This is a genomic window from Streptomyces sp. NPDC051987 (genome assembly GCF_040680735.1).
In the GTDB taxonomy this organism is placed as follows: Bacteria; Actinomycetota; Actinomycetes; order Streptomycetales; family Streptomycetaceae; genus Streptomyces.
The window spans coordinates 1-44,526 of record NZ_JBFAXI010000066.1; the positions used below are offsets into that span (position 1 = coordinate 1).

Genomic DNA, 44,526 nt, shown 5'->3' on the forward strand with positions numbered 1-44,526 from the left:
TGTGCCACCGGCCCCTTGGCCAGCTCACGCTCCAGCACGGTGAACAGTTCGTCGTTGAGCAGCGGCAGCGATGCCGGGCCCTTGGACGCCAGAGCCGCGGTCCCGTTCTGCAACCAGGCCCTGCGCCACCGCTGAACCGACCGGACACTGACCCGCAGGTCGTGAGCGATGACCAGGTTCTCGTCGCCCTGCCTGAACCGCTCGGCCGCCTCCAACCTCAACTGCTCGCGGAAGGCCCGCCGTTCGTCGGTCAGCCCGCCCCCTTGCGCATACCTCATGCGGTCGGCATACCGCAGGGATCATGAGACGTCAGCCCCTACGACACCACGCTTTGAAGGTCAGTAAGCAAGGCGACGTCTTCGACCAGGGCGATGTCGTCCTCGCCGACGCAGTGGCCGCTCACGCCGCGCTGTGCATCGACAACGCCCGCCGTTACACCCGCGAACACACCATCGCCCTGACGATCCAGCGCCATCTGCTGCTTCCCGAGGTCGCGACGCAGACGACCGTGGAAACCGCGCACATACTGGTGCCCTCTGAAACCGGCGGAGGCTGCGGGTTCGACACATTCGCCCTGTCCGGCGCCCGCACCGCACTGGTGGTCGGCCAAGTAGCCGGCCGAGGCATCCATGCGGCCACCACCATGGGACAGATAGGGACCGCCGTGCACTCTCTGGCCGCGCTCGGCCTGGAACCCGACGAGCTCCTCGCCCGCCTCAACGACACCGCCATCAGCCTCGCCCAGGAACGCGCCGCTCTGCCGCCCGGCGACCCCATGCCGCTCACGGGAAGCTGCGCGTACGCGGTCTACGACCCGCTCGCCGGGACCTGCACCATCGCCCTGGCCGGCCACCCCCCACCCGTCATCGCCCATCCCGACGGGAGCACCCAGATCCCTCACCTTCCGAGCGGAACTCCCCTGGGCAGGACCGAAGGGCCTCCCTTCGCTGCCACCACGGTCCCTCTCCCCGACGGCAGCGTCCTCGCCTTCTACACGCCGTCCCTCCTGCGCACCTCCCAGTTCCCGGAGATCCTCCAACGAGTGCTGGCCCACACTGACCGGCCACTGCAGGATCTGTGCGACGACGTGCTCTACCGGCTACGGAACGACACCCGCTACGGCGACGTCATCCTCCTCCTCGCCCGCACCCACACACTCCCGGCGGACCAGGTCGCCGCATGGCACCTCGACCCTCACCCCAAAGCCGTCGCCACGGCGCGCACCCACGCCCAACACCAACTCACCCATTGGGGAGTGGACGAGGAAACCGCCTACACCACCGAGACGATCGCCAGCGAACTGGTCACCAACGCCATCCGCTACGGCACACCGCCTGTGCAGTTGCGGCTCATCAAGGACCGCACGCTCACCTGCGAAGTCCACGACAGCAATGCCCTAGCGCCACGGCTGCGCCACGCGAAAACCATCGACGAAGGCGGGCGCGGCCTGTTCATCGTCGCCCAACTCGCGCAGAACTGGGGCGTCCGTTACTCCCTCGACGGCAAGATCGTCTGGGCCGAGCAGACTCTGCCGCCCGCAACCTCGCCCCATCGCCAACAGCGGTCATAGCGTTACCGAGCGCGCCCGGATCGTCCTCGCCGGCCGTACCGGCGAGAGCGCGGCGGTGCACCTGCAACTGCAGCTGCTCGGCCGGCGTTGGTCGTTCGGTGTCGCGAGTGCCCTCGATGCGAACGTGGGCGGGATGGTCATTGACATCAGGTGGGCTGGTCAACTGGTCGCCAGGGACCGTTGGCTGTCCGTGGCGGTCGTGGTGGTTGCTGTACTGGCCTACCGCATGTCGAAGGACATCGAGACGCCGCGCTCCTCACAGGTCGATCGGTCAGCCGATGGCGGTGTGCCGTCAGCGGGTTGACGTTTGATTGCGATCAAGGCGGCGTCGTCGTCGAGTCGGCCGCCGACGTGGTGGAGAAGGTCGCCGCGGAGGTGGTTGAGGAGTGCCGTGGGATGGCGGTGGTTCTGGTGGGTGAGTCGTTTGGCGAGCGGGTAGAACGCGCCGCCGGTATTGCGGGCTTCGATGGCACCATCGGTGTAGACGAGGAGGATGTCTTCGGCGCGTAGGGCGAAAGTGTCGAGGTGGTAGGTGGTGTGCGCCAATGCGCCCAGTCCCAGCGGGGGCGCGGGTTGGCCGGGTTCCAGGGGCACGACGTCGTGCGCTCGTAGGAGCAGCGGTGGGGGGTGTCCGCAGGTGACGCTCCGCACGAGGGGCTCGGCGTCGGGGATTTCGAGGAGAGTGGCGGTGACGAACGCCTCTTCGGTCTGTTCGGGGCACACCGCTTCGGATGCGTTGCTGCGGACACTTGAATCCAGGTAGGCGGCGAGTTCCGGCAGCGTCGTCAGCCGGCGGGCGGCGTCACGGAACGTGCTGATGGTGTGGGCAGCGATGCCGACCGCCGCCAGGCCCTTGCCTCGGACATCGCCGATGATCAACCGTGTCCCCGTGGGCGTGCGCACGGCGGCGTAGAGATCTCCGCCGATGCGTGCTTCATCCTCTGCCGCCAGGTACGTCGAGGCCAGGCGAAGGGGGCCGAGTCGGTGGGGGAGGGGAGGCAGTATGGCCCGTTGCGCAGCCTCGGCGACTGCGCGCAGCTGGACCAGCTTTCGCTGTCCGTGTTCCGTCAGGTACCGGGCGATCACGACGGCCACCGAGGTCGCAATGAGGGCAGCCGCCTGTGGCGGGTTCACCGATTGGCGGACCAGGAAGATGGCCATCAAAGCCGACACGGCCATGATGGCGACGAGTGAGGTCACCCGGGAGCTCGCGTACCAGGAAGTGAGTACAGGCACCGTGATCAGCAAGTCGCCGAGATGAACTGCGCCAGGCACCTGAAGATCGATGAGCGTGATCGCCGGGATGAACAGCAAGGCGACTGTCAGCACGGATCGTGGTTGCTGCAAGGTGCGCCAGTGAACGAGCGACGACCTCGCTCGGTGATGCATCGGGTGTGGCTCCTGCACGCAACCTGGAGCCGTACACGCAGGGTCGCGGAGTGTGAATGCCATGTGCTGCACCCTCTAGGATCATATCCCCGGTTCTGATGGTTCCATCAATTAAAACGGACATATGCCCGCATGTGGGGTTATGTGGGGCAGGTCACAGGCGTTGTGGATGCCGACCGGGCTTGATCAGGCGAGTCTCCGCCGCTGGGGTGCGGACTGACCCGCCGTCATGCGTCGCCGATCTTGCTCACTGTTGTCAGGTCCGGGGCAGCGACGGCAGGGGCCGAGTGGCGATCTCCTGTGCTTCGGCGCGCGTCATGCCGAACATGCGCAGCAGGCGGAAGGCCAGCTGGTCGGAAACCTGCGCTGCATCGAGGTCCGGCCGGGTCTCCAGGAGGTGGAGCACTCCGAGCAGGGCGCCGCCGACCATGGACACAGAAGTGCGCGGGTCGTCGATGTCCAGCCGTCCGGTGTCGGCGGCGGCCCGCAGATCCCGCATCGCCTGAGGAGCCAATCCGCTCTCGGACGTCAGATAGGGCATGCCCGTACGGACGAGGATCCTGGCCATCTGTGTGTGGGTGCGCTGCAGCCGACCGGTCAGGCGGACGCTGGCAGCGAAGATCTCCGCGGGGTCTTTCAGGTCTCCCACGACGGATTCCAGGAGTGCTCCGTGTTCCTCCAGGGTGCGGGCCACGGCCGCGTCGAACAGCTCGTCCTTGCTGGTGAAGTGGTTGTAGAAGGAGCCGAAGCCGACGTCCGCCGCCTCGGTGATCTCCTGGATGCTCACGTCGGTCCGCCCCTGATCGGCCAGGAACCGCTGCGCGGCGGCGATCAGTGCGGCACGGGTGCGCGCCTTGCGCCGGTCCACGCGGTTGGGCGTGCGGCTGGGTGTGTTGGCCCTGCCCTGTCGGTCGATACTCATCTCTCCACCATGATCAGGCACAGCTCTGATTTTTTCATCACGACTGACTGCCGTTGACGGGTTCGTCATCTGGACTGATTCTCTCATCACTGCTGACTGGAGCTGCTCGCGGGAGCGTTCCGGTCGGTGTCTGTCCAGGACTCAGGAGAGCCGATGAGTATCCAGGTCGTCCGCACCGCAGACGGCTGGTGGGTGGAGAGCGGCACAGGACGGCTGCACCGCGTCGACACCGACGCGGACACCACCGCCGGCCTGCTCGCCGACCGTTCCGCCGTGCAGCAGGCGGCTTCCCACGCCGCGGTTGACCCCGCCGCCGGGGTTTCGGTGGGAGAAACCGAGCTGCTGTCGCCTGTCACCACGCCCTGCCGGGTGGTGGCGCAGATGGTCAACTACCGTTCCCACGCGGTGGACTCCGGGTTCGACCCGGACACCGTTCCGCCCGCGTTCTTCCGCAAGGCGTCCGGGTCCGTCAGCGGGCCCTACCAGGGCATCGAACGTCCACAGCACGTGCGTTTCCTGGACTACGAGGTGGAGCTCGGGCTGGTGATGGGGGCCGACCTGCCGGTCGGTACCGAGGTCACCGACTCCACCCTGCCGGCGTTCGTCGCCGCGCTGGTGGTCGCCGACGACGTCAGCGCCCGCGATCTGCAACTGCCCAAGACGCAGTTCTACGAGTCCAAGTCGTACCCGACCTTCACACCGCTCGGGCCCCGGCTGCTCCTGGTCGACGCCGACGACCTGGCCCGCCTGCCGGACCTGCGGCTCACCCTCAAGGTCAACGGTGCCACCCGGCAGGACCGCACCACCACGGACATGATCGTCCGGCCCGCCCGCGCCCTCAGTCTGCTCGCCCGCTTCCAGCACCTGCAGCCCGGTGACGTCCTGCTCACCGGAACCCCCGGCGGCACCGCCCTGAAGTCGCCGGGCAGGCTCCTGACCACGCTTGCCGCCCTGCTGCCCCCGCACAAGCGCTGGCAGAAGTTCTTCGCCCGCCAGCAGGCGAACCCCGACTACCTCAAGGACGGCGACGTCGTCACGGCCCGCATCGCGACCGACGACGGCGTACTCGATCTCGGCGAGCAGCGCACGGTGGTGCGCGCCCGCTGACGACTCCCGGGACCCCCGCCCGGGACCGGCCGGCCCGGCGTCCCCGTACCGGGCCGGCCACCTGACCCCATCCCTCACCCTGCAAAGGCGCACCGGTGACACCCATACCCACCGACCTGCTGTGGCCCGCCCCCGACAGCAGCGCGGACCTGTCCGCGACCGAGGCCGTTCCGCTGCATGAGCGCGGCCTGCCCGCCACCACCTACGACACCCTGCTGCGCGCCGCCCGCCTGTGGCCCGACCGCCCGGCCCTGACGGTGCTACCCGATGCCGCCCGCTTCCTGCGCCCCGCCACAGCCACCTTTGCGCACCTGCGTGACCAGGTGCATCGCACCGCCAATCTGCTGGGCTCTCTCGGCGTCACCCGCCGGGCCGCCGTGGGCCTGCTCGCGCCGAACACCGCGGAGCTGCCCGGCGCCCTGCTGGCCGCGCAGGCAGCGGGCATCGCCGCCCCGGTCAACCCGAGCCTGGCGTCCGAGCACGTCGAGCAGCTGCTGCGGCGCAGCGGCGCGCGGGTGCTCATCGCCGCCGGTCCACAGCTGGATGCACAGGTGTGGGCCACGGCCCGGCAGGTCGCCGCGGCCCTGCGGCTGGACGCGCTGCTGGCACTGACCCCCACCCTGGCCGACGGCCCCGCCCCCGCTCTGGACCCCATCGAGGGCGTACGCGTCGGCTACCTCACGGAGCTTGCCGCGTCCCATCCCGCCGACCGGCTGGTGGCCGTCGAAGCCCCGGCCGCCGACGACCTGGCCGCCTACTTCCACACCGGCGGCACCACCGGCATCCCCAAGCTTGCCGCCCATACGCACGCCAACGAGGTCGTCGACGCCTGGATGGTGGCCGCGAGCACTCCTCTCGACGACGACTCGGTGATGTTCGCGGCGCTGCCGTTGTTCCACGTCAACGCCCTGATCGTCACCCTGCTCGGCCCGCTGCTGCGCGGCCGGGAAGTGGTGTGGGCCGGGCCGCTGGGCTACCGCGACCCCGAGCTGTATCCGGTGTTCTGGAAGCTGGTGGAGCACTACCGCGTCGCCGCCATGTCGGCGGTGCCCACCGTGTACTCCGTCCTCGCCCATGTCCCCGTCGACGCGGACATCTCCAGCATGCGGTTCGCCGCCGTCGGCGCCTCCCCGCTGCCGCCCGCCGTACGGGAGTCCTTCGAGAAGCACACCGGGATCCCGCTGTGCGAGGGCTACGGGCTGACCGAGGCGACCTGCGCCTCCGCCCTCGGCCTGCCCGGCCGCACTCGCCCCGGCAGTGTCGGCCGGCGCCTGCCCTACCAGCAGGTCAAGACGGTGCGGATCGACCCGGACACCGGTGAGTGGCACGACCTGCCGCCGGGCGCCACCGGGGTGCTCGCCGTCAGCGGCCCGGTCGTCTTCGCCGGGTACGTCGCCGAGCACACCGCCCACGGACCTCGCCTGGAGACCGCCGGGAAGATCCGCGACGGCTGGCTGGACACGGGCGACCTGGCCCGCATCGACGCCGACGGCTTCATCCATCTCGCCGGCCGAGCCAAGGACCTGATCATCCGCGGGGGCCACAACATCGACCCCGCCGCGATCGAGGACGTCCTCCTCACTCACCCCCAGGTCACCGCCGCCGCGGCGGTCGGCCGCCCCGACCCGCACGCCGGTGAGGTGCCCGTCGCCTACGTCACCCTCGCCCCCGGCGCCCGGACCGAGCCCGCCGAACTGCTCACCTGGGCCACCGAACGGGTCCCCGAACGCGCCGCCACCCCGCGCGAGGTGCTCGTGATCGACGCCATCCCGCTCACCGCCGTCGGCAAGCCCTACAAGCTCGGCCTCCGCCTGGACGCAACCCGCCGCGCGGTCCACGCCGAACTGGCCGCCCAGGGCGTGGACTGTGAGCCGGAACGCATCCTGTGCCGGCCGCACGACGGCGGTGTCCGCGTCACGGTGCCCGCCCCTGCCGACGAGGCGGTACAGCGCAGGGTCACCGCAGCCCTGGACCGGTACGTCCTGCACTGGCAGTACGCCCCCAGCAAGCCACTTGAGAGAGAAACCCCATGAGCACCACCGTCATCGTCCTCGCCGTCCTCCTCGCCGGGATCTTCCTCCTGCTCGGGTCGGCCAAGCTCGCGGCAGTACCCGCTATGCGCCAGGCCGCGGCCCACGTCGGCATGACCACCACCCACTACCGCCTGCTGGGTGCTCTGGAGGTGGCGGCAGCGGCCGGTCTGCTGCTCGGCCTGCGGATCACCGCGCTCGGCGCCGCCGCATCCATCGGCCTGATCCTGCTCATGGCCGGCGCCGTCGTCGTCCACCTGCGCAGCGGCGATCCGGCGGCCCGCTGCCTGCCGGCCGTCATCGCGGGTGCCTTGGCCGGAGCCCATCTCGTCGCGCTGGTCGGCGGCTAGCATCGCCGCCGCCTGGGCCCCGAGGAGCATCACGATGAGCCGCATCGACGTCCGCCAGCATCTGCCGCCCTGCGCCACCACCCGATGGCTGGCCTAGCACAGCGTTCCTACCCAGCCCGCCTCCGCAGGCCGCCTTTCGCACGGCTCTGACGTCACCCACCGCATGTCACCGCCTTGGCCGCCGAGGCCGGCGGCCTCTGCATCGACACCACTGTCTCCGGCGTCCCCGCCGTGCCGTCCGGGTTGCCGACGCCCGCCCGCAGCGAGCGGGCGCCTCTCGGAACGACCAGCCTTTCGCATCCCTGCGCCGCCGCCCGCTCAATCCGCGGACACCCGGCCTCGATCAATCGACCGGGGAAACGCCCTTGGCGCTCTTCCCCCGCCGCTCCTGAGCCGTCCCCACCCCATGGCCCCGAGCCGTGACACCCCATGGAGTACCCATGAACGACATCGACGTGCCCGTCCTCATCGTCGGCGGAGGCGGTGCGGGGCTCACCGCCTCCATGCTGCTCAGCCGCATGGGCATCGAGTCCCTGCTGGTCACCGCCTGGCCCAGCACCTCCGTCCTGCCCAAGGCCCACGTCCTCAACCAGCGCGCCATGGAGATCATGCGCGACGCCGGCGTGGCCGACACCATCTACGCCGCCTCCACCCCGGCCGAGCAGATGTCCCACACCGCCTGGTACGTCGGCCTGGCAGGCGACCACGAGGACCACGGCCGCAGGGTCGCCAGGATGGAGGCCTGGGGAGCCGGCGGGCACTCTCCGGAGTGGCTCGCGGCCAGCTCCGAGCGACAGGCCAACCTGCCCCAGATCCGACTGGAGCCGGTCCTGCGCACCCGCGTCGAGGAACTCGCCACGGGCCGGGTCCGCTTCCACCACGAGCTGACCGCACTCGCCCAGGACGACGAGGGCGTCACCGCCGCCGTCACCGACCGCGAGACCGGCGAGACCTACCGGGTGCGGGCCCGCTACCTGCTGGGCTGCGACGGCGGCCGCACCGTCGGCCCCGCCGTGGGCGTCGTCCAGGAGGGCGTGCGCGAGCTCGCCCGCGTGGTCTCCTTCCACATCTCCGCCGACCTGTCCCAGGTGGCGACCGACCCGGAGGTGCTGATCCGCTGGCTGTGGCTGCCCGACCTCGGCATCCCCGGTGTTCTCGTGCCCATGGGCCCCAAGCACTGGGGTCCCGAGTCCGAGGAGTGGGTCTTCCACCTCAACTACGGGCCCGATGACGGTCGCGCGCTGGACGACGAGTCGGTACTGGCCGACCTGCGCACGGGGCTGGGCCTGAGCGAGGAGGACGTGACGGTCCACATGATCTCCCGCTGGACCCTGGAGGGCGTGGTCGCCGACCGCTACCGCGCCGGCCGCGTCCTGATCGCCGGCGACGCCGCCCACCGGCATCCGCCCACCGGCGGCCTCGGCCTCACCTCCGCCATGCACGACGTCCAGAACCTCACCTGGAAGCTCGCCGCCGTGCTGAAGGGCCATGCCGGCGACGCCCTGCTGGACACCTACGAGGCCGAGCGGCGCCCCGTGGACGCCACCAACGTCCAGCGCTCGCTGGAGAACGCCATGAACCACATCGTCGTCAACGCCCTCTTCGGCGGCGGCCCCGAGGCCGCCGAGGAGGAGAACTGGCGGCAGGCCCGCCGCCTGTGGAGCGAGGACCCCGCCGACGCCGACTTCCGCCGCACGTTCCTGGCGGCCGTGGCCGCCCAGTCCATGGAGTTCAACGAACTGGGCGTCGAATTCGGCTACACCTACGACTCCGCCGCCGTGGTCCCCGACGGCACTCCCGCACCCGAGAACCCCGACCCCGTCCGCATCTACAGGCCCGCCGCCCGCCCCGGACACCCGCTGCCCCACGCCTGGCTTGAGGACCGGGACGGCCATCGCGTGGCCCTGGCCCGCCTGGTCCGCCCCGGCCGCTTCCTGCTGATCGCCGGGGAGGACGGCCAGGCCTGGTGCGAAGCCGCCGAGAAGATCGCCGCCACCAGCGGGCTGCCGCTCGACGCCATCCGTGTCGGCCACCTCGACGGCGACTACCGCGACCTGCGCTCCACCTGGACCGCCGCACGCGGGCACACCCCGCAAGGCGCCGTCCTGGTGCGCCCGGACCGCTTCGTCGGCTGGCGCACCCACGGTGCGGCCATCGACGCGGTCGCCGACCTGACCACCGCGCTGGACACCCTGCTGGCCCGGTAGGTGAATCCGCCACCACTGGTGCCACCGGCTCCGCCGACCAAGCTGACACGGTCGGCGGGGCCACCCCACCCCCCTTCCACCCCCCTTCCACCCCTTACTTGTGTCTCGCGACAGTGCCGCACACCGCCGTCGTGGGAGAGCCGCCCGAAGGGACCCGCCATGAACGACCCGACACCCACACCCGCCCCCACGGCCGACGCCCACCAGGGCCTGCACAGCGAACAGGGCGCCCTGCGCGGGGAGCACCCCGGTCGCGCGGCCCAGCCCGTCATCAAGGTGGTCGACCTGGCCTGGCTCGAGTTCACCAAGCCCGACCTGGACCGCGCCGAGACCTTCGCCCACGACTTTGGCCTGACCACCGCAGCCCGCACCGACGACGCCCTCTATCTCCGCGGCGCACTGGCCGGCACCCACAGCCTGATCATCCGCCGCGGCCCCTCCTCCCGGTTCGTCGGCCCCGCCTTCCAGGCCGCCGACGCCGCCGACCTCGACCGGCTGGCGAGCGCCACCGGCCACAAGGTCCGCCCCCTCACCGAGCACGGCGGTGGCAGCGCGGTCGACCTGCTCGATCCCTCTGGCATCCCGGTCCGCGTCGTCCACGGCGTCACCGAGCAGCCCGCACAGCCGCTGCAACAGCCCCTGGTCCTCAACACGGGCACCACCACCGCGGCCGGCCGCATCAACGCCACCCAGCGCCCGCCTCGCAAACCCTCCCAGGTGCAGCGCCTGGGCCACGTCGTCCTCTCCACCCGGGTTTTCCGGCGCGCCCTTGACTGGTACCTGCAGCACCTCGGCCTGATCGTCAGCGACTTCCTCTTCCTGGACGGGCAGCGCGACCGCGGCCCCACCATGGCCTTCATCCGCTGCGACCGCGGCAGCGAACCCGCCGACCACCACACCCTGGCCATGCACCTCGGCCCCGACACGGGCTACGTCCACTCCGCCTACCAGGTCGCCGACCTCGACACGCTGGCCGCCGGAGGCGAGTACCTGCGCGAACGCGGCTACCACCGCTCCTGGGGCATCGGCCGGCACATCCAGGGCAGCCAGATCTTCGACTACTGGCGAGACCCCGACCGCTTCATGCTGGAGCACTACGCTGACGGTGATGTCTTCGACAACACACTGGAACCCGGCTGGGCCGCCATGTCCGCTTCCGGCCTGGCCCAGTGGGGCCCGCCCGCCACCCGGGACTTCCTCGGCACCACCCCCTCGCCGGGGGCGTTCCTGCAGGCGATCTCCGCATTGCGCGAGGACAACGAGATCGACCGCGCCCGGCTGCTGGGCCTGATGAAAGCCCTGAGCAAGTGACCGCCACCCCTGAGATGTACCCGTCGTGTGCATCGGTGCCGCGCCCACCGGGTTGACCGCCGCGACCCTCCTCACCCGTGCCACCGCCGGCGAATGCTCTGCAACACCCAAAGCAGGGACGCTGCTCTGCGATGCCGGCCGTCAGGGCGATGCTGTCGTGACTTGCGTCGGGGTCGTCTTCTGGCTGCGGGAAAGCCGTGGGCGCCGGCGCTCCCTCAAGCGCCGGCGCCCGCTCACCCCTGCCCGGGGTGGCTTGTCGTCCTGCTGAGGGGGGTCAGGGGACGAGGATGAGGCGGATCGGGTCGCCGATCTTGTTCTCCAGGCGGTGGACGGCGTCGGCGGCGTCGATGAGCGGGATGTGGTCGGTGATGGAGGGGGCCAGGTCGAGGCGGCCGGCCGCGGTGAGCTGGACCAGTTCGGAGACGGACTCGGGGGTGCCGCCGTAGTGGCCGCGGACCTGCTTCTGCAGGTAGTTGAAGGTCAGGCCTTCGGTGATGGTGAGGGGCCGGGGGGTGATGCCGACCAGGATGAGGGTGCCGCCGAGGCCGAGGACGGAGGCGGCCTGGTCGCGGACGGCGGGGACGCCGGCGCAGTCGAAGGCGTAGTCGAGGCCGTGTCCGCCGGTGGCTGCGCGGACCTGGTCGGCGAAGTCGGGGGCTGCCGGGTCGAGCGCGAAGTCCGCGCCGAAGGCGAGGGCGCGTTCGCGGGCGCTGGGCAGTGGGTCGATGGCGATGATGGGGGCGGCGCCGACGAGGCGGGCGAGGCGTACGTTGTGGGCGCCGACTCCGCCGACTCCCCAGACGCCGACGGACTGGGCGGGGCGGACGCCGGCGGTGGTGACGACGGCGGCGTAGGGGGTGGAGACGGCGTCGGGGATGATGGCGGCCTGGTCGAAGGGGAGGGTGTCGGGGATGGGGATGAGGGTGTCCTCGCGGGCGATGACGTATTCGGCCCAGCCGCCGTCGTAGTCGATGCCGGCGGTGAGCATCTGGGTGCAGGGGCGGTGGCGGACGCATCCGGCGCATGTGCCGCAGGTCTTGCCGGCTTCCAGGGTGACGCGGGTGCCGGTGGGCAGGCCGCGCTTGAGGTCGGGGCCGAGGGTGTGGATGACGCCGGAGATTTCGTGGCCGACGGTGATGGTGTCGGAGGTGGCGAAGAGGGGGACGAGGGAGCCGTCGAGGAGGTGGACGTCGGAGAGGCAGACGCCGGCGGCCTTGACCTCGATGAGGACCTCGCCCGGGCCGGGGACGGGGATGGGGACCTCTTCCACGGCGAACTTCTTGCTGTCGAGGTGGAAGCGTCCGGCGAGCATGGTGTCCATGAGGATCTGCTTTCGGTGAGCGGCACCGCCCGGTGGTCCGGGGTGCCATGGGGTGTCTGAATGGCTGGTGGTGGCCGGGAGGCGTACGGCCGGCAGCGGATGTGCCGCACGCCTCCCGGCGGCTGAGGGGCGCACGCCGTGGCGGCGTGCGGCGGTCAGGCGAAGACGTCCTGCTGGTAGCGCTCGTCCGCCTCCAGCTGGGTGAGCCACTGCTGGGCGGTCTCGTCGTCGCTGCCGGTCTTCTGGCGGTGGATGGCGGCGAGGGCTTCGCGGACGGCGGGGGCCATGCGGCGGCCGTCACCGCAGACGTAGATGGAGGCGCCGTCCTGGACGGCCTGCCAGACGGTGTCGGCGGCGTTGGCGATGGCGTTCTGCACGAACCGGGCCGGGTGGCCGGTCACCGCCGAGTAGGCGGTGTGCACCTGTGCGATCCCGGCCTGTTCCCAGTCCTGCATCTCCTGGCGGTAGAAGTAGTCGTGCTCGGGGTGGCGGCAGCCGACGAACACCTGGGACAGGCCCACCTGGACGCCGCTGGCGTGCTGTGTCGCCCGTTCCTCCAGGAAGCCGCGCAGTGGTGCGATGCCGGTGCCGGGGCCGATGAGGATCAGCGGGGTGGCGGGGTCGGCGGGCGGGGCGAAGGTGGGGGAGGGCACGCGGACGTAGCCGTAGACGACGTCCCCGGGTTCCAGGGCCGCGATGTAGGAGGAGCAGGTGCCGCGGTAGTGGCCGTCGCCGGACAGGGCCGGTCCTTCGAGCAGGCCGACGGTCAGCCGCACATGGCGCGGGTCGGCCGACGGGGCGGAGGAGATGGAGTAGAAGCGGGGCCGGATCGGGCCCGTCATCTCCAGGAAGGCGGCGAGCGGGAGTTCGATGGCGGGGAAGCGTTCCAGCAGGTTCAGTACCGAGATGCGCTTGCCGAGGATCTCCGTCTGGTAGCGCTCCTCGGCCTCCTCGGTGTCGGCGGTGTAGGCCTGGAGCTGGGGCCGGGTCCACGGGCAGTCGGTGTGCTCGGCCAGGGTGTGGATCTGGGAGCGGGTGGCCACGTCCTGCAGTTCCAGGAACTCGGTGAGCAGGATGCCGGCGGTGACGGGGGTGCCGACCGGCAGGTGGGTGCGGCCGCCGTCCGGCATGTCGAGGCGGAGGACCTGGTCGTAGTCGACGCCGAGCCTCCGCAGTGCGCGCTGGACCAGGGCGGGTTCGTTCTTGGCGAAGACGGCCAGGTGGTTGCCGGTGTCGTAGGTGACACCCTCGGGCAGCTGGAAGGTGATGGACTTCGCCGACGGGCGCGGCGGCTCGATGGCGAAGTCCCACAGGCCGGTGGCGTCCGCCACGAGTTCCTCGTTGGCGACCACGGTGAGGGGGTAGGCCTGCTCGGAGACGATGGCGGGGCGCACGTCGGACTCGCCGAGCAGCTGGATCTGGTAGCGGGGGCCGGTGGCCTGGGAGGTGTCGGCGGCGTACTCCTCGGCCAGGGTGGTCCACAGGGTGTCCATCCAGCGGGTGGCCATGCCGTCGAAGTCACCGGCGGCGTCCGCGATGCCGCGCTCGACGACGGGGGTGGCGCCGGCGGCCAGCAGGCCTTCCTCGATGCGCTTGGGGAATGCCTGGTAGGTGGCCACCCACTGGGTGTTGCCGGCGCCCAGCAGCGCGTAGTGGACGTTCGCCAGGGAGCCCGCGGGCAGCCCGGCGGCGAGGAGGTCGTCGAAGCGCTGGGCGTTGTCGGGGGCCTTGCCGTTGTAGCTGGCGGCGACGACGGCGAGCAGGCCCTCGGTGGGCAGGTTCTCGCCCAGCTCGTCCAGGCTGACCAGGGTGGTGCCGAACCCGGCGCGCTCGCCGCGGTCGGCGATGGTGCGGGCGAGGTCCTCGCAGGAGCCGAGGCTGGAGCCGTAGGCGACGGTCAGGTTCACCCCGACACCGCTGACCGCGGCCTGCGCCTGCGTGTCCCCCGTCTGCACCTCCGCGACGCCGAACACGGCCCGCTCGTGCTCCTGGCGGCGGCGGACGATCAGTTCGAAGTTGCCGGGCTTGCGGGTCAGCGCCTCCCGGGGGTCCATCTGGTAGTCGGTGGTGTCGGAGAACTTGAACTTCTGCAGCACCAGCGCGAGGGCCAGGCGGGCCTCGGTGAGCGCGAACTGCCGGCCGATGCAGGCACGGATGCCGTTGCCGAACGGCTTGTAGGCGTGCGGGTGCTGCGCCGCGCGGTTCTCGGGCAGCCAGCGGTCGATGTCGAACTCACCGGGACGCTCCCACGCCTTGGGGTGGGTGTGCAGGGGGCCTTCCAGGATGAGGACCTTCGCGCCCTTCTTCAGCTCGTAGTGGCCGCCGATGACGGTGTCCTCCCGCGCCGTCTTGCCGAACGAGGGGATGGGAGCCCACAGGCGCAGGGTCTCGTCCAGGATCCGCGGGATGACGTCCAGCTGCATGATCGTGTCGTAGTCCGGGACGGTGTCGCCGGGCAGCAGCCGGTCCACCTCCGCATACGCCTGGGCCAGCACGTGGGGGTTGCGCATCAGCGAGTAGGTGGCGAAGGACAGCAGGCCGCTGGTGGTCTCGTGCCCGGCGATGAGGAACGTCAGCACCTGGTCGCGGACGTTGTCGTCGTACAGCTTCTTGCCGGTCTCGGGGTCGGTGGCCTGAAGCATCAGGCCCAGCAGGTCCTCCTCACCACCGCCCTTCCCCTCCCGCCGCTCCTTGATCACGCTCTCGACCAGCTCCTGCATCAGCTGGACGTTCTCGCGGTACTTCCTGGCATCGGCCTTGCGCATCCTGGTCATCACCGGCAGCTCCTGCGAGCGCCGCAGCGACTCCACCAGCGCACCCAGCAGCGCGTTCAGGAACGGGTGCAGCTCCTCCTTGCCGAAGGAGTCGAACCGGTAGCCGAACCCCGACAGGGCGATCGTGTCCAGTGTCAGCCGGGTGTAGTCGTCGGTGATGTTGACCGGCTGCCCCTCCTTGCGCTCCCACTTGCCCGCCAGGTTCTGGGCGATCTCCAGCATCTGCCCGAAATAGGCCCTCATGGCCCGCTGGCTGAACGCCGGCAGGAGGATCCGGTGCGCCATGCCCCATTCCTCCTCGTGCTGGTGGGCGGTGAACAGGCCCGCCCCCGCGAAGTCCCGGACGTGCTGCAGCGGCGTCTTCTCGATCTGCTTGAAGAACCGCGTCTCGTCGGAGACCTCGGCCACCAGGTCCGGGTCGTAGACGAAGACCTGCTCGACACCGGCGATGTCCAGGCCGTAGATGCCCTCGGGGAACTGCTTGGACAACTCGGCGAAGTACTCCACCGGGTTGGTGTCGGGGATCTGCGGCGTGTTGCCGAGCAGCGGGATCCCACGCGGGGACCGGATGGGACGAAGGTCGTTCACGGGGTGCGTGGTCATGGATTGCTCCTCTGCGGAGGGGTGGGCAAGGGCGCGCTGCGCAGCTCGACGCCGTGGCGTCATACGGAAACATACGCCGTACGGAATTGGAACCATACGCGGTATGAAAAGTGAGGCGCAACCCCAGGAGTCCAGATCGGGCTGTGGTGAAGCTCATTTCCATACCGTGTATGGAACTGATATCGTACGAGGTATGGAAAAGAAGGTGAGACGCCCCCCTCGGGGAACGAGGAAGAGAGACGTGCCTCTGACCGAGGCCGGGATCTACGCCGCCGCCCTGCGGTTGATCGACGCGGACGGGGTCGAGGCGCTCACCATGCGCAAACTCGCCGCCGAGCTGGACGCGAATCCGATGTCGCTGTACCACCACGTGCCGAACAGGGAAGCGGTGCTGCGTGGCGTGACGAGAATGGTCGGAGCGCAGTTCCGCACCGTGACGCTGGAGAACGCTCCCTGGCAGGAACGGATCCGGCTGCTCGCGATGGACTTCCGGGCGCTGGCGCACCGTCACCCCAAGCTGATGGTCCACTCGTTCAGCCACCAGCCGGACTTCATCCAGCCCGACGACCCGTTCTGGACCGCCCTCACCGCCATCGTGGCCGCTGCCGGGGTACCGCGGTCAGGGGTCGCGAAGATCGCCGCACTCATGATCGCCGTCGTCATCGGTGTCCTCACCGCTGACGTCAACGGCGCACTCCACCAGTGGTCGACCGTCACGCCCCACGGCCCCGAAGCCGACGGAAACCGGGCCGCGGACGCAGGTCCCGGCTCTCCGGTGGCGGCCCCTGAAGGCCCTGACGAGGACCACATGTTCCGCCTTGTGATGGACACGCTGATCACGGGCCTGGAAAGCCGCCTCGCTGCCGGTCCTGACGGCCGGCACCGCCGGCCGTCGAGCCAGTCAGCCTGAGACGCCGCACCCCAGGCGCTGACGCCTGAGGCGTGCCCGCAGCCGCGCGATCCCGGGCCGTGACACAAGGGAGCCGTCCCATCACATCGGGTGAGATCCGCCCGGCGGGGAGATTCCATCCAGCATCTGCACGGCGGCCGTATGCCCACGCGGAACCGTGAAATGACCATGGTCGTGGGCTTGTTCCTGGTTTCCCTCCGGAAGGGGGGAGACCGTCGGCCTTATCGAGCTGGACCACCCGCGTTCACCGAGGCGGCTACGCCGCCGCCCCATCCCCCCATCCCCCGTCCGCTGTCCGGAGGGCTGCCCCCATGTCCCAGAACGCCACCGCCGCCGCTCGCGGCGCCGAGACCACACCTGAGAAGGTGCCCGACCTGTCGCACCGGCGTCGCTGGTGGATCCTGCTGGTCGTCTCCCTGTCGATGCTGATGGGTGTTCTCGACGGCACCATCGTGAACATCGCCCTGCCGTCCGCCCAGCACGACCTGGGCTTTTCGGACGCCGACAGGCAGTGGGTGGTCACCGCCTATGCGCTGGCCTTCGGCAGTCTGCTGCTGCTCGGTGGCCGAGTCGCGGACCTGGTCGGGCAGAAGGTGACGTTCCTGGTGGGCCTGGCCGGCTTCGCGACCGCTTCCATGGTGGGAGGTGCGGCGAACGGTTTCGCCATGCTCGTCATCGCGCGCGCGGTCCAGGGCCTGTTCGCCGCCCTGCTGGCCCCGTCGGCCCTGTCGGTCCTGATGACCACCTTCACCGAGCCGAGTGAGCGGGCGAAGGCGTTCACCGTCGCGGGATCGGTCGCCGGTGCCGGCGGAGCCATCGGCCTGATCCTCGGCGGGGTGCTCACCCAGTACCTGGACTGGCGCTGGACGATGTACGTCAACGTGGTCTTCGCGGGGGTGGCGTTCGTCGGTGGTGCCGCGCTGCTGCACCGCACGCCGCGCGACACGTCCTCCAAGCTCGATGTCCTCGGCACCGTACTGGTCTCCATCGGCCTGTTCTGCCTGGTCTACGGGTTCTCGAACGCCGAGACGCACGGCTGGGGTTCCCCGGCGACCTGGGGCATGCTGGCAGCCGGTGCCGTACTGGTTTCCGTCTTTGTGTGGTGGCAGACCAGGGCGGTGTACCCGCTGCTGCCCTTGCGGGTCCTGCTGGACCGTAACCGCGGTGCTTCCTTCGCCGCCCTTTTCGTCACTGGCGCCGGCATGTTCGGCGTGTTCCTGTTCCTGACCTACTACCTCCAGCAGAGCCTCGGCTACAGCACCCTGAAGACGGGCTTCGCCTTCCTGCCCATGATCGTGGCGTCCTCTGCCGCCTCCGCGGTGGCCAACAACGTCCTGGTGCGGCGCATAGGTCCCAAGCCGGTGGTTCCGCTGGGGATGGCCATCGCGGCCGCCGGCCTGGTGTGGATGACCACGCTGGACCTGGGCAGCGGATACATGACGCAGGTGCTGCCCCAGCTGGTACTCGTCGGCATCGGGGTGGGCACGGTGATCGCGCCCGCGATGAGCCTGGCCACCTCCGGTATGGCCGCGGCCGATGCCGGAGTCGCGTCCGCCGCCGTCAACACCGTCCAGCAGGTCGGCGGGTCCATCGGCGTCGCCCTGCTCAGCACGATGGCCTCCGACGCAGCCACGAACTACCTCTCCGGCCGCGATCCCAGGGACCCCGGCGTCCTGGCGCAGGCCGGGCTCGAGGGCTACTCCACGGCCTACTGGTGGTCGGCAGCCGTCTTCGTGCTGGGTCTGGTGGTGACCGTGCTGCTGTACCGCCGTGGCGTGCCGCAGCACGACGAGAGCGCCGCACACGCCGTTCATATGTAGCGGGACAAGTGTCTTTGCGGCTCCCCTCCCTTGCTCGATGGATGCCCCACAGGGGCAGCGACTCGGGCTCTGTCAGCGGAAGGGGTACCAGGTGGGAGATCGAACAGATCCGCGTCTGCTGTGCAGTCGTGAGGCCATGGTCGCGGCGGCCACCGCGTTGCTCACCCGGATCCGCTGGGTCCTGACACACGGCGGAGGTGTGCTGCCGCTGCTCGCCGACCGGAGGGAACCCTTCCGTACCCGCGTCGTCGGCGGCGGCGTCGACGCGCCGAGCGCCGTCGAACAGCTCGGCCGACTCTGGTACGACCTGGCCGGCACGCCGTTCCCGCTCCGTGTGCCTGCCTCAGGTCGCACCATGCCAGGACTCACCCCTCGGAGAGGAGGTGGGCCAGCAAGCGGTCGAAGTCGCTGTGGTCGAGCTCGGCCCCCCGGGGCACCACTGCCTCCGTTTCCTGCAGGAACGCCTTGACTTCCTGCGCTGGGGCCTTGATCAGGGCCGTACCGGACGGCGGGTTGAGAAGGATGTACAAGTCGCGGCAGCCCTCATCGCCGGTGGGCCATATGCGAACGTCTCCCTCTCCGGCGGGGCCCTCCAGGCCGCCGATCAGCAAGTCGCGCCCGATGATCCATTCCACCGACTTGTCGCTGTCGACATCGGTGGTGAATGCGGCATGGACCACATAGGGATCACTCGGCGCGTACCGCAGATTCATGATCACGGGCAGGGACGTCGCATGCACGCCGACAAGCTTCACAGGCAGTCCCTGGATCACAGTTCTCAATGCTTTCATCGGGTCTTGCTCCTGGTGCTTCGAGTCGTCTGGGGAGGGCCATCGGAAGGGCTGTCGTCGGATTCAAAGGGGCTGCACAGAGACGCGGTCACAGCGAGGACCGGTGGCGGTCGGCACGAGGACAGTCGTCCCACACGAAGCTGACGCGTCGCAGGCCGACCGTCAGCGCAAGGGTGAGTCCAGGGTGGGCGTCAGGAGGGTCTCGTCGAGGCCGACGATCTGGTTGATGTCGAAGCCCTCCATGTCAGCGCGGAATTCAGGACTCGACAGGTATGCCTCCAGCCGCTCCTGCACGTCGTCGGCGTCCTGGTAGGAAACGAGGGCATACAGCCGGGGAGTGTCGCTTCCGGGCGCCGCGGGCACCGTCCAGACGCCGTGGGTGGTGATCCGGTGCTTGGCCATACCGGGAATGTGCTGGGCCCAGATCTTCTCGTAGGCGGAGAGGGCGTCGGGGCTGCGCAGGGTGTAGACGCGAAGCTGGTACTGCGACATGAGACTGGTTCCTTTACTTCTGAGCATGGATGGTCGGCGGTCAGCCTTGGGGGAGGAGGTGTGCCAGTTCGGCATCCCAGTCGATGAGTCCGGACTCGGTACCCCGTGGCACGAGAGCCTGGGTGTCCTGAAGGAAGGACGAGATGTCCCGCACGGGGACCTCCAGCAGGGCGGTGCCCGCGGAAGACCCGAGGGCGATGTAGATCGACTCGTCACCCCGCCCTGCGGCCGACCAGATCCGGACCTCCCCATGACCTGCGCAACCGTTCAGGCCGTCGGCCAGAAGGTCACGCCCCAGGACCCATTCGACCGGCTCGTCGCTGTGGACGAAAAAGGCGGCACGGACGACGTAGGGATCAGCAGGCTCGTACCGCAGCCGCATGCACAAGGGCTCTGAGCAGGTGCGCGAGACGACGAGCTGCGCGGTCACCGCCCGAACCACGGTCCTCGAAGACTCCATGGGCATTCACTCCAAGGCACCCCCTCGCCTCGGCTGCGTCCCGGCGCTCGTGGCGACAAGCACGCATCGAATCAGGAGGTGTTCAGCAGGGCCCGGGTGCCGGACAGCATCGGCGGACCGTGCGGGTCGTGGCGTCGCGGCAGTTGAAGCGACGCGCGCCTGTGGCACGTGGTGGTGCCGCAGGCAGGTTCAGAGGGGGAGCAGGATGCAGGCCCTCGCTCGATCGCTCGCCCGGGCGGCGGTCAGGGGACCGCTGATCCGTGACCAGAGGTCGCATCCCCGCGCCGACAGGCATCGAGGTGAGAGGTACAGCCCCCGCTCAGGGGCACAGGCGGGACCCGTCCTACCGGTCACCGTGGTTGCGGCCGTAGAGCTCCCATCCGTAGGAGTCCCGGCCCCGGCCGTCGCTCTCGTAGCGGTTCCAGTCGTGCCGGTAGGAGCTGTCGGACTTCCACCCGCGCCCCTCATCGTCCCAGCGGTAGCAGCGGCCGTCGCGGCTGTGCCAGAGGGAGCCGGCGACATGGTCGTCGTGGTGCCAGCCACGCTTTGAGTCCCAGCAGTAGCCCTGCTCGATCAGGTAGCCGACGCCGTGGTCCCAGCGGTAGTCGGCGGGGTTGACCTCGACCGACCGCTGGACGTGTTCGGAGGCGGGAGTCGCGGCCGAAGCCGTGCCCCCGGCACCGATGAGGGCGACACCCGCGACCGTCACGGAGGAAACGGCGACAGCAATCCGCTTCGTGAGCTTCTTCATGATCTTTCCTTCCGGTTGGTGCGGTCTGCACCAACGGCTGCTTCTGCAGGCGATGTGAGGCGCCTGGCGTTGTGCGGCGTTGTCCGTCAGGCAGTTCCATACGTCGTATGGAAGCATGCTGCCAGGATAACCATACGACGTATGGAAATAGGTGGACAGTGACAGTGACTCGGGTCACCCGGACCACCAGGCACGGACCTCATCGCCGGACATGAGACCAGGCGGCAGGCCGCGAGGTGTCTGCGGAGCGGCGTCGCGACAGCGAGTGCGATGTCCTGGGGGGAGTCTGCGCGCGAAGAAGGAGTACAAAGAACGTATGCGTCTGCGGGGTGTCTGGCGGGACCGGCTCCCGGAACAGCGCCGCGGTCTGTTGGTGACGGCGCTGGCGCTGATCGTGGCCATCGCCGCGGTGGACATCGGTATCGGGACCAGTGTTCATCTGGGCCCGCTGCTGGTCATCGCACCGACGTTGACCGCCGCCTTCGCCGGTCCGCGGCTTACCGCTCTGGTCGGGGTTCTGGCGGAGATCGCCTTGGTGATCATCGCGATTTTCCACGGCGGGCTGACCACCACCAACCACGTGGCCCAGCTGATCGCCCTGGCTGTGCTGTCAGCTCTGGTGGTCTTCGTCTCTTATGTGCGGGAGCGGCATGCCCGGGAGATGAGCCGGTTGCGGTCGGTGGCCGAGACGGCGCAGCGGGTTCTGCTGCGGCCTCCACCTCGCCGGATCGGGCCGTTGCGGGTGGCCTGGCTGTATCTGGCCGCCGAGGACGAGGCCCAGATCGGGGGCGACCTGTTGGCGGTCGCCCGCGCTGATCACCCCTGCACCCGGGTGCTCATCGGCGACGTACGAGGCCATGGTCTTGCCTCCGTCGGCGAAGCATCGGTGGCGATGAGTGCGTTCCGTGAGGGCGCACACCGGTACCCCTCCTTGCCCGAGCTCGCCACGGCCGTCGAAGAGAGCATCTGCCGGAACCTGGAGGAGGTCGCCGACACCGCGCACGATGCCGGCGAGCACTTCATCACCGCCATCATGATCGACATCCCCGATCAGGGCCCCCACGCCGAAATGCTCAACTGCGGCCATCCGCCGCCCCTGCTGATCCGTGGTGACCAGGTGTCTGCCCTGAACTCCGGCCGTCCCGCACCCCCGTTGGGCCTGCGTGCCCTGGACGTACTCAACGACCGGACCGACCGGTTCGCATGGGAACCGGGCGACATGCTGCTGCTCTACACCGACGGCGTGATCGAAGCCCGCTCACCGAACGGAGCCTTCTACCCGCTCGCCGAACGCGTCGCCTCCTTCCCCGCCTCAGGTCCCGACGCCCTGCTGCACCACATTCACCGCGACCTGCTCGCGCACACCGGCGAGCAGCTCACCGACGACGCCGCTTTCCTGATCATCGAACGCACCCCGTCACACCATCTGCACCGGCCGCTCCTCGCGTCCCATGTCGACGGTCGCACTCGTCCACAGCCCTCGGGTCGACATGGTCCGGCCGGCTGAACGCGTTCCGTGCTTCCCTCACCCCGACGAGCGGGTGGCGCCGGTTGCCCGGGGTCGGAGAAGGAGCGATTCCAGCAGATCGTTTGGTCAAGGGACTTGACGACGAAAGCATTACATCTGACTATTTCATCACAAATGGGCAGAATGTCGCATTCAGGCCACGCCCCGCGTGTGCCGTTCGACCGGACAACGCCGTTCACCACCGCTGCACACAGAGCCGCAGCCCTACGTGCCGACGCCCTGTTCGCCTCCGACCGATGGGATGAACTGCGATGACGTACACCGACCAGACCCCCTCCGCCGAGCCGGTGAGCCTTCCTGAGGTGCCCGACGCCGCGATAGCGATGATCGATGCCGAGGGCGTCGTCGTGGGGTGGACGCACGCCGCCCAGCAACTCGTCGGCTATGCGGCCGGGGACGTGGTGGGCCGGTCCGCCGCACACGTGCTGCCGCCTCCCGAGGACGCCCAGAAGGCGTTGGCGTTCTCCGAGCAGTGCCGTGCGCGGGGCGGCTGGTCCGGCACCGTCGCGATACGCCACCGCGACGGCCACACGCTCAGGGTGACACTGCGGGTATCGCTGCTACGGGGGCAGGGCGACGACACCCGGTGGCTGGCGTCCGTGGCGGACATAGGAGCTCTGTCCTCGGGGGCGACCGGGGCACCGGTGCGCGAGTCGCTCCTTGCCCGAGCCCCGATCGGCATCGTCGTTTACGACGCGCAGCTGCGCTGTGTCTGGGTGAACGACGACATGGAGCGGCACGACGGCGTGTCTCGTCACCGGCGCTTCGGGCGCGGTCTGAAGGACTCACTGCCCGCCGTCGAGGCCGAAGCGCTCGAGGTGGTGATGCGGCAGGTGCTGGAGAGCGGCACGACCACGGTGCACGAGTACCGTGCGTGGCCGCCTGCGGACCGGCCCCGAGAGCACGCGTTCGCCGCCTCCTTCTTCTGTGTCCAGGGCACGGACGGCACGCCACTGGGCGTGTGCTCCATGACCGTGGACGTCACAGGAAACAAGCGGGCACGCGAGCGCCTCGCCATCCTCAGCGAGGCCAGCACGCACATCGGCAGCACCCTCGACGTGATGCAGACCGCCCAGGAACTGGCAGAACTCACCGTGCCCCTGCTGGCCGACCACGTCGTCGTCGACCTGGCGGAGTCGGTTCCGTTCGGACTCGAACCCTCCGCACGGATCGGCCCGAGGAGCGGACACCGCCCTGTGCTGCGCCGTGCCGGGGTGGCCTCCGTCGACCAGGGTGTCCTGGAGTTGCCGGCGGTGCGTGAAGAGGTGATCCACGTCCCCCCGACCTCGTCGTTCGCCGCTGTCCTGCGCACGGGCAGGTCTCACCTGGAACCGGTGCTGGACACCCATGCCGGCCCCTGGGTCGACCACGATCCGACGCGTGCGCAGAAAGTACGCGACAGCGGCGTCCACTCCTTGATGGTCGTACCCATCCGTTCCCGGCGCTGCGTGCTGGGACTTGCGCTCTTCGGCCGCTCCGTGGAAGAGACGCCGTTCCAGGAGGACGACCTGCTCCTCGCCGAGGAGCTGGTCACCCGGGCCGCGCTCTGTCTGGACAACGCGCTCCAGTACGCGCGTGAGCGCACTGCCGCCCTCACGCTGCAACGCGCCCTGCTCCCTCAGCGGGTGCAGGGCGGTGCCGCCGTCGAGGTCGCCTCGCGCTATGTGCCGGCCGACGTGGACCACGGTGTGGGGGGCGACTGGTTCGATGTGATCGAACTGTCCGGCGCCCGGGTGGCCCTGGTCCTCGGCGATGTGGTGGGTCACGGCATCAACGCCGCGGCGACCATGGGCAGGTTGCGCACCGCCGTGCGCACGCTCGCGGATCTCGACCTGCCCCCGGACGAACTGCTGGCTCACCTCGACGACACGGTCCGGCGACTGAACGACGAGGACGCCGACGACACCGACCCGGTTTCCGCGGTCGTCGGTGCCACCTGCCTGTACGCCGTCTATGATCCGGTCTCCCGACGGTGCACGCTGGCACGGGCCGGGCATCCACCACCCCTGATCGTCGACGCACAGGGCGGGGTCACCGTCCCCGACCTGCCGGCCGGAGCCCCGCTCGGCCTCGGCCTCGGCCTGGTGCCTTTCGATTCCGTGGAACTGGAACTGCCCGAAGGAAGCGTGCTCGCCCTCTACTCCGACGGCCTGGTCGAGTCCCGCGGCGAGGACATCGACGTCGGCCTGCAGCGCCTGGGCGCCGCACTGGCACAGCCCGGTGCCGCCCTGGAGGACCTGTGCTCGCGGGCGATGCAGACCTTGTCGGCGCAGGCACCGGCCGACGACGTCACCTTGCTCCTTGCGCGGACGCGCGCCCTGCCTCCCGCCCAAGTCGCGTCCTGGGATCTGCCGAACGAACTCGTCACCGTCCCGACGGCCCGACGTCTGGCCGCCCGTCAACTCCGTGAATGGGGTCTGGAGCCGCTGGTGACGGCCGTGGAGTCGCTCGTCAGCGAACTGGTCACCAACGCGATCCGCCACGGCGACGGCTCGATCCGCCTACGGCTCATCCAGCACCGGGTGCTCACCTGCGAAGTCTCCGACACCAACGCCGGTCGGCCGCGCCCCCGCCATCCCGGCGACCTCGACGAGCACGGCCGCGGCCTCTACCTGGTCGGTCGGCTGTCACGCAGGAGCGGTTCCCGCTCGGTAACAGACGGCAAGGTCGTCTGGGCCGAACATGACCTGCCCCCCCGACAGACGCCCGCTGAGCGCCGACAGCCGCCACAGGATCTCCATCTCCCGTAGGTGCGGAACCTCGTAAGGAAAGCCAGAGACATGGACGCATCGGATATGGAAAACGCCGACCTGGCAGGCGCCTTTCGAGGTGCGACGAGCGTCTCCGGCGCCGGCCCCGGCGGCCCACCGCCCGCCTTCGAAGGACTGGCCGCGGCCGTGCTCGACGCCCGGGGCACGGTGGTGGGGTGGACCGGCACAGCACGGGAGCTGACCGGGTTCCGCGCCGACGAGGTCCACGGCCGCCCCGTGCGGGAGCTCGTGGCCGACCTCCCGCACGACCCGCGCAGCGCCGCACACGTGCCGGCGACCGGCCGGGTACGACTGCGTCACCAGTGCGGCAACACGATCGACGTCACATTCCGGACCACACGGGTGAGCGGCTCGGCGGACTTCCTCGTGCTCGCGGCCCCCACTCCTCACATCGCCGAACACCGGCACGGCGCAGCCCTCCTGCGCGCCCTGTCCGCACAGAACCGGATCACGATCGCCCTGCACGACACGGATCTCACCACCGTGCAGACGAACGCCATGCCGGACACTCCCGACGGCCGTCCCCTGCAGCCCGGCGCCCGACTGGGCGACGTACTGTGCGCCGAGGACGCCGAGAGCATCGAGGCGGTACTGCGGCAGGTGCTCGAGACGGGCGTCCCGGTGATCCACCGGAACCAGCGAGTGAGCCGGCGACACCGTCCGGCGCGGCGGCACGCGCTGTCACTGTCCGCGTTCCGACTGGAGTACGCGGGAGGACACCCCGCAGGAGTCGCAGCCCTGTACATAGACGACACCGACCAACTGCGTGCCCGCCGACAGCTGGATCTCGCCCATGCGGTCGCCGAGCGGGTGGGGGGCTCCCTTGATGTCGTGCGGACCGCCCAGGATCTCGCGGACATCCTTGTACCCGCCTTCGGTGATCTCGCGGCAGTCGACCTTGCGGAAGCCGTCTTCGACGGTGACGAGCCCGCCGAGCGGCTGGGCGGAGGAGATCCGCACCGGCGCAACGCGGCCCTGGCGCCGTCGACCGCGGTCTGGCCGCCCGGCATCCGGCGCGGCAACCCCGTCCCGCCCCTGTCCGACCACCCCCTCCTGCGCCGCTTCCAGCACGGCGAGACGGTCGTCTACGGCCGGGACGACTACATCGCCGTGATCGGCGGTGCACATCCGGCCGAGCAGTTCCTCCCGCACGACGTCCAGGCGGTGATGGTGGCCCCGCTGCACGCCCGCGGCCTCACCCTCGGAGCGATCGTGGTCTGGCGCACCGGTCCGTCCGAACCGTTCACCGAGGACGAGGTGGATCTCATGAGGCAGATCGCCTCACGAGGAGCACTCGCCATCGACAACGCCCGCCGCTACACGCGCGAGCACAGAGCGGCCATGGCCCTGCAGCAAAGACTCCTGCCCCCGGCCACGACCGACACTCCGGCAGCCGAGACCGCCGGCGTCTACCTGCCCACAGACCGTGGGTGCGGCACCAGCGGCGACTGGTACGACGCCATACCCCTGCCCGCTCTCCGGCTGGCTCTGGTCGCCGGAGACGTGATCGGCCGCGGCATACCCGCCAGTGCCACCATGGGCCGTCTGCGCGCTGCCATCCAGACCCTCGCCGACCTCGAACTGGAGCCGGACGAGTTGCTCACGCGCCTCGCCGACCTGGTCCAGCGCCTCGCGGCGGAGGCACCCTCCGGCGACCATGACGCCATGGGCGCCACCTGTCTGTACGCGGTCTACGACCCGGTCACCCGACGCTGTGCCATGGCCAGTGCCGGGCACCCGCCGCCGGTGCTCGTGCGGCCCGACGGGAGTGCCGACGTCGTCGACATCGTCCCGGGGCCGCCCCTCGCCGTCTGCGGCATGCCGTACGAGACGACCACGATCGACGTCGAGCCGGGTAGCGTCCTCGCGCTCTACACCGACGGCCTGGTCCACCAAGCCGCGCACGACGTCTGCGACGGGCTCCGGCGGCTGACCGGTGCTCTCGCCACCTCCTGCCGCCCGGACCGCGCGCTGGACGACACCGGCAGGGCCCTTCTCGAGAAGCTGGTGGTCGAAGCACCGCGTGACGACGCGACCCTGCTGCTGGCACGTACCCGCGCCGTAGCGGTCCAGGACACCGCTCGATGGCAGATACCGGCCGATCCGGCTGCCGTCTCGGACGCTCGGGAATGGGCGACCCGACAACTCACCGCATGGGGGTTGGACGACCTCCTCTTCCCCACCGAGCTCATCGTCAGCGAACTGGTCACCAACGCGATCCGCTACGGCCGTCCGCCGGCGGAGCTGCGACTGATCCGGCACCACGTTCTGGTCTGCGAGGTCACCGACTCCAACACGGCCCAACCCCGTCTGCGCCGCGCCCGCACCACCGACGAGGGCGGACGCGGCCTGTTCCTCGTCGCCCAACTCGCCGAGCGCTGGGGCTGCCGCCACGGCCAGAACCACAAGACCATCTGGTCCGAACAGCCCATCGCGCGCGGTAGCTGATCACGCCCGACCGAGACCACGCGGCGGAACGCATCGGCGGGCGAGGGCAGCACCGGCACGAAACTCTGATCGTGCGTTGCTCGCATGGGTGCGGTGAGCCCACAGCCAAGGGAATGTTGAGTTCCGGGGACCAAGATCCCGTGCCACGGTCGCGGGTTGACTGCTCTGTGTGGGTGGCAGGAGCCGGCCACTCGGCCCGGCCGCCGGGCCGTCACCGTGGTGTTGTGACGATGCTGCGCGGCCGGGCCGACGGAACTGAAGCACGGTGCGAGGCACAGGACAGTTTTACCTGGATCGCGGCCGCCTCGCCCCTCGGCCCATCGGCCAGGAACTGAGCTCGGGCACAAGGTGCCGTGACGGACCGTCCGCCAGGCGGAGTCGAGGGCCGGAGCGGCTGCTTCCGCCGCAACCCTTCACCCGCGTGGTGTGACCGGACCGGTTGGCGAACCACGCCGCTTGCCGCACGGACGGCGCAGGCCCTGCCGCTGATCCGCGCGTGTCCGTGCGGGTCCGCCCGCGCCCCTGCCCGACCTCGGCTGGGAGCCGTCGACGACGGCAGCATAGGGTCCCGGCGTCCAGAAGGACGCCGGGACCCTGCGTACTCACACCGGATGGCTACTTCATGGCTGCCAGGGCCCCGTCGACGCCCGCGGTGGGGGAGCCGAGGCCGGTGACGGTGTCGTAGCCGGGGCCGGCTGTGCACTCCGCGCCGCACCGGCCGTTGGAGCCGGCGGTGATGTCTCGCAGGTAGCTGCTGCCGAGCGCGTAGACATCGGTGTGCGCCGTGTCGCCGTCCGGACCGTCGGAAGCCAGGTGCGGCTTGCCGGCGGTGGCCCGGAACTGGTCGGCCGAGGCGATGATCGCCGCCCAGATCGGGGCGGACAGGCTGGTGCCTCCCACCTTCAGCCACATGGACCGGGCGTTGTCACCATCGGTCATGGTCACGTAGACGGGCACACCGGTGGCCGGGTCGGCCACGAAACTGACGTCCGGCGTGGCCCGCAGCGGGGAGGACTGCACCCCGTCCTGGTAGGCCGGGCGCGGCTCGAAATAACTCAGGCCGCCGCCGGTGGACTTCCAGGCCGTCTCCCCGACGGTGTTCCCGTCGGCGTCCAACTGGAGGTTGGTGCCTCCGATGGCAAGGACGTGGGGGTTGGTGGCGGAGTAGCCCCCCGGGTGGCCGTCGTCGCCCGTGGACTGGACGCAGACCGAGTCGGCCAGCTTGCAGTGGCCGTCGTAGAAGGCCTGCTCGGAGAACTCACCGGTGCCCCAGCTGTTGCTGATCGCGGCCGGGTGGAGTGCCGCGGCCACGTCTTCGGCCCGGGCGAGCGCCGCCACGCTCGCGTCCGCACCCTCCACCAGGACGATCTTGGCGTGAGGGGCCACCGAGTGCGCCCACTCGATGTCCAGGGCCGCTTCCTCGTTCCAGCCGGTGTCGACGTCGGGCGCGGTGCCGTCCGCGGAGACCTGCTCGAAGTCGAAGCAGTCCGCTCCTCCACCGCCCACCGTGTCGCAGGTCTGCGGCAGGTCGAAGTGGGCGGCGAAGTGGTTCAGGTCCTGCTCGGCCGTGGGGTAGTGGTACGCGTCGACGATCGCGACGGTCTGCCCGGCGCCGTCGCCCTTCAGGCCCAGGCGTGCCTGGATCTGGCGGGGGGTGTAGCCGCGGGTGGTCTCGCCGTCGTTGTCCGGGCCCGCGCTCAGCCTCTTCGCGGCCGGTGCCTTGCTCTGGACGTCGATCGGGACCGAGGCGGTGCCGACCGGCATGCCGAGGTTCTTCAGCGGGCTCGCGCTGCGCACCCCGTCGGCGCGCAGCTCGGAGACCTCGGCGGCGGACTGCGGGACGGCGGACGACATGCCGCCGTTCGGCGGGACCGGTATCCGGGTGGGCTCGTCCTCCGAGAGCTTGTAGGTGGTCAGGCCGTGCGGGAAGTAGTCCAGGTCGTTGAGGGCGCCACCGATCGACTGGGCCGAGATGTTCAGGGCCCGCCAGTCGAGCGCGAGTCCGATCATGTCGTCGCCCGGCCCGTCGTCCAGTCGCGCCGTCTGGACCTGGCTGGCCCCCAGCGCGGCGTCCGTGGCGCTCTCGCGCAGGAACCCGTCGTTGGCCGCGAAGGGCGTGTCGTAGGACCACAGAGCCTGGTAGGCGCCGACGAAGGCCTCGGTTCCGCCCACGGACCGGGCGATCACGCCGGAGCGGAAGCCGAGGAAGTCGGGCACGTCGTAGGGCTCACCTCCGTCCGCCGGGTAGACCCTGTAGTTGAAATCGCGCATCTCGATCAGACCGGTCTTCTCGGACGCGACGAAACCCTGCGACATCCCGGGGCTGTCGTACTGCTTGACGACCGCACCGGTGCGGGAGTCGAGGATCTGGACCGGGTGCTGGTAGGTCCGGAAGTCACCGGTGAAGGCGAAGGCGACGCCGTGTCCGGCCGCGCCCGGGATGTTCGGGTCGGCCAGAGCGGGATTCGTCGGCACGATCGCGAACGCGGCGGATCCGGTCGGGGTCTCGGTCCACAGCGGGTGTCCGGTGGCGGCGTCCAGGCCGACCGCTGTCGGCGCCGGGTCGGTGGGCTCCGTCGGGAGACCGAACCCCTTGTGGGTACCGCCGTACTCGAAGAACAGGTGTCCGGCGCCGTCCTTGGTGACGGTGGAGAAGACCAGGCTCTTGCCCTGGGTGCCCGCGGGCCGGTACGTCCACCGCTTCCTGCCCTGCGGGGTGTAGGCGGTCAGACTGCTGCCCGGGACGACGATCTCGGAACCGCCGCTGCCGTCGCCCGTGACCGTGAGCGAGGCGACGAAGCCGCCGGTGCGCACCGTCGTGCGTGCCTCACCGGTACGGGTGTCCAGTACGGCGAAACCGTGGTCGGTCCCGGCCACCACCGCGTCGCCGGCGCCGTGGCCGCCGTGCCGGGGCAGGAGACCCAGGGCGTGCACCGAGCTGTCGACCGTGGCCCGCCACAGGACGGTGGGCCGCCCCTTGCGCAGGGTCCTGCCGTCCAGGGCGAAGACGCCGCGGCTCTGTCCGCCGGTGATCAGGTCCTTCGTCCCGTCGTGGTTCACGTCCGTGACGACGGCCGCGTAGGGGTCGCCGGCCAGGGGCAGGGCCCGTGCCCTGCCGCTGCGGAGGTCCACCGTGTAGGCGGTGTCGTCGTATCCGACGGTCAGCAGTCCGTCCCGGTAGTGGGTGAGCGCGCCGCCCGAGACGGCGCCCTCCCGCCGCCAGTCGACGTGACCGGTCGCGGAGTCGAGTGCGACGAGCTGCGTGTGCTCGGGACCCGCGGGGGTGGCCGCGGTGGCCGACGTCGGGTCGGAGAGCGAGGCGATGACCTCGCCGCTTCGCGCGTCGGAGGACACTTCCATGGTCGGGGCGTTGGGCCTGCCGACGGTCGAGGCGGTGGTGTACGACCACAGGGTGCGGCCCTGCCGGTCCCAGCCGGAGACGGTGCTCTGACCGTCCGACAGGTCGGCGTCGATGCCGAGCTCGGCGACCGCGAAGCGGGTCCGTCCGCGGTGCGCGTCCGGCAGGACCTGGAAGGCCTCCGGCACCGTGCCCTCACGCGAGGCGACCACCGAGCGGTGGCCGTCGTGCGCGTCGATCGCGGTCAGGTCCCAGCGCACCTTGTCGAAGGGGTCGTTCTGCTCGACCACCAGGACCCGGTCGGCTCCCGGGTCCTTGGCGAGCATGCGCGGGTAACCGGGGGTCTTGGCGTGGGCGGCGACCCTGCCGTCGGACGTCCTGAGCACCAGGACGTTGCCGGCGGCCGGGCGCGGGTTGCCCAGGCCCAGGGGTGTGTCGGACCAGGAGGCCGCGATCCGGCCGGCGCCCAGGGACGTCAGATCACCCCAGCGGGCCCAGGGCGCGTGCGTCGAGTACGTCCAGTCGACCCGTGCGGCCGTCCTGCCGTGTGCGGCACGGCGGAAGCTGTACGCGGTCAGGTTGCTGCGGCTGTCGCCCTGTTCGGCGACCGGGGAGGAACTCCAGTCCGGCCCGGTGGCGTCGGCGACGATCAGCTTGCCGTCCTGGACGAGCATGGTGCCGACGAGGCCCGGCACGAGCCTGCTCCACGCCGTCTTTCCGGTACGGCCGTCCAGCACGGTGAGGAAGGTGCCGTAGGACAGCTTCGAGCCGGGAGAGGAGAACGGCCGGAACGGCCAGTCGCCGACCGTGTAGGCGACCGCGACGTCACCGACGCCGTCGCCGGTGAAGTCGCCCGTCACGTAGGGGTGCCTGCCGGTGACCGACATCTGGTACGGGTTGTAGCCGACGTAGAGGTTCGGCAGGTACGGGTAAGGCTGGAACCAGTTGTCCGGCTTCACCTGCCAGTCCTTGTAGAGACTCGTCGCGCCGCGGTTCCACACCTGGTGGCCGTGTGCGTCGTAGCGGGCGACGGTGCCGGCGCTGAAGACGCCCACCCAGTCCTTGGTGCCACCGAGGGCCAGGGGCTCGGCGACGCCGCGGGCGGTCTCCCACTGGCCGGTCCGCTTGAAACCGGGGGCGGTCGGCGGGGTGTCCGTCTTTCCGCTCGCAGTGGCCGTCCTGTTCCGCTCGGTGCCTGGAAGTGCCGGGGCGGCAGCGGCGGGGCCCTCCTCGGCGGCGACCTGGCCGGGGGTGCCGTCGATCCTGGGTTCGTACCGTCGGCTGAGCTTCTCGATCGCGGCTGCGGTCAGCCGGATGCCCTTCGCGTCGTGCGGCGGGTCCGCCTGGACCGGCGGGGCGACCAGCAAGCCGGCCGCCAGCCCCAGCACGGTGACGACCATGCCGGAGCGTATGCGCTTTCTACGCATTCTCAAGTGACCACGAGCCTCTCAAGTGGGGAGACGGGGCGGCCGGCTCACGAGGAGCACCGATGAACCGCCCCGCGGGGGATGCGGGTACTGTTCCAGCACATCCGCCCCGGCGGGTGATGATCAGCTGGCCGGTACCGGCCAGGCGCCGGTTCCGGCCGAGCGCCGCGCCGACCGTGGTCCACAGGAAGGAGACGAACCTGTGCTGGAGCCCCTGGGTCTCGACGATCCGACCGAGCGCGCATACCGCCATCTGCTCGCCTCGCCGCCCGTGACCGCCATGGAACTGGCCAGGCACCAGTCGTGCACCACGGGGCAGGCCCGCCGCATGCTCGACGGGCTGGTCGCGGCGGGCCTCGCGGTGCCGTCGGCGGAACGGCCCACCCGCTACGCCCCGCTGGATCCGCGCATCGGTTTGGCCGCTCTGATCCGCGCCCGCCGTCTGGAGCTGGAGCGTGCGGAGGCCGCGCTGGACGCCTATGGCGCCGAGTTCAACGAACGCAAGCTCAGCTCCGATCCGAGTGGTCTGGTCGAGATCATCGAGGGGCCGACCGCGATCACCGACTGGTTGACCGCGCTGATGGCGGGCGCCGAGCACGAGGTGCTGTGCTTCGACACCCCGCCCTACCTCACGGCTGACGCGAGCGCGTTGCAGTCCGAGGAGGAGCTGCTGGCGCGTGGCGTGCGGGCACGGGCGGTCTACTCGAGCCAGGTGCTGGCCATCCCCGAACGCGCGGAACTGCTCCAGCACCTCGTGCTCCTCGGGGAACAGGCCCGGGTGCTGCCCCATGTGCCCCTGAAAATGCTGGTCTTCGACCGCCGCGATGCCATCGTTCCGCTCACCGCCGGTGTCGACGGCCTGCGCAGTACGGCCGCCCTGGTCCACCGGTCACCGCTGTGCGACGCCCTGGTCGACCTCTTCGAGGTGAGTTGGCGGCAGGCCACGCCCGTCTTCGGCAGCGAGGCCCGGGAGACGGACGACCATCCCGACCTCGGCGAGGCGGAGCGTGCTCTGCTCCACTTGCTCCACGCCGGACTGAAGGACGAGACCATAGCCCGCCAACTCGGCCTCAGTGAACGCACCCTGCGACGCCGGATCACCGACCTGACCGTCCGCCTCGGGGCGACGAGCCGGTTCCAGGCGGGCGCGCAGGCAGTTCGCCGCGGGTGGCTCTGACCCCGGTCCTGGATGGGTGACAGCGCCGGGAGCGCCCGGCCGACGGCGTCCAGGGCCTCGCACACGGCGGTGGGAGCGCAACGGTCACAGCAGATCGGCCAGTGACCACGCCGCCTGTGAGTCACCGACACGTTAAGGCTGTTCGGCCCGTATGACCTTGCCGTCGCCGGTGTACCGTGTGCCCCGGCGACTGGTGAGCTGCGCGACCAGGAACAGGCCTCGGCCGTCCTCGTCGTGCTCTTGGCGCGGCGCAGCCGTGGCGAGGTGCTGCTGCCGTCGGTGACCTCACAGACCAGCGCGCGGTCACGGCCGAGCGCAGGCCGGCGGCGTCAGCCGGCTCCCTGCTCCGTGGGAGAGCCGGCGTCCTGTGTGGCGGCCCAGGAGGCGAGCAGGCGCAGTCCTTCTTCGGAGGGTGAGCCGGGTTCGGCCGCGTAGACGGTGAGGCTGAGGCCGGGTTCGGCGGTCATCTCCAGTCCTTCGTAGGCGAGGGTGAGGTCGCCGACGGCATGGTGGTGGAAGCGTTTGGTGCCGGTGCCGTGGTGGCGGACGTTGTGGGCGCCCCAGCGGGTGCGGAAGTCGTCGCTGCGGGTGGACAGCTCGCCGACGAGGTCGTGGAGGTCCTTGTCGTGGGGGTCGCGGCCTGCTTCGGTGCGCAGGATGGCGACGGCGATGTCGGCGGCCTGGTCCCAGTCGGGGTAGAAGCGGCGGGAGGCGGGGTCGAGGAAGTTGAAGCGGGCCAGGTTGCCCTGGTTGCCGGGCGTGGCGTAGACGTCGGCGTAGAAGGCCCGGGCGAGCTGGTTGGCAGCGAGGATGTCCATGCGGCCGTTGCGGACGAACGCGGGTCCGGCGGTGACGGCGTCCAGCATCCACTGCAGGCTGCGGTGCGGCGACCAGGCCCGGCTGGTGCGGCGGCGCGGCCGGGTGAGCACGTCGGAGCCGTCGGCGGCCTGGGCCAGGTTCAGCAGGTGGGCACGCTCGGCGTCGTCCAGCTGGAGGGCGCGGGCGACGGCTTCTAGGACGGCCGGGGAGACGCCGGCGAGGTTGCCGCGTTCCAGCTTGGCGTAGTACTCCACGCTCACATCGGCCAGTGCGGCGACCTCGCTGCGGCGCAGGCCGGGAACCCGTCGGCGGGCGCCGGAGGGCAGGCCTGCCTGCTCGGGAGTGATCTTTGCGCGGCGTGAGGTGAGGAACGCGCGGATCTCGGTTCGGTTGTCCACGCTCTCGACGGTACGTCCGGTCCGCGGACATAGGGGTGTACTGCCAGTACACCCCTTGACGGTGCCTCGCTGCGCGTGCCGGGAGCGGGTTACCTGGACGGCGTCGTGCTTTCCGCCCGCCGTGTCACGTCGGGGCGGGAAGTGCGCACCTGGCCCTGCACTCGGTGCGGCCCCGGACTCCGGTGGTCGCACACCACGGCACGCAAAGGAATCCCTCTCATGCGCGGCGCAGTGATCCACGCTCCCGGCGACGTCCGTTTCGAGACCCTGGACGACCCGAAGATCCTCCACCCGACCGACGCGATCATCCGTACGGCCGTGACCTGCGTGTGCGGCTCCGACCTGTGGCCGTACCGCGGCGCGGAGCCGATCGGCGACCCGCATCCCATGGGCCACGAGTACGTCGGCTTCGTGGAGGAGGTCGGCTCGGAGGTCACCTCGGTCAGGCCGGGCCAGTTCGTCGTCGGCTCGTTCGCCACGTCGGACAACACCTGCGCGAACTGCAGGAACGGTTTCCAGTCGAACTGCCTGCACCGCGAGTTCATGTCCACCTGCCAGGCCGACTACGTGCGCATCCCCAACGCCCAGGGCACCCTGGTCGCCACGGATGAGATCCCTGACGAGCGGTTCTGGCCGGGTCTGCTGGCCGTGTCCGACGTGATGGGCACCGGCTGGTGGGCCGCCGACGCCGCCGAGGTGGGGCCAGGCTCCACAGCCGTGGTCGTCGGCGACGGCGCGGTCGGCCTGTGCGGCGTGATCGCGGCGAAGGAGAGGGGCGCCGAGCGCATCATCGTCATGAGCCGGCACGAGACGCGGCAGAAGCTCGCCCGGGAGTTCGGTGCCACCGACATCGTCACCGAGCGCGGCGACGAGGGTGTGGCGCGGATCAAGGAGATGACCGGCGGGACCGGCGCCGACAGCGTGCTGGAGTGCGTCGGGACCGCCCAGGCCATGGAGCAGGCCCTGCGTTCCGCGCGTCCCGGCGGCAACGTCGGCTTCGTCGGCGTCCCCCACGAGGTCGCCGTCGACGGGCAGGAGCTGTTCTTCTCCCACGTCGGCCTGCGCGGCGGCCCCGCTCCGGTGCGCCGTTACCTGCCCGACCTCATCGACCGCGTCCTGATGGGAGCGATCGACCCGGGCCGGGTCTTCGACCTCACCCTGCCCCTGGAGCAGATCGCCGAGGGCTACCGGGCCATGGACGAGCGCCGCGCCGTCAAGGCACTCCTCACGCCCTGACCCACCCACTCCGTCCACCCGCACAAGAAGCAAGAAGCAAGAAGCAAGAAGCAAGAAGCAAGAAGCAAGAAGCAAGAAGCAATCAGCAATCAGCAAGGAGTAAGCAACCGTGCAGGTCACCCGCAGCTCGATCGGCACCGTCAAGGGCCCCGCCGACTGGTTCACCGGCGACGTCTACATCGACGCCGTCGCCGCGGCCCCCGCCCCGTCACGGGTCACCGCGAACCTGGTGCACTTCATGCCCGGCGCCCGTACCCACTGGCACCGCCACCCGCTGGGCCAGACCGTCTTCGTCACCGAGGGCGTCGGCCTGTGCCAGCGCCGGGGCGGACCGGTGGAGGTCATCCGGCCCGGTGACCGCGTCCTGTTCGAGGCCGACGAGGAGCACTGGCACGGCGCGGCACCGAACCGGCTGATGGTCCACCTGGCCATCAACGAGGGCGACGCCGACCACGACGTCGTGCACTGGCTGACCGCCGTCACCGACGAGGAGTACGCCGCCGCCCCGGCGACGTGAGCCGCTCTCACCAGCGGACACTCCCGTGCCGGTGCCGGTGACCTGAGGACGACTCGCAGGACTGGAGAGCGATTCCCCGGCAATGAGCAAGGCGTGACCCGCATCGTCATCGTCGTCCTGACTCTCGTCGCAGGCGTTCTGGCGTCCCTGGCCGGGGCCTGGATCTCCCCGTGGTGGCTGCTCGTCGCCGTACCGGTGCTGCTGCCGGCTCTGCTGGGCGCGTGGGATCTGCTGCAGCCCCGGCATTCGGTGCTGCGCAACTATCCGGTCCTCGGCCATGCCCGCTTCCTCATGGAGCGCATACGTCCGGAATTGCAGCAGTACTTCATCGAGCGGAACTACGACGGACGTCCCTTCGACCGGGACGTGCGCAGCATCGTCTACGAGCGCGCCAAGGGCACGGCCGCGGAGGAGCCCTACGGCACCGAACGGGACGTGTACCAGCCCGGCTACGAGTTCCTGGTCCCCTCGATGGCGCCGCGAGCGGTGCCGGAACAACCGCCGCGCGTGCGGATCGGCGGTCCCGACTGCGGCCGGCCCTACGACATGGCACTGCTGAACGTCTCCGCGATGAGCTTCGGATCGCTCTCCGCCAACGCCGTCCTCGCCCTCAACGGGGGTGCGGCGGCAGGGGGGTTCGCCCAGGACACCGGCGAGGGCGGCCTGTCCGAGTACCACCTCCGCCCGGGTGGTGACCTCGTCTGGGAGATCGGCACCGGGTACTTCGGCTGCCGCACGCGCGACGGCGACTTCGACCCCGCCGAGTTCTCCGACAAGGCCGCACACGACCACGTCAAGTGCGTGTCCCTGAAGCTGTCACAGGGCGCCAAGCCCGGCATCGGAGGTGTCCTGCCAGGTGCCAAGGTGAACGCCGAGATCGCCCGGGTCCGCGACGTGCCCGAGGGGCAGACCGTCGTCTCGCCGCCGTACCACCGGGTCTTCTCCACTCCGCGGGAACTCGTCCGCTTCGTCGCCCGCATGCGTGAGCTGTCCGGCGGCAAGCCCGCCGGGTTCAAGCTGTGCGTGGGCTCGCGGCGGCAGTTCCTGGCCGTGTGCAAGGCCATGCTGGAGGAGGGCACGGCGCCCGACTTCATCGTCGTGGACGGCGCCGAGGGCGGGACCGGCGCGGCGCCGCTGGAGTTCGCGGACCACGTGGGGACCCCGCTCACCGAGGGGCTTCTCACCGTGCACAACGCCCTCGTGGGAACCGGCCTGCGCGACCGGATCAGGATCGGCGCGAGCGGCAAGATCGCCACCGGGACCGACCTGGTCAAGCGCATGGTGCAGGGGGCCGACTACGGCAACGCCGCGCGGGCGATGATGTTCGCCGTCGGCTGCATCCAGGCACAGCGGTGCCACACGAACACCTGCCCCACCGGCGTCACCACCCAGGATCCCCGCCGCGCCCGCGCACTCCACGTCCCGGACAAGACGGCGCGCGTCCAGCGCTTCCAGGAGGCGACCGTGGCCAGCGCGTTGCAGATCATGGCGTCCATGGGCGTCACCGACCCCGCGCAGCTGCGTCCGCACATGCTCCGCCGGCGCATCGACCCCTTCACCGAGCGCTCCTACGAGGAGCTGTACGAGTGGCTCCGGCCCGGGCAGTTGCTCGCCGAGCCGCCGGCCTCCTGGGCGGCCGACTGGAACGCCGCCGACCCCGACCACTTCACCGTCTGAACCGGAGGACTCACGTGGCCCGTACTGTTGCCCGCGTCATCGTCGACGCGCTGAGCGAACTCGGCGTGCGCCAGGTGTTCGGCGTCGTGGGAGACGCGCTCAATCCCCTGACCGACGCCATCCGCACCACCGAGAACCTTGAATGGGTGGGCTGCCGGCACGAGGAGGCGGCCGCGTTCGCCGCAAGCGCCCAGTCGCAGCTCACCGGGACGCTCGGGGTGTGCATGGGCACCGTCGGGCCTGGTTCCGTCCACCTTCTGAACGGCTTGTACGACGCGGCCAAGAGTCACGCTCCGGTCCTCGCGATCGCCGGCCAGGTACCGCTCGCCGAGATCGGCAGCGACTACTTCCAGGAGGTCGACAACGACGCCCTCTTCGCGGACGTGGCCGTCTTCCGCGCCACCGTCACCTCCCCGGACCAGCTGCCGCAGATGCTGGAGACGGCGGTGCGCCACGCACGGGGCCGCAAGGGCGTCGCCGTGCTCACCGTCCCGGGCGACCTGGGCGAGAAGGAAGTGACCACCGACCGCCCCGCCCGCTTCTCCCTGAACACCCCCGTGAGCCGGCCCGACGAGTCGGCCGTCCGCCGCGCCGCGGACATCCTCGACCGCTCCGAACGCGTCACCCTCCTCGTCGGCGAGGGAGCCCGAGCCGCCCGCCAGGACGTCCTCACCCTCGCCGACCGCTTGGCCGCGCCCATGGTGCTCACCCTGAAGGCCAAGGCCGGTTTCGAGGGCGAGGCCAACCCGTTCCAGGTCGGCCAGACCGGCCTGATCGGCAACCCGGCCGCGGCGGCGGCCCTCCAGGACGCGGACACGCTGCTGATGCTCGGTACGGACTTCCCCTACCGGGACTGGTATCCCGAGGGCCGGACCGTGATCCAGGTGGACACCGAGGCCACCCACATCGGACGCCGAGTACCGGTCGAGCTCGGGCTGGTGGGGGACACCGCCGTCACCGTCCGCGACCTCCTGGACCATGTCACCGCCGCGCCCGCCGGGTCCGAGGGCGCACGCGACCGCTCGCACCTGGAGAAGGCACGCGAACGTTTCGACCAGTGGCGGACCGGTCAGGCGCGGCTCGCCGACCCGGCACACGACAAGGGCCTCCTGGGCCGGGTCCGCTCCGCGCTGGACAACCGCAGCCACGACATCCGCCCGGAGGCCCTGGCCGCGGCCGTCGACCGGATCGCGGCCGACGACGCCGTCTTCACCTCCGACACGGGGATGGCCACGGTGTGGCTGTCGCGCTTCGTCGAGATGCGTGGCGAACGCCGCCTCATCGGCTCCTACAACCTGGGCTCGATGGCCAACGCCATGCCCCAGGCGCTGGGCGCCCAGTGCCTGGACCGGGAACGGCAGGTCGTCGCCTTCTGCGGCGACGGCGGACTGAGCATGCTGCTCGGCGACCTCATGACCCTCAAGTCGTACCGCCTGCCCGTCAAGCTCGTCGTCTTCGACAACCGGCGGCTGGGCATGGTGAAACTCGAACAGGAACAGGCGGGCCTGCCCGAGTTCGGCACCGTGCTCGACAATCCCGACTTCGCCGCCGTGGCCGAGTCCATGGGCATCACCGGCATCCGCGTGACGGAACCGGCCGATGTGGAAGACGCCGTACGACGCGCTTTCCGCACTCCCGGCCCGGTCCTGCTCGACGTCCTCACCAACCCCGACGAGATCGCCGTCCCGGCCAAGCCGACCGTCGAACAGGGCTGGGGGTTCGCGGTGGCCAAGATGAGGGAAGTCGTCCGCAGCCACGGAGAGCCGAGCGGGAACTGACAGCGAACCGCGCATGCGGCAAGGCTTCGGCCGTGCCCCGGCGGTGAGCTGACTCGTACTCATCCCTTCGGGGGCCTGGCCGATACCGGCGAGGCTCCACGAGTCGTCGGCGAGGACGTCGACCAGGAGTGGCCGTGTCCCCCGAGGGCGCCGTCGTCCGCGGCGGAGGCTCGCGGGTGCGGCAGCCGGGTGAGGGTGCTGAACCGTGCCGCGCGGCGGCGTAGGTGCCGGTGACCGGGGGCCGGTCGCGGGCGTGCCGGTGCACCCGCGGTCCGGTAGAAGATCCGCTTGGCGAACTCGACGAGGATCAGGTAGACGACGACCATGGCGGCCACGGCGGCGAAGAAGCCGGTCGGGAGCAGTTGGAAGCCGAGGACAGGGGCCAGTGGGGTGGCCGGCAGGGCGGCCCCGAGGGCGACGACACCCAGCGCCGTGAGGGTGAGGGGCAGGCTCGGGCGGCTGCGCCAGAAGGGGACGCGACGGGTGCGGATGGCGAAGACGACCAGGGTCTGTGTGGCGAGGGACTCCACGAACCAGCCGGTGTGGAACTGGGCGGCGTCGGCGTGGAAGACGCCCAGCATCACGGCGAAGGTGACGAAGTCGAACAGGGAGCTGATCGGTCCGAAGCAGATCATGAAGCGCCGGATGAAGGCGATGTCCCAGTGCGCGGGCCGCCGCACCTGCTCCTCGTCGACCTCGTCGGTGGGGATGGCGAGCTGGCTGGTGTCGTACAGCAGGTTGTTGAGCAGGATCTGAGAGGGCAGCATCGGCAGGAAGGGCAGGAAGAGTGAGGCTCCGGCCGCGCTGAACATGTTGCCGAAGTTGCTCGAGGTGCCCATCAGGACGTACTTGATGGTGTTGGCGAAGATGCGCCGTCCCTCGGCGACTCCGTCGGCCAGGACTCCGAGGTCCTTCTCCAGCAGGATCACGTCGGCCGCGTCCTTGGCCACGTCGGTGGCCGAGTCCACCGAGATGCCCACGTCGGCGGCGTGCAGCGCGAGGGCGTCGTTGACACCGTCACCGAGGAAGGCGACGTCGCCGCCGGTCTTCCGCTGGATCCGCACGATGCGGGCCTTGTGCTCGGGGCTGACCCGGGCGAAGACGGTCGTGCGGCCGATGGCGGTGGTGAGCCGCTCGTCGTCCATGGCGTCCAGGTCGGTCCCGGTCAGCACGGCGGCGTCGGCCAGGCCCAGGTCCTGGCAGACCTTGGCGGCGACCGCGGGATTGTCCCCGGTGACGATCTTCACCGTGATGCCGAGCGCGTCCAGCCGCTTCAGCGCCTCGGCCGCGTCGGGTTTGGGCGGATCGAGGAAAACCAGCAGTCCGGCCAGGCGCAGGTTGTGTTCGTCGGCAGCAGCAGGTGCGGTGCCGGTCTCGGCGGGACGGCTCGCCACCGCGACGACGCGGTTGCCGGCGGCGAACTCGGCTTCCAGGGCGTGACGGGTCGGCCCAGGCACCTGCTCGCAGCGTTCCAGTACCGCTTCCGGGGCGCCTTTGGTGATCAGCACGGCGTCACCGGCGGTATCGGTGACGGTGACGGACACCATCCGCCGCTCGTGGTCGAAGGGCAGGATGCCGGTCCGCGTCCAGCCGCTCAGTGACGAGCGCTGGGCGGCCGCGGCCGGGGAGTCCCACAGAGCGTCGTCGAGCGGGTTTCCCCCCACGGGCCGGCCTCGGTCGTCCACGTCCGTCTCGGTGCACAGCAGGCCGAGGCGCAGCACTTCCTCCGCCGAGGTGCCGGCGACGGGTACGGCCCGCATGAAGTCGATGCGTCCCTGGGTGAGGGTCCCGGTCTTGTCGGTGAACAGCACATCGACGTCGCCGAGGTCCTCGATGCACACCAGCCGCTTGACCAGCACCTTGCGTCGGCTCATGCGCCGGGAGCCCGCGGCGAGGCTGGTGGAGACGACCGCGGGCAGCAGTTGCGGGGTGATGCCGACCGCGATGGCCAGGGAGAACAGCAGGGCGTCGATCAGCGGCTTGTGCAGTATGACGTTGATGATGAAGATCGACGTGGTCAGTGCCCCGGCGACGTAGACGAGGAGCATGGAGAAGCGGCGCAGCCCCACCTGGAACTCGGTCTCCAGCTGGTGTCCGCTCAGACCGGCGGCGATCTTCCCGAACTCGGCCTCGGCGCCGGTGGCCACCACGACACCGCGGCCGCTTCCACAGTGCACCACGGTGCCCATCAGGGCGCAGCCGGTCAGATCCGCCAGTGGTGTGCCTGCCGGCACGGCAGCGGTGTCCTTCGCGACCGGCAGTGACTCACCGGTCAGCACCGACTCGCTGCACTCCAGCCCGGCGGTCGCGAGCAACCGCAGATCCGCGGGCACGATGTCACCGAGCCGCAACTCGACCACATCACCCGGGACCAGGGCGGTGACCTCCACCTCCTGTGGTCGCCCGTCGCGGAGTACGACCGCCCGGTGCCGGATCTTCGCGTGCAGCGACTGGGCGGTCTTCTCCGCCCGGAACTCGTTGACGAAGCCCAGACCGACGGAGAGCGCCACGATCACCCCGATGATCACAGCGTCGCTGCGCTCCCCGACGAAGTACGACACCACGGCCGCGGCCAGCAGCAGCCCGAGCAGCGGGGACCGCAGCTGATGCCAGAGCACCAGCCACGCCCGGGCCCGATGGGAGTGGACGGCGTTCGGTCCCCAGCGCTTCAGCCGTCGTGCCGCCTCCTCCGCCGAGAGACCGTCGGCGGTCACCTCGAGATCACGGAGCACCTGCGCAGTGGGCAGAGCGGCCGCCGAGACGGCACGCCCCCCGGCCACCGGCCTCGCCCCGACAGCGGTCACCATCAGCGACCACCGCCCGGCCTGCCGGCCTCCCACCGAGGGGAACACGTCGGGACACACGGAGAACACGTCGGCACACACGGGGAACACGTCGGCACACACCCAAACCAACGCCGGCCCATGCTGAGCGGACGGGAGGACGGGCGCGTGCACGGTTCATCTGGCAGTGACCTCACGGTCCCACCTTCCCCTTTCGCCGCTCACGCCCCTATGGGCCGATCGGGCCCTGTCCAGGGGACCTACCGCCCTCCGTGCGGCGTTCCGGTCAGTCGGCCCGGAGCCCGTGAGACCGCGCGACGAGTGAGGCGGCCCGCCGGACGACGGCCCAGCCCGGCGGTCGCCTCCTGTGGCGGCAACGCCGACCGGCATCTGGAAGCCCCCGTACTCCGCCCTGCTCAGTTCCTGTCCGCCTCGCCGCCAGCCGTCGGGGGAGCTCCGGACGCGGTCGCGGAGCGGGAGCCGACCAGCAGCAGGCACAGCACAGCGACCCCTGCGACGACGCCTGCCAGGACGAGCATCGGGTCGAGCGGCCGGGCAGCTGCGGCGCTGTCGGCGGCTGTCGGGAGCTGCGCCTGGAGCGTGGGCGCCGTGCTCTGAGCGCGGGGGAGCGGGCTGCTCGACGCGGCCGGTACGGCGGCGGCCGCCGCGGTGTTGTGCGGGTGCGTGGACGCGGTAACCCGGGCAGGACGGCGCGGGGCAGCCGTCCTGGTGGGGCCGGAGAGGTTGCTTCGCCGGTCGGCGGGTACCGCGGTGCTTGGCTTCTGAGCGGCGGCGGCTCGGACCACGAGCTGGGCGGTCATGCCGGGGTGCACCGTACAGACGTAGCCGTACGTTCCCGCGGTGGTGAAGGTATAGCTCCAGGTGCCGCCCTTGTCGAGCATCGGGGAGTGGACCGATGCGGGACCGGAGGTGGTCTTCACGTCGTGGGGCGCCTGGTCCTGGTTGACCCAGGTGACGGTCTCCCCGGCGGTGATGGTCAGGGAGCGTGGGGCGAACGCGTAGCCGGACATGACGACTTGGTGGCCGGCGGCACTCGCGCGCGGAACGCCGAGGAAGGTGACGGCGCCCATGGAGAGGAGAGCGGCGAGCAGGATCCGCGGGACGCGCGAAGTCAGGCGGGACATGTGAACTCCGCGGCGACGAGCAGACGCAGTCGGTCTGCGGGGCGGATGCGGGACAGGACGAAGCCGGTGGTCCTACGCAGATGGCCGTACGGGACCTGGGCGGTGCCGAGGACGATGAGGCTGTCGTCGCTGCGGTCGACGACGCGCAGTGAGAGGGCGGCCGGGATGGAGGGGACGGTCGGGTCGCCGGTGGCGAGTTCGCCGGGTACACGCAACCGGGCGCCGTCGGCCTCGGGCTCGACGGCGGTGCTGATGAAGGAGAGTTCGTCGCCGCCGAGCGCGACGCCGGTCAGTTTCAGGCTGAGGACGGTGTCGGACGCTGACGGCGCGACGGTCAGCGCGGCTTCGTCCGCGGTGAGGCGGCGGCGCAGGGTGACCAACGGGCCGAGGCGGGTGGTGAGTTCGACGATGCAGCGGTCGCGGTCCGCCGTGTAGGTGCCGGGGTGCGGCAGCCGGGCGGGTATCGGATCGGTCGGCGGGAGGGGCGCCGTCGGCAGGGGCTGTGTGTTCATTCGGGCACCTCGACATGACGAGGGGGCGAGGGACAATGGCCTGCGGTGGCGGGGCGGGCCCGACGGGCTATGCGGTGCCCCCGCCGGAGTAACAGGACGTGACGGAGGAGGTGTTGTTGGTAGTCGTTGTGGAGGGAAGCTGGG

At 70.5% G+C, this 44,526-nt stretch carries 30 protein-coding genes and 1 pseudogene; 16 read left to right on the forward strand and 15 right to left on the reverse strand.

The window, feature by feature from the left end; translation table 11 throughout:
- Positions 1-278 (reverse strand): helix-turn-helix domain-containing protein (locus AB0M11_RS28745; RefSeq protein ID WP_365710489.1); only part of this gene is annotated, 278 nt, incomplete at its 3' end.
- A 53-nt stretch (positions 279-331) separates the two neighbouring features.
- Between AB0M11_RS28745 and AB0M11_RS28750 the strand changes: the two genes are divergently transcribed.
- The gene (locus AB0M11_RS28750) at positions 332-1,570 is read left to right on the forward strand and encodes an ATP-binding SpoIIE family protein phosphatase (RefSeq protein WP_365710491.1); all 1,239 of its coding nucleotides are present in this window, start codon (positions 332-334) and stop codon (positions 1,568-1,570) included.
- Positions 1,571-1,789: 219 nt separating this feature from the next.
- On the opposite strand, the gene AB0M11_RS28755 is transcribed toward AB0M11_RS28750, so the two are convergent.
- Both AB0M11_RS28755 and AB0M11_RS28760 read right to left on the reverse strand, forming a co-directional pair.
- Positions 1,790-2,899: a PP2C family protein-serine/threonine phosphatase gene (locus AB0M11_RS28755; RefSeq protein ID WP_365710493.1), complete on the reverse strand. Its 1,110-nt coding sequence runs from the start codon at positions 2,897-2,899 to the stop codon at positions 1,790-1,792.
- Positions 2,900-3,215: 316 nt separating this feature from the next.
- Positions 3,216-3,881 (reverse strand): TetR/AcrR family transcriptional regulator, encoded by a 666-nt coding sequence (locus AB0M11_RS28760; protein ID WP_365710495.1) that lies wholly within the window; start codon positions 3,879-3,881, stop codon positions 3,216-3,218.
- 153 nt (positions 3,882-4,034) lie between these two features.
- Here AB0M11_RS28760 and AB0M11_RS28765 point away from each other — a divergent pair, with 153 nt between their 5' ends.
- The 5 genes from AB0M11_RS28765 to AB0M11_RS28785 all read left to right on the forward strand — a co-directional run bounded on the left by AB0M11_RS28765 (position 4,035) and on the right by AB0M11_RS28785 (position 10,886).
- Positions 4,035-4,988 carry a fumarylacetoacetate hydrolase family protein gene (locus AB0M11_RS28765; protein ID WP_365710497.1) on the forward strand — a complete coding sequence of 318 codons (954 nt, stop codon included), beginning with the start codon at positions 4,035-4,037 and terminating at the stop codon, positions 4,986-4,988.
- Positions 4,989-5,083: 95 nt separating this feature from the next.
- The gene (locus AB0M11_RS28770; RefSeq protein ID WP_365710499.1) at positions 5,084-7,021 is read left to right on the forward strand and encodes an acyl-CoA synthetase; all 1,938 of its coding nucleotides are present in this window, start codon (positions 5,084-5,086) and stop codon (positions 7,019-7,021) included.
- Positions 7,018-7,368, forward strand: a complete 351-nt coding sequence (locus AB0M11_RS28775) for a DoxX family protein (RefSeq protein WP_365710501.1) — start codon at positions 7,018-7,020, stop codon at positions 7,366-7,368. Before AB0M11_RS28770 ends, AB0M11_RS28775 begins: the two co-directional genes overlap by 4 nt.
- Before the next feature lie 440 nt (positions 7,369-7,808).
- Complete coding sequence (locus tag AB0M11_RS28780; RefSeq protein ID WP_365710503.1) at positions 7,809-9,575, forward strand: FAD-dependent monooxygenase; 1,767 nt, start codon at positions 7,809-7,811, stop codon at positions 9,573-9,575.
- Positions 9,576-9,734: 159 nt separating this feature from the next.
- Positions 9,735-10,886, forward strand: a complete 1,152-nt coding sequence (locus AB0M11_RS28785) for a VOC family protein (protein WP_365710506.1) — start codon at positions 9,735-9,737, stop codon at positions 10,884-10,886.
- A 274-nt stretch (positions 10,887-11,160) separates the two neighbouring features.
- On the opposite strand, the gene AB0M11_RS28790 is transcribed toward AB0M11_RS28785, so the two are convergent.
- Both AB0M11_RS28790 and AB0M11_RS28795 read right to left on the reverse strand, forming a co-directional pair.
- On the reverse strand, positions 11,161-12,207 hold the full coding sequence (locus tag AB0M11_RS28790) for a zinc-binding dehydrogenase (RefSeq protein WP_365710508.1): 1,047 nt from the start codon (positions 12,205-12,207) through the stop codon (positions 11,161-11,163).
- Positions 12,208-12,362: 155 nt separating this feature from the next.
- A complete protein-coding gene (locus tag AB0M11_RS28795; protein ID WP_365710510.1) occupies positions 12,363-15,584 on the reverse strand; it encodes a cytochrome P450 in 3,222 nt (1,073 codons plus the stop codon).
- A gap of 241 nt (positions 15,585-15,825) precedes the next feature.
- Between AB0M11_RS28795 and AB0M11_RS28800 the strand changes: the two genes are divergently transcribed.
- Together AB0M11_RS28800 and AB0M11_RS28805 are read left to right on the forward strand one after the other, a co-directional pair.
- On the forward strand, positions 15,826-16,494 hold the full coding sequence (locus tag AB0M11_RS28800) for a TetR family transcriptional regulator (protein WP_365710512.1): 669 nt from the start codon (positions 15,826-15,828) through the stop codon (positions 16,492-16,494).
- Positions 16,495-16,805: 311 nt separating this feature from the next.
- Entirely contained in the window at positions 16,806-18,314 is a 1,509-nt protein-coding gene (locus tag AB0M11_RS28805; protein WP_365710514.1) for an MFS transporter, read from the forward strand.
- A gap of 365 nt (positions 18,315-18,679) precedes the next feature.
- On the opposite strand, the gene AB0M11_RS28810 is transcribed toward AB0M11_RS28805, so the two are convergent.
- The 4 genes from AB0M11_RS28810 to AB0M11_RS28825 all read right to left on the reverse strand — a co-directional run bounded on the left by AB0M11_RS28810 (position 18,680) and on the right by AB0M11_RS28825 (position 20,808).
- Positions 18,680-19,105, reverse strand: a complete 426-nt coding sequence (locus AB0M11_RS28810) for an SsgA family sporulation/cell division regulator (RefSeq protein ID WP_365710516.1) — start codon at positions 19,103-19,105, stop codon at positions 18,680-18,682.
- 162 nt (positions 19,106-19,267) lie between these two features.
- Positions 19,268-19,597, reverse strand: coding sequence for an NIPSNAP family protein (locus AB0M11_RS28815; RefSeq protein ID WP_365710518.1), 330 nt, complete (start codon positions 19,595-19,597; stop codon positions 19,268-19,270).
- A 40-nt stretch (positions 19,598-19,637) separates the two neighbouring features.
- Positions 19,638-20,057 carry an SsgA family sporulation/cell division regulator gene (locus tag AB0M11_RS28820; RefSeq protein ID WP_365710520.1) on the reverse strand — a complete coding sequence of 140 codons (420 nt, stop codon included), beginning with the start codon at positions 20,055-20,057 and terminating at the stop codon, positions 19,638-19,640.
- 343 nt (positions 20,058-20,400) lie between these two features.
- Complete coding sequence (locus AB0M11_RS28825; protein WP_365710522.1) at positions 20,401-20,808, reverse strand: hypothetical protein; 408 nt, start codon at positions 20,806-20,808, stop codon at positions 20,401-20,403.
- A gap of 373 nt (positions 20,809-21,181) precedes the next feature.
- Between AB0M11_RS28825 and AB0M11_RS28830 the strand changes: the two genes are divergently transcribed.
- From AB0M11_RS28830 to AB0M11_RS28840, 3 genes are all read left to right on the forward strand, one after another.
- Positions 21,182-22,315, forward strand: a complete 1,134-nt coding sequence (locus AB0M11_RS28830) for a PP2C family protein-serine/threonine phosphatase (RefSeq protein ID WP_365710524.1) — start codon at positions 21,182-21,184, stop codon at positions 22,313-22,315.
- Between the two features lie 272 nt (positions 22,316-22,587).
- Positions 22,588-25,086, forward strand: coding sequence for a SpoIIE family protein phosphatase (locus AB0M11_RS28835; RefSeq protein WP_365710526.1), 2,499 nt, complete (start codon positions 22,588-22,590; stop codon positions 25,084-25,086).
- 30 nt (positions 25,087-25,116) lie between these two features.
- Positions 25,117-27,555, forward strand: coding sequence for a SpoIIE family protein phosphatase (locus AB0M11_RS28840; protein WP_365710528.1), 2,439 nt, complete (start codon positions 25,117-25,119; stop codon positions 27,553-27,555).
- 615 nt (positions 27,556-28,170) lie between these two features.
- Here the strand turns inward: AB0M11_RS28840 and AB0M11_RS28845 are convergent.
- Positions 28,171-32,313, reverse strand: a complete 4,143-nt coding sequence (locus AB0M11_RS28845; protein ID WP_365710530.1) for a hypothetical protein — start codon at positions 32,311-32,313, stop codon at positions 28,171-28,173.
- 229 nt (positions 32,314-32,542) lie between these two features.
- Between AB0M11_RS28845 and AB0M11_RS28850 the strand changes: the two genes are divergently transcribed.
- Entirely contained in the window at positions 32,543-33,517 is a 975-nt protein-coding gene (locus tag AB0M11_RS28850) for a helix-turn-helix domain-containing protein (protein ID WP_365710532.1), read from the forward strand.
- A 132-nt stretch (positions 33,518-33,649) separates the two neighbouring features.
- Here the strand turns inward: AB0M11_RS28850 and AB0M11_RS28855 are convergent.
- Together AB0M11_RS28855 and AB0M11_RS28860 are read right to left on the reverse strand one after the other, a co-directional pair.
- Positions 33,650-33,831: pseudogene (locus tag AB0M11_RS28855) on the reverse strand (ATP-binding protein); the annotation flags it as partial.
- Positions 33,832-33,846: 15 nt separating this feature from the next.
- Positions 33,847-34,734 carry a helix-turn-helix transcriptional regulator gene (locus AB0M11_RS28860; RefSeq protein ID WP_365710534.1) on the reverse strand — a complete coding sequence of 296 codons (888 nt, stop codon included), beginning with the start codon at positions 34,732-34,734 and terminating at the stop codon, positions 33,847-33,849.
- A gap of 219 nt (positions 34,735-34,953) precedes the next feature.
- Here AB0M11_RS28860 and AB0M11_RS28865 point away from each other — a divergent pair, with 219 nt between their 5' ends.
- From AB0M11_RS28865 to AB0M11_RS28880, 4 genes are all read left to right on the forward strand, one after another.
- On the forward strand, positions 34,954-35,970 hold the full coding sequence (locus AB0M11_RS28865; protein ID WP_365710536.1) for a zinc-dependent alcohol dehydrogenase family protein: 1,017 nt from the start codon (positions 34,954-34,956) through the stop codon (positions 35,968-35,970).
- Positions 35,971-36,079: 109 nt separating this feature from the next.
- The gene (locus AB0M11_RS28870) at positions 36,080-36,487 is read left to right on the forward strand and encodes a cupin domain-containing protein (RefSeq protein ID WP_365710538.1); all 408 of its coding nucleotides are present in this window, start codon (positions 36,080-36,082) and stop codon (positions 36,485-36,487) included.
- A 93-nt stretch (positions 36,488-36,580) separates the two neighbouring features.
- A complete protein-coding gene (locus AB0M11_RS28875; RefSeq protein ID WP_365710540.1) occupies positions 36,581-38,164 on the forward strand; it encodes an FMN-binding glutamate synthase family protein in 1,584 nt (527 codons plus the stop codon).
- A 14-nt stretch (positions 38,165-38,178) separates the two neighbouring features.
- Complete coding sequence (locus tag AB0M11_RS28880; protein ID WP_365710542.1) at positions 38,179-39,942, forward strand: thiamine pyrophosphate-dependent enzyme; 1,764 nt, start codon at positions 38,179-38,181, stop codon at positions 39,940-39,942.
- Positions 39,943-40,001: 59 nt separating this feature from the next.
- Here AB0M11_RS28880 and mgtA read toward each other — a convergent pair whose 3' ends face one another.
- The 3 genes from mgtA to AB0M11_RS28895 form a co-directional block, all read right to left on the reverse strand.
- Positions 40,002-42,749, reverse strand: coding sequence for a magnesium-translocating P-type ATPase (gene mgtA, locus AB0M11_RS28885; protein ID WP_365710544.1), 2,748 nt, complete (start codon positions 42,747-42,749; stop codon positions 40,002-40,004).
- Positions 42,750-43,141: 392 nt separating this feature from the next.
- Positions 43,142-43,870, reverse strand: a complete 729-nt coding sequence (locus AB0M11_RS28890) for a cupredoxin family copper-binding protein (RefSeq protein WP_365710546.1) — start codon at positions 43,868-43,870, stop codon at positions 43,142-43,144.
- Positions 43,858-44,382, reverse strand: a complete 525-nt coding sequence (locus AB0M11_RS28895; RefSeq protein WP_365710548.1) for a hypothetical protein — start codon at positions 44,380-44,382, stop codon at positions 43,858-43,860. Before AB0M11_RS28895 ends, AB0M11_RS28890 begins: the two co-directional genes overlap by 13 nt.
- Between the last annotated feature and the right edge of the window lie 144 nt (positions 44,383-44,526).

What these genes read in the sequence shown, in the direction of transcription:
- AB0M11_RS28760 (WP_365710495.1), bottom strand. Translation starts at nt 3,881, where the DNA reads ATGAGTATCGACCGACAGGGCAGGGCCAACACACCCAGCCGCACGCCC.
- AB0M11_RS28765 (WP_365710497.1), top strand. Translation starts at nt 4,035, where the DNA reads ATGAGTATCCAGGTCGTCCGCACCGCAGACGGCTGGTGGGTGGAGAGC.
- AB0M11_RS28775 (WP_365710501.1), top strand. Translation starts at nt 7,018, where the DNA reads ATGAGCACCACCGTCATCGTCCTCGCCGTCCTCCTCGCCGGGATCTTC.
- AB0M11_RS28780 (WP_365710503.1), top strand. Translation starts at nt 7,809, where the DNA reads ATGAACGACATCGACGTGCCCGTCCTCATCGTCGGCGGAGGCGGTGCG.
- AB0M11_RS28785 (WP_365710506.1), top strand. Translation starts at nt 9,735, where the DNA reads ATGAACGACCCGACACCCACACCCGCCCCCACGGCCGACGCCCACCAG.
- AB0M11_RS28790 (WP_365710508.1), bottom strand. Translation starts at nt 12,207, where the DNA reads ATGGACACCATGCTCGCCGGACGCTTCCACCTCGACAGCAAGAAGTTC.
- AB0M11_RS28795 (WP_365710510.1), bottom strand. Translation starts at nt 15,584, where the DNA reads ATGACCACGCACCCCGTGAACGACCTTCGTCCCATCCGGTCCCCGCGT.
- AB0M11_RS28805 (WP_365710514.1), top strand. Translation starts at nt 16,806, where the DNA reads ATGTCCCAGAACGCCACCGCCGCCGCTCGCGGCGCCGAGACCACACCT.
- AB0M11_RS28810 (WP_365710516.1), bottom strand. Translation starts at nt 19,105, where the DNA reads ATGAAAGCATTGAGAACTGTGATCCAGGGACTGCCTGTGAAGCTTGTC.
- AB0M11_RS28815 (WP_365710518.1), bottom strand. Translation starts at nt 19,597, where the DNA reads ATGTCGCAGTACCAGCTTCGCGTCTACACCCTGCGCAGCCCCGACGCC.
- AB0M11_RS28820 (WP_365710520.1), bottom strand. Translation starts at nt 20,057, where the DNA reads ATGGAGTCTTCGAGGACCGTGGTTCGGGCGGTGACCGCGCAGCTCGTC.
- AB0M11_RS28825 (WP_365710522.1), bottom strand. Translation starts at nt 20,808, where the DNA reads ATGAAGAAGCTCACGAAGCGGATTGCTGTCGCCGTTTCCTCCGTGACG.
- AB0M11_RS28835 (WP_365710526.1), top strand. Translation starts at nt 22,588, where the DNA reads ATGACGTACACCGACCAGACCCCCTCCGCCGAGCCGGTGAGCCTTCCT.
- AB0M11_RS28840 (WP_365710528.1), top strand. Translation starts at nt 25,117, where the DNA reads ATGGACGCATCGGATATGGAAAACGCCGACCTGGCAGGCGCCTTTCGA.
- AB0M11_RS28845 (WP_365710530.1), bottom strand. Translation starts at nt 32,313, where the DNA reads ATGGTCGTCACCGTGCTGGGGCTGGCGGCCGGCTTGCTGGTCGCCCCG.
- AB0M11_RS28865 (WP_365710536.1), top strand. Translation starts at nt 34,954, where the DNA reads ATGCGCGGCGCAGTGATCCACGCTCCCGGCGACGTCCGTTTCGAGACC.
- mgtA (WP_365710544.1), bottom strand. Translation starts at nt 42,749, where the DNA reads ATGGTGACCGCTGTCGGGGCGAGGCCGGTGGCCGGGGGGCGTGCCGTC.
- AB0M11_RS28890 (WP_365710546.1), bottom strand. Translation starts at nt 43,870, where the DNA reads ATGTCCCGCCTGACTTCGCGCGTCCCGCGGATCCTGCTCGCCGCTCTC.
- AB0M11_RS28895 (WP_365710548.1), bottom strand. Translation starts at nt 44,382, where the DNA reads ATGAACACACAGCCCCTGCCGACGGCGCCCCTCCCGCCGACCGATCCG.